This window comes from Streptomyces lasiicapitis (assembly GCF_014646335.1).
In the GTDB taxonomy this organism is placed as follows: domain Bacteria; phylum Actinomycetota; class Actinomycetes; order Streptomycetales; family Streptomycetaceae; genus Streptomyces; species Streptomyces lasiicapitis.
The window spans coordinates 1-52,967 of sequence record NZ_BMNG01000030.1; the positions used below are offsets into that span (position 1 = coordinate 1).

Below are 52,967 nucleotides of genomic sequence, written 5' to 3' on the forward strand. Positions count from 1 at the left end.
CAACTCCGTTGCCCGGCGGCCGAATTCGCTCCGCGATTCGGCCTGATAGGAATTCGCTCCGCGAATTCCTAGGGCTGGCTAAGGGGTCGGCACCGTCTGGGCTCTCGCTTCTCCTAAAGGTTCTGACGGCTTGTCAGAACCTTTAAATATTGTCGATACGAGAAAACTTTTGACGCAGAGAATTTCAACTCATGAGATCCGATATACCGTCAGAACGGCCTCTCGTTTCAAGAGATGCCAAACTCGATAACCTCCTTCCCGTTACCCGCTCACCCATTTCACAACCTTTAACGTTTCATGATCGATATCCGTATACAAGCCCCCTGCCTGACTAGGGTGTTGAACGAATCCAGTCACCTAAATCGATGCTGCTGTCACAACACGTGGCTAGGAAACCCGAAGGGTCTCCACCCCTGAAGCACACCCGAATGCGGAGCAAAGCAGGCCACGATGCCGGGGGAACGTCTCGTGCGGATCACTCAGTTGAGCTGCCCGTGGATGAGATAAGGCGGCGTCCAAGCTGTGGCGCGGTGAGCGTGATGGCCACTCCGCTCCGAAGAAGCGGCGGGCGTCAGCCGCAAGGCGGAGGCCAACTGCTGGCCGGCCTCCAGCCTGGTGGCCACCTGAGGCAGTCCCAGGCAGCCGGTGACTCTCGGCCAGGGGCACAGCGTCCATGTCAGCCCAACGTAGCCGCCCGACCGGAAGACGGCTGACATCGAGAGGTCCCTGTCGTTGGTCTCCCCGGTCCGTTCGCTGTCCCACCCCTTGGTGGTTCGAAGCCAGAGCTTCCAGGAACTAGGTGAGACCGTTTCCCCGGGTCCAGGCCATATCTCGTTGGTGTCGGCAATCAAGTCAGGGGCGCGTAGATCGACGGTGTAGTGCGTGGAGCCTTCCTCGATGCTAAGCCGTCGCGGAACTTCACGCTCACAACGGACGCTGCCGCGGTTCCGCAAAGATGTGACGAGCGGACCTTCCGGAAGAATGGCCATCGACGATTGCGATTCTTGTGGTGTACGGCGCCCATCTGTGATGGGCTGAGTTGTCAGGCCGAATCGCTGATTTCGTGGAAGGTGCACGCAACTCGGGCACCGCCCGCCATGATGGCGGCGCCGGCATCGGGATCCATGCTTCCCCGCACCAGGCACCCGTTGTAGCCGTCCTCTCCTGTGACCTCGGGGTCGGCAAGGAAGACACCCCAGTTGAGGAAGAGTTCCTGGAAACCAGTCCCCTCATCGGCAGGAAACACTTCGGGCAACGGTCGGATCCGCTGTTGGACCACATAGGGTCCGTCCATCGCGGCCGCGAGGCTCTCCCTCCACTCCTCTGGGGTCGCCGTCCAGCCGGGAACGATGCCACTGCCGCCGTGCAGGAGCGTCGGTTTGAGTATCAACTCCTGCTGTTGGGCTACGGCGTATGTCATGAGGTCGGTTTCCTGACCACTTGCGTCGGTCGCAGTACGTCTGACTTGCCGCGTCCAGGGCAGGAATCGGTCGATGCATTCCAACTCCGCCGCGGAGAATGCGGACCGATGCCGATTGTCGGAGAGTATGGCCAACGTGCCCTTATTGCCATACAGTTCAGCGTCGAGTCGGCTAAACATTCCGACCTGGCCACTTTCGACTGCGCGCAGGATCGGTTCGACGAGTTCGCCGTCAACGGCAGAGACGATCTCTTGGACGAGGAAAAAGCGGTACACCACATCGATAGCTCGGCCGTCCACTTCAAGACGTCCATCATCTTCTTCGCGCACCTGACCGACGTGGCATGGAATCGCGTCTATCCCCAAGTCGTCGAGCAGTGCTGCCATGACCTTCAGTCGGGGCTCGTGCGACTCAAAGCTCTCGGGCCAGTCGACCAGGGCGACCACAGGCCGATGGTCACCGTTAAGGTGCGCCGCACACTCGGCGAACATGGTGTCCACGATGCCGCGCAGCGTGTCGATGTATCCGAGACGATGCTCCGCAGTGAATTCGGCCAGTGCTGGGTGCTGAAGCATGGCCCAGTTGATGTCTGCGTTCTCGAAGCCGCCGAGGGCACTGGTGATGTTGAGTTCGAGGAGCTTGAAGCCGTCGGTGTCGCGGTACAGATCAGCATGTGCGAGCGGGAGTAGGGGCGGCCCCGCCTTCGCTGCCCGCCTCACCACAGCAGCCTGGGTCTCGGTCATGCCGACACTCCGTGCCAGAGCAGTGGTGTCACCGCCGAAGAGTCGCTCGGGAAGCTGAGTCAGAAGCCCGTGGACCAATCTCAGGTCGGTTGCAAGGGCACGGCGCTCGACAGCCGAGATGAATACCGGCGAAGGGAGGAATCGGCCTTGATGGTCCACCGTGACCAGGTCATCGGCGAAGACATGCCGGGTCAGCTCCAAGGGATCGGCGCCATGCCGGGCCAAATGCCTCAAGTATTCCGCACCAAGGACGGACCGGGGGACGCATGAGGCGTTCGAGGGCTGCGTCATGGAAGGGTTCTCTTTTCAAGTACAGGGAACTGAACAGCCCGAACTCCGGGTGCGTTGCACCTGTCGACGACGGTCTCTCCCCCCCTTTTTCTGTCCCTGCGCACATACCACTGCCATGAGCGGCTCCTCCGAAAAGATCTCCGCGAGAATGCCCAAGGATTGCCGTTTCTCCGGAAAAGGCGTCACGAACAGGGGATGCCCGTTAACCTTCCATGTTTCGTCGCGATGTGTCAACGAGATCAACTTGGCCTGCCCGAAGGGCCGTCTCACTGTTGCGGATTGTTCGCAGGTCACATATGCGGAGCGGAAATGCCTCTTCCGGCAACCTCTGTCGGGCGGTTTGTGAGAGGAAGTCCTGGTTTCCGGCCGGTCCTCACGGCATGTTCAACTGCGGCACAGCTCTGGTTGAACACCGCAGGGTGTCGTCTGCACGGGCTCGGCCCTTGCGCGCAGCGGTGTAGGACTGCGCCGCCCGATCGCGTGCTCCTGGCAGCGGTTATGTCGGCACAGGGTGGTGCTACCCATCGTGGAGGCCGAGCTGGAGGCTGTAGTCGAGACCAGTCAGTCCGGAATTTCCCGTTTCTTGAACTTTGGCTCGGTGTGGAGGGCTTCGTCGGCGGCTCGTTCGCCTGAGCGGATTGCGCCTTCGATGTAGCCGGCCCATTGGGTGGCGGTTTCGCTGCCGGCCCAGTGGATTCGTCCTATGGGGGTGCGCAGTGCCGGGCCGATGCTGGTGAGGACTCCTGGTGGGTAGTAGGCGCTGTATCCGCCGCGGCAGTACGGGTCTTCGGTCCAGTTTTTCTCTCGCCAGTCGGTGGGGTGGGCTGCGTGTGGTCCGTATCCGCGTATGAGGGATCGGATTGTTTTTGCTTTGCGTTCTTCTGTTGTCAGTTCTGTCATTTGCTGGGCGGCACGGCCCGTGATGAGGGTGCACAGCAGGCCCGGTCCTTTTGGGCGGGTGACGTCGAAGGTGGTGGGACCGTCGAGGTCGAGGGTGAGGCCTGAGAGTCCGTCTGTTCGCCAGAAGGGGGTGTCGTACACGGCGAAGGTCTTGAGGGCTGAGCCCATGGGCATGCGTTGGGTCAGTTGGTCGCGGGCGGCGGGCATGGGTGGGTCGTAGTGGATGCGGCCGGCCAGGGGCGGTGGGATGGTGACGATCACGCGCTTGGCCCGTAAGCCGTCGACGAGGACGTCGTCTTTGGTGTGGTGGATGGATGTGACGGGTGTGTTCAGCCGGATGGCGTCGCCGAGTTCGGCGGCGATGGACTGGGCGGGGCCGTCTGCGCCGTGGGTGAAGAGGTGGCCGGTGGTTTCTGCTTCTATGCCGCCTCTGATTCCGCCGGTGCTGCGGATGGCGGTGATGAGGGCGAGCATGGACACGCTTGCCACGTCGACGGACAGTTCTCCGCCCAGGACTGTTTCGGCGATGCGGCGGGCGTGCGGTGTGGGCAGTCGGCGGCGCAGCCAGGTGGCGACGGTGGTTGAGTCGAGGTGTTGTGCCTGGGTGGTGGTGAGTGTGCGGGTGGTGAGGCGGTCCAGTTTCCAGAGTGCGGCGGCCAGTAGTGCGGTGATGTGTGGGGGCAGGGGCGGGAGTTGTCCGGTGTAGCGGTGGCGTGAGGTGTTGGTCAGGAGGAGGTTGTCGCCTTGTTCGTGGCTGGTGAAGGTTGTTGCGCCGTATGTGTTTGCGAGTGCGGTGAAGTGGGTGTGGGTGGGGGCGATCCATTGGCCGCCGAGGTCGATGGCCCAGTTTCCGGCTACGTGTGAGGTGTGGGTTCGGCCGCCGACTCGGTTGCTTGCTTCGAGTACGAGGATGTCGAGTCCGGCTGTGCGGAGTCGGCGCGCGGCGCAGAGTCCTGCGTAGCCGGCGCCGACCACGATGACGTCGTGCATGGTGGCTCCCCGTTTTGCATCGGGTGTTTTACAACGAGCGTTGCATGACGTGTGCGGGGCGTGCAAGAGTGGTCGGGTGCCCCGTCAGGTCGACCATGCTGCCCGTCGTCGCGACATCGGTGCCGCGGTCTTGAGGATCGCTGCCGAGCGCGGTTTCCGTGAGGCGACGATCCGTGCTGTGGCCGCGGCGGTGGGTGCTTCCACCTCGCAGGTCACGCACTACGTCAGTGGCCGGGACGAGTTGATCCGGATTGCCGTGCGCCATGAGGTCGAGGCCCGGCAGGCCCAGGTCACCGAGTTGCTCGCCGGCAGTGAGCGGCCGTTGCGCGCGCTGGTGGAGTGGGCGGTGCTGGGTGCTGGTGACGAGGCGCAGCGGGTCTGGCTGGCGATTGTGCTGGGGGCGCGGACCGAGCCGGTGGTGCGCGGTGAGCTCGAGGTGTTCAACGGGTGGTGGGATGCGGTGGTGCGGCGTCTGGTCGGCAGTCCCGGTGATGCGGATGTCGTGGATGTGCTGGTCGACGGGCTGGTGCTGGCCGGTTTGGAGGCGCCTGAGGAGTGGCCGTCCGGGCGGCGGTTGCGGGTGGTGGATGCGGTGCTGGCGCCGCTGGGTCTCTAGGGCTCTGCCCGGTGGGCTGGTGCGGGACGAAGTGGGTGATCTCGTTCCGCTCTCTGGGGCTGTTTCGGCTTTTATGATCACTGCGGGTCTCCAGGGGGGAGGCCCTGTGTCTTTGGGGAGGGCCAACATGTCCGGAGTTTCCAGGCGGTCGGTGCTGGGTTACTCGGGTTCGGCGGCGGCGGGTGCGGTGCTTGCCTCTGCGGGGCCGGCGCAGGCGGAGGACGGCAAGGGCGTGCAGGGTGCTCAGGCGGGCGAGGGCGGCCGGGCGGCGGCGGTGGCGTTCGAGCCGGGGACTCAGTTCAGCGGGCGGGTCCAGCACGGTTCGGGCTATGCGGAGGTGTCGCTGACGTTCAGTGTCCGGCACGAGGAGACTTCCGGGCAGCAGGAGATCTCGCCTGCGGATATCGCGGAGGCGCTCAATGACCTTGCTGCCAAGCGGGGGTGGCCGCGGATCACGTTCTATGGGACGCCGCCGAAGGCGCCGTTGAACTGACGCGAGGCGAGGTCCAGGACCCGGACCGGCCGCCCTTGCCGCTGCCGGGGAGTCGTGGTTGGCCACGATGGGGCGGTCGGGCGTGGGCTGGGCCTGCTGATGGCGGGACGTCGGCGTCCTGCTGGTGGATGGCGTCCCGCCTTCGAGCGCTGGAGAGCCGGCAGCAGCGCGTAGACGGCGTGTTCATCCGGGCCGTCGGTGTCCCGGGCCCAGGAAGCCTTGTGCGGTGCGGTGGTTCACCAGCGGACGGGGAGTTCTCGTATGCCTCTGATGAGCATGCCGGGTACCGGGGTGAGGGTGGTCAGGTCGGTGTCGGCGGTGAGGTGGGGGCAGCGCTCCAGGAGGGTGCGCAGGGCGGTGCGGGCCTCGAGGCGGGCCAGGGGTGCGCCCAGGCAGTAGTGCGGGCCGTGGCCGAAGGCGATGTGGGCGCGGGCGTCGCGGCGGATGTCGAAGCGGTCGGGGGCATCGAAGCGTGCGGCGTCGCGGCCGGCGTCGGCCAGGACGATGCGTACCGTGGATCCGGCCGGGATCAGTACGCCGCCCATCTCGATGTCGGTGACGGCCCGGCGTTCCAGGGAGGACTCCACCGGGCCGTCGTAGCGCAGCATCTCCTCGATGGCGCCGTCGATCAGGTCCATGTCGGCCTGGAGGAGGGCGAGTTGGTCGGGGTGGTTGAGCAGTGCGCGGATGCCGTTGGCTATCAGGTTGACCGTGGTCTCGTGGCCGGCGATCAGCAGCAGGCCGCACATGCCGATGAGTTCGTCGCCGGAGAGGCGGTCGCCGTCCTCGCCGGCGGTGTGGATCAGTGCGCTGAGCAGGTCCGGGCCGGGTTCGGCGCGTTTGGCGTCGATGAGGCGGGGCAGGTAGGCGGCCTGTTCGGCGTACGCGTCGGCCTGGGACTGCGGGCTGGTGGGGGACATCATCTCGTTGGAGAAGCGGCGGAAGGTGTCCCGGTCCAGTTCGGGTACGCCCAGGAGTTCGCAGATGACGGTCATCGCCAGCGGGAAGGCGAGGGCGCTCACCAGGTCGGCGCTGCGGTTGCCGGCTGCCGTCATGTTCTCGATGAGGGTGTCGGTGATCTGCTGGACGCGCGGGGCCAGGGCCTGGATGCGGCGTGGGGTGAACTCGGCTGCCACCAGGCGTCGCAGGCGGGTGTGGTCCGGCGGGTCGGACATCGACATGTGGGCCAGGCCCGGGTCGTCGGGGGCGGTGTTGATGATCTGGCGCATGTCGCCCGCGTGGCGCCAGTCGCGGCTCAGGCGCGTGTCGGTGAACGCGGCGCGGCAGGCTTCGTGTCCGAGCACGAGGTAGACGTGATCGCCCTGCGGGGTGCGTACGTGGTGGACCGGGCCGAGTGCGCGCAGTCGCGCGTAGGCGGGGTGGGGGTCGCGGGCGAAGTCGGGGCTGAGCTGCAGCAGATCGGTGGGGCCTGGGGCGGGCAAGGAGTCTCCCCTTTTTCGGTTTGCGTAGTTGTCTTCTGTGGTTGTCTCGGGCGCCGGCCGGGCGGGTGGGCTGGCTCGCGGCCGGATGCCGGAGCCGGTCCGGCCGGGGTGCCGGAGCCCGGTTCATGGGGCTGCGGCCGCGGGCGAAGGCCCCCACCCGGGGTGCCGGGGGCGGGGGCCTGTGTGTTGCCGCTACCAGGTGACCGGGAGGCGCTCCAGGCCGTACACCAGGCTCTTCTGGCGGAAGGTCAGGTCGTCGATCTTGCCGACCAGGCGGATGTCGGGGAGGCGGGACAACAGGGAGGTGATGGCTATTTCGACCTCGCGGCGGGCCAGGGAGGCGCCGGCGCACAGGTGGGTGCCGAAGCCGAAGGCGACGTGGCGGTTGTCGCCGCGCTCCAGGTCGAAGCGCTCGGGGTCGGGGAAGGCCTTGGCGTCGTGGTTGGCGGCGGGGACGGCCAGGATCACCAGTTCGCCGGCGGTCATGGCCGTGCCGGAGAAGGTCATGTCCTGATCGACGACGCGCAGGACGTTGTCCTGGGAGACCGACCAGAAGCGCAGGGACTCCTCGACGAAGGCGGTGATGCGCTCGGGGTCCTCAATGAGCTGGGCGCGGACCTCGGGGTTGGTCATCAGGGTCAGGGCGCTGAGCGCGATCTGGCTGGTGGTGGTCTCGTAGCCGGAGACGAGGATGAAGCGGACCATGGGCAGGAGGTCTTCGCGGGACAGTTCGCCGCTCTGGACGCGGTCGGTGATCAGGCGGCTGATCAGGTCGTCCTGGGGCTCGCGTTCGCGGCTGGCGATGAGGCGGTTGAGGTAGGCGTTCATCTCGTAGTAGGCGGCCCAGGACTCCTCGGGCTTGTCCAGGCTCAGGATGGTGCGGCTCTGCTCGGCGAAGGTGCGGTAGTCCTGCTGGGGCACGCCCAGGAGCTGGGCGATGACCTGGGTGGGCAGGGCCAGGGCGAATTCGGAGTACAGGTCCAGGGGGCGCGGGAGGGTTTCGAGGCGGTCCAGGAGTTCGTCGACGAGTTTCTGGATGCGCGGGCGCCATTCCTTGATGCGTTTGGCGGTGAACTCCGTCATCATCATGTGCCGCTGGCGGCCGTGCTCGGGCTCGTCCATGCGCCAGAAGGAGTTCAGGTTCTCGTTGGGGGGCAGTTCGGTGCGCGCGCGGCCCATCTTTTCGTCGTCGGAGCTGAAGCGCGGGTCGTTCATGGCCTGGCGGACGTCGTCGTAGCTGGTGAGCAGCCAGGCCCAGCCGCCGTCGGGCAGGTCCACCTTCGCCGGTCCCTGTTCGCGCAGTTCGGCGTAGGTGGGGGGTGGGGACATCGGGCACTGGCGGGTCATGGGGTAGGCGGGATTCGCCATGGTCACACGTCCTTGGATGCGTTGCCGGTCGGGGGTAGCCGGTCGACAGCCGACCGTAGGGCGCCGCGTTGACGTGCTGCTGACTGCTTCCTGACGGACCGTGAGGCGCGGTGTTGGCCTCAGGCTGCGGGCTGGGCGGGGGCGGGGGTGTGGAAGCCGCGCTGGTACCACAGCAGGGGCGGGGTGGCGTGGTCGCGGATGCGGATCTGGTGGGGGGTGGCGAGCAGCAGGTCGTGGTCGCCGGCGCGGATCACGTCCCGGGTGGTGCAGCGCAGGAGGACCTTGGCGTCGGGGAGATGAGGCAGGGCCGTGGTGTCTTCCCAGGCGGCGAAGTCGCCGGGGGCGAAGCGGTCGACGCCGCGGGTGGCGAAGCGCTGGGCGATGGGGCGGTGGTGTGCGCCCAGGAGGTTGATGACGAACTCGCCGGCCCCGGTCATGGCCCGGTGGCAGCTGGAGGTCAGGGCGATGCCGACCATCAGCAGCGGCGGGTCCAGGGAGACGGAGGTCACCGAGCTGGCGGTGAATCCCCAGCGCCGGCCTCCCTCGTCGAGGGCGGTCACCACCGATACGGGGGCGGCCAGCAGGGCCATCGCGTCCTTGAACGTCTGGGCGTCGGCCACCGCGGGCTGGGTCTGCTCCTGAACAGGGGTCATGGGTGCTCCTTCATCGGGCGGGCAGCGGGGCGGGGGCGGGGTTGCTGGAGACGATGCCAAGAACCACTCAAGACCCGCTCAAGCCCTCAAGGGGCCGGGCTGTCGGGGGCGCGCCCGGTCAAGTGGGGGTTGAGTGACCGGGGGCAGGATGGGGTGGCAGGCAATGGGCGTAGGCAGTTGCCTGCGGACCACGTCAGGACACGTAAGGAGTTGCTCATGGCAGACAGGGAGCCGGTCATGTCCGAGAGCGAGATTCTCGGCTGGCTCACGGAGAGGCTGGGCGCTCAGGTGTCCCTGCCCGTTTCGCAGATCAATCCCGACGTCCCCTACGTCGAGTACGGCCTCGACTCGGTGGCGGCCCTTGGCCTGTTCGGCGACATCGAGGAGGAGTTCGGTCTCGTCCTCGACCCGGGCGTCGCCCTGGAGTACTCGACGCTCTCTCTGATGGCCGCCTTCCTGGCCGCGGAGCAGAAAGAGGTCGTCCACAGCTGAGCCGGGACGTCCGGCCGGGCCTGATGGATGGCCGGCCGTGAGGGGGCGGGGCCGGATCCCTATTCGGGGGGATCCGGCCCCGCCGGCTGTGTGCTGCGGGGGCGGGCTGCCGCTGCGTGCGGGGGCGCGCCTGCCCGTGCCGGGGGCGGTGTCAGTCGTGGTCGACGGCGACGCCGGTGGTGCGCGGGCCCAGGAGCAGGACCACCGCCACCAGGGTGCCCATCGCGGCGGCGATGACGCCGAACATGGGGCCAGGACCGTAGGTGTCCAGGACCGGCAGCAGGGCGAAGGGCAGGGCCGCGGCGCTGAGTTTGGACAGGGAGTAGGCAAGGCCGGTGGCCTGGGCGCGGATCAGGGTGGGGTACTGCTCGGCCAGGTAGACGTGGCTGGCGGTGGAGAAGATGTTGCTCACCAACGTGTAGGCGATGCCCAGCGCCATGATGAGCGTCGGCGACGTCGCGTAGGCGAAGCCCAGGCCCGACAGGGCCATCGCCGCGGCCGACAGGGCGACCAGGCGTTTGCGTTCCATGCGGTCCATGACCGGTACGGAGAGCAGGGCGCCGATGGGGTAGCCGACGAAGGAGACCGCGGTGAAGCCGATGCTGGTCACCACGTCGTACCCCTTGGCGGCCAGGATCTGCGGGGCCAGCGCGCCGAAGCCGTAGTAGCCCACCACCGAGAGGGTGCAGAAAAGCCAGAGCATGGTGGTGCGGCGGCGGTAGCGGGCGCGGAACACCTCGCGCAGACGCGCCGCCGGGGCGGGAGCCTTCACGGACGTGGGGGCGGGTGCCTCTACGTGGGTGGGGGCGGGCTGCCCAGCCTCGGCCTGAAGCCGGGGCTGGGGGTGCTCGGCGGTGGGGACCTCGGCCTCCATCCGGGCGACCAGTTCGTGTGCCTGCTGTTCGTGGCCGTTGGCGGCCAGCCAGCGCGGGGATTCGATGAGGTTGCGGCGCAGCACCCATACGACGGCCGAGCCGAGCGCGCCGAGGACGAACAGCCAGCGCCAGCCGTCGATGCCCAGCGGGCTGAGCGGCACCAGCCACAGTGCGGCGAAGCCGACCGCGGGCACCCCGCAGAAGGCCAGGGTGTAGGCCCAGGCGGTGTAGCGGCCGCGCTGTTTGGCGGGCAGTACGTCGGCCAGGTAGCAGTCGGAGAGGGACTGTTCGGCTCCGATGCCCACGCCCGCGAAGAAACGGGTCACGATCAGCCACGCGGCGTTCGGGGAGAACGCGCCCAGCAGGGAGAAGCCCGAGTACAGGGCGAGGTTGATGAGGAAGGCGCGGCGCCTGCCGTAGCGGTCGGCGACGCGCCCGAGGATGACGGAGCCGAAGAACTGGCCGATGAAGGCCGAGGCGAGGACGAGTTTGAGGGTGGTGCCGTTGAAGGCGAAGTCCTCTTGCAGGACTTTGGAGATGGTGCCGGCGAGGTTGTTCTCGAAGGTGTCGAAGAGCAGGCCCACGCCGACCACGGCGGTGAGTCTGCGGTGGGTCGGGGTGATCGGCATCTTGTCGATGCGCTCGCCGATGGTGGGTGTGGGCGCCGCCGCGGGTTTTTCCCGCAGCGCCGTCGGCTGGGACATGGGGTTCAGAGCTCCTGGCAGGGGTGGGGTGCGAGCGGGATGAGGTGCGCCTCCGCCCCGGCGGTGGGCCGGGGCGGAGGCGAAGAAGCAGAGGATGCAGAAGATGGGGATGGGTGTGGGGGTGTGGGCCGGGGACAGCGAGGGGGGTGGCCTGCCCAGGGGGGAAGCGGGGACGTGGGGCGGTGCGGGGGGGGGTCAGGCGGGGGCGTGTTCCTTCTGGCGGGTGGGCTCGCTGACCTCGTGCAGGAACGTGGCGACCTGCCGGTAGGACTCCCAGAAGCCGACCTCGAGGTAGGGGATGTTGCGCTCGGCGCAGTAGTCGCGGGTCAGTTCGCGGGCACGGGCCAGGTGGCGCTGGGGCATCGCCGGGAACAGGTGGTGTTCCACCTGGTAGTTGAGGCCCCCGTACAGGAAGTCGATCCACCAGTTGGGGCGGATGTTGCGGGAGGTCAGGACCTGGCGCTCCAGCCAGTCCAGGGTCTCCTTCTCGCCGTCGCGGACCTCCATGCCCTTGTGGTTGGGGGCGAACATCAGGCCGAAGTAGACGCCGAGCGCGGCGTGCTGCACCGCGATGAAGGCGATGGCCTGCAAGGGGGTCAGGACGGTGAAGACGGCCGTCAGGTAGATCGCGGTGCGCAGGACGACCAGGCCGATCTCCAGATAGCGGTGCTTGGCGCCGGACTTGGCGAGCTCCTTGATGGTGGTCTTCTCCATCTTGTAGCCCTCGAGGACGAGCAGGACGAAGAAGAGCACCCGCTGGTGGCGCACGATGAAGCGCTGGACGGGGGTGCGGGCGGCGTACTGCTTGATGTCGAAGATCGCGGTACGGCGGCCGATGTCGGGGTCCAGGCTGATGTGGTTGGGATGGCTGTGGTGGCGGTTGTGGTGGTTGACCCACCAGGCGTAGCTGACACCGCTGAAGAAGTTGGCGTGGAAGTAGGCGGTGAGGGTGCCGATGCGCTTGTCACGGAACATCGCCTTGTGGCCGACCTCGTGCCACATGTAGGCGCTCTGCACCCCGCACAGGCCCATCCACACCGCGACCGGCATCTGCCACCAGGACTCGCCGATCAGGAAGAACGCGGCCAGGCCGCCCAGGATGAGGGTCATGTTCAGGGCCAGGCGGCGGTAGTCGTAGCGGGTGTCGAGGTCGAGGAGGCCCTCGGCCTTCACGCGCTTGAGCAGCTCGGCGAAGCTGGCGGAGGCACCCTTGCTGCTCTGCTCCCCCGTCGCGACCGCGAGGCCGGGATCGAGCTGCCGTACCGTGCCTGGCTTTGTCTCGGTGATGTTCGGAGACTGCATAGAAGGATCTCCTTGGGCAGGACGTATCCCGGCGCCGGGCGCCGGATGAGAAGCACGCTTCAGCGTTGTGCAGCGTGCTGATGAGGCGCTGATGGCGCCCTGGAAAACCGGCGGGGGCGGGCGGGAGCGGCCCGGTGGGGGCACTCCGCCCGCCCGTTCACGCCGCCCGCTCCCCCACCGGCTGGGGGGTGAGGCGGGTTTGAAGGGTGTGCAGGACGCCGTCGGCGGCGCGTGCGACATCGTGGTCGTCGGGGGCGCCGATGACGGCCATGAGGGATTCGACCAGCTGCTGCTGCAGGGCATCGGTTGCGGTGTCCGTGATGTCGGCGGCACCGTGCTCGGCGGGTTCGGTGGGCATGGGGGTCTGCTCCTTCTCCCTCCGCCCGCGGGGGCGGAAGGCGGCGGTATAGAAATGACGGAGGGTCAGAAGGCGTTGCAGGCGCGGAAGATGTGCGCGAAGGCGGCGACGGAGGCCGGGCCCTCGAAGGCCACGTACTCGGTGATGGGCTCCTCGGGCGCCCACTTCTCCTTGTAGGCGAGCTGACTCTGGGCGGGGTAGAGGGCCGCTCCCTGGTCCCACAGGAAGTGCATCAGCCACTGGAACGACGCGCTGTGGCCGGGCAGTTCGCGGGCCGCGTCAAGGCCCGTGAAGGGGGTGAAGCCGAAGTGCAGCCACTCGCTGCCCTCTTCGCGCATGACCTCGATGGCGTGGGAGTTGATGGCTTCCATCAGGCCCGGTGTGCCGTCGGGGATGCGCCGGCTCAGGTCGTGCATCCAGCCCGCCCGGCTGCCGTACACCGGGGAGTAGGAGATGTAGCCGACGGGCTTGGAGTCGATGGTGCCCACGAACAGGCGGCGGTGTTCCTGGGCTTGGCCGCCGAGCTCGCCGACCAGGAAGGTCAGCGGGCGGGCCTCTTCGCCCTTGGAGCCCAGCCAGGCGGCGTCGATGACGTCGATGGCCGCGCTCATCTCGTGTGCGGGCACCTCGCTGACGTGAAGGCCGCTGCGCAGGGCGCGGGAGATCTTGTTGCGCATGCGCATGAAGCGGGAGCCGCGCAGGGTGAAGTCGGGCAGGCGCACGGCCCAGGAGGAGCCGAACTGGTTGACGGTGAAGCCGCGTTCGGCGTAGGCGAGCGCGTCGTGGTGCTGCAGCTGGGCGCCGACCACGGTCAGGCCCTGGCCGTGGGCGTGGGCCACGAACGCGTCCAGCAGGGGGCGGTAGGCGTCGGGGGCGGCGAAGGGGCCGCCGAGCTGGATCAGGTAGCGGCCGGCCCTGCGGTAGGCGATGACGCCGTCGAGGCCGGGGGCGGTGAAGGCGCTGGTGTGGCGGCTCATCGCCAGGAAGGCGCTGGGGTTGTCGGCCTGGGTGTGGGTGCGGATGGCGTGCAGGACGGTGTCGTACGCGGCTGTCTTGCCCGGTGCGCCGTCCTCCACCGTCGCCACCGCGGGCGAAGACGCGGACGCCGGTGTGTCCGGCGCGGATGTGGTCAAGGTGGTCGTCGAAGACATCGAGTGTTTTCCTTCCCGCTCTGGATCGGAACTGGACTGGGGGCAGTAGAGCACTGGATATTTGAGTCTCGGAAGAGCGGGAATTCGATGTGCGAGGCCGGTGTCAGTCCCTTGTCAGGCGAATATCAGAGAGGGGTGCGAACGTAATTGCTGTGACCGGGAGGGAAATTGCTTCCGGGAACTGGGAGAGGTGCCCGGAGTGGCTTATCGGGGACCGGAGTTCCGCTTCAGTCGGGTGCAAGCCCACGCAGGTTCGAATCCTGCCCTCTCCGCCCGAGGCCCGTGACACGGAAATATGTGTCACCAAAAATTCGTGCCCTGCCCGCCGGTTCATCGCCGCAGCGTCTGGAGAATCGCCTCATGCCGATCGCGGCATCCCCTGCCCCCCGGCGGGCCCTCGTCGTCGTCAACCCCACCGCGGGCACGCTGCGTTCCGGTGTCCTGGAGCAGGTGCTGCGGCTGTGCCGCCAGCATCTTCAGGACGTCGCGGTGCACCGTACGACGCACCGCGGCAGCGCCGCCGAGGCGGTGCGTGCCGCACTCGCCCCAGCGACGGCGGCGGGGGCGGGGGCGGTGCCGGATCTGGTGGTGGCGGTCGGCGGGGACGGCACGGTGCACGAGGTCGTGCGGGCACTGGCCGCCGCGGACGCCAAAGGCGCCCCGGGAGCGGGGCGGTCCCGGGCGGGTGCCGCGCTGGCCATCGTGCCCGCGGGCACCGGCAATTCCGGCTACCGCATGCTGTGGGCCGAGCAGCCCTGGCACCAGTCCCTTCGCGCGACCGTGACGGGTGATCCGGCTCGGGCGCGGCTGCGCCGCGTCGATCTGGGGCGCCTGGAGGAGACCGGCGGGCCGGTGCTGCTCGGGGCCTGTTCGGGGCTGATCGCGCAGGGGCTGATCGCGGCCCGCTCGGTGGCCGCGGCGGGGCGGGAGAAGTACGCGCGGGCGCTGCCGGACGCGGCCGCCTCCTTCACCCCCTACCCCGGGCGCGTCACGGTCGACGGCCAACTGCTGCACGAGGGCGCCACCGTCCTGGCCAATGTGGGCGGCGGGCGCCACCGGGGCGGGCAGTACCTGGTTCTGCCCCGCTCCGAGCTGGACGACGGACTTCTTGACGTGTGCGTCGTCGGCGATGAGGTCGCTCCCGCCGAGGTGGCGGACCTGGCCCGGGCGGGCCTGCTGCACACCCGTGCCGGGGTGGTGCACGGCCGCGGCCGGCGCATCCGCGTGGAGCGCACCGACGGCCTGCCGCTGCTCTTCGAGCACGACGGTGAACTGCAGCCCCTCGGCTTCACCAGCATGACCGTCGGGGTGCTGCCGGGCGCGCTGGCCATCTGGGGCGCTCCCAGGGAGGAAGAGACGCGTGTCGATACTCAAGGAGCTGTGCCGCTGGGCGGCGTGGCTGCGCCCTGAGGACATCCCCGAGCGGGTGCGGGCGCTGGCCTCCAGCCAGCTGCTCTCCCAGCTCGCCTCGATCCGGGCGGGCGCCGCGCACCCTTTGGGCAGGCGTCTGATCGAGGGCTTCGGGCCGCCGCTGCAGGCCGATCCGCGGACCTCGGCGTGCGTGCTCTCGGGGCTCGGGTCCTGGCTGAACCTGGACGACACCGCGTACGCGGGACATCTGTCGAACTCCACGGTGTCGGTGCCGCTGGCCTACGCCTACGCGCGGCGCCTGGACGGGCCGGCGCTGCTGGCGGCGGTGGTGGCCGCCAACGAGTGCGCGGCCCGCATCACCGCCGCCGCAACGCTGGGTCCGCTGCGCGGGCACTCAGCCGTGCACACCCACCTGGCGGGCGCGGTGTGCGGGCGACTGCACTGCGAGGGCGCCGACGACGCGGTGTGGTCCAACGCGCTCGGCCTGGCCTTCGCCATGCCCAACTGGCCGCTCATGCGCGCCTTTCTGGCCAGTGACGCGCGGCTGTTCAACACCTTCACCCCGGTGCGTACGGCGATGGACTCCTGTGACGCGGCCCGTGCCGGGCTGACGGGTGCGATCGACATCCTGGAGCATCCCGACGGGTTTTTGGACCGGTTCGCCTCGGTGCCGCTGCCGGACGCGGTCAGCGCGGGGCTCGGCACGCGCTGGCACACCGAGACGCTGTCGTTCAAGATGCATCCGGGCGGGCCCGGCGTGGATGCGGCCGTGGACTGCGCAGCCGCCCTGCACCGCCAGCTCGGACCCTTCGCGGCCGAGGACGTCGAGGAGATCGTCGTCGAGGCGTCGCTGTACACGCTGTTCGCGGGCAAGAAGGCGGCCGCCTACATCGTGGGCCCGGGCTCGCCGCTGGGGGCGCTGGTGCTGCACACCCCCTACCCGGTGGCCACCGCCCTGCTGACGGGCGGGCTGACGGTCAATGATTTCGCGGCGCCGCTGCTGAGCGACCGGGACCGGTGGGCGCTGGCGGAGCGGGTGCGCCTGGTGCACGACCCGGAGCTGACCAAAGCCCTGTTCGCCTCGGAGGCGCCCTTCGGCGAGGCGGTGCGCCAGGCCGGTGAGGCGGCCGGGCCCTGGCTGCGCGCGTTTGCCGGGGAGGAGGCCGCCGAGCTCGCCCAGAGCGCCGCCGGAACCGTCACCCGCGAGGCCTTCACCTCCTCGGCCAAGGCCACCGGGGCCCGGGTGACGGTGCGTCTGAGCGACGGGCGTACCGCATCGCGCCAGCGCATGATCCCCGTCGCGGCCGCGGGCGCGCACACCCGCGCCCACCACGGCGAACTGATGCGGGAGAAATTCCTGGAATTCGGCGGCTCTGCGGATGTCGCCGATGCCGCGGCCGGACTGGATTCCATGGACGCCGACGCCCTGCAGGACTGGATCAAAACGGCGCTTCGGTAATTCACGAGGCGCATGTCAGCACCGGGTCAGGCGCCGCTGGAAACATCGGATCCGAAGTGAGCCGACGAACCCGGCGGGCCCATGAACCGCTGGAAGGCCGATGCGTCGCCCGCAGCGGGCGAACAAAAACCCGGCGAGCCCTGCGAAATCGAGTGGATCAGCGGGCCGGCGGACAGAGCGTGTGCCGGACCACAGACGTGAAAGGTCCCTTTGATGCCTGACAAGGAACTCCGCAGCTACAAGCTCTACATCGCGGGCAAGGACGTCGAAGGTGACGGCTGGGTCTATACGGTCAGTGCCCGGTCCCTCCTCGAAGACGTCTTCACCAGCGTCAGCCTGAAGCGGGAACTCGAACAGCACCCCGACTCCGACGCCGCCGGCCACCCCTACGTGGTGGGCCGCTGCGCCATCGCGGGCGATGCCTCCATCGACCTGGCCACCGAGGCCGCCGCGGCCGCCGCACCGGCCTGGGCCGAGGTCCCCCTGGAGCGGCGGATGCGCCTGGGCGCGATGTTCCGCGAGGAACTCATCCGCCGCGAGGAGGAGTTCCTGGACATCCTCACCTCCGAGGCGCACCCGCTGCGCCTGGCCCGCTGGGAACTGAGCTGCATGAAGCAGATCTACAGCGACGAGAGCCTGTACTGGTACCGCCAGCGCATGCACACCGAGTTCGAGCACGAGGGACGGCGCCTGATCGTGCGCCGCCAGCCCGACGGTGTGGTCGCCTTCAACCCGCCGCAGAACGCGCCCGCGCCCAGCGCCGCCCTGGCCGTCCTGGCGCTGATGGCCGGCAACGCCGTGGTCATGCGCGCCCCGCGCAGCATCGCGCTGAGCACCATGTGGCTGATGCGCGACGTCGTCGGCCCCCTGCTGGAGGAGATCGACGCGCCGGCGGGGATCCTCAACGCCGTCTGCTCCAACCCCAAGCAGACCCTGGACCGCTGGGTCACCTCCCCCATGGTCAACGACATCTTCTACATCGGCGGCAGCGAGGAGGGCCTGCGCTTCCAGGAACAGTGCGTGGCCAACGGCAAGAAGCCCATCCTGGAGCTGGCCGGCAACGACACCATCGTCATCTGGAAGGGCGCCGACCTGAAGAAGGCGGCCGAGGCGATCTGCGAGTCCTTCTACGGCTCCGGCCAGATCTGCATGGTGCCCAACTGCGTGCTGGTGCACCCCGAGGTCGCCGAGGACCTCATCGCCGAGGTCAAGGAGCGTATCAAGCTCGTGCGTCCCGGCTACCCCGAGGACGAGGACGTCCTGCTCTCCCCGGTGCGGCGCAGCGAGAAGTTCTTCGCGCTGCTCGCGCAGTCCCTCGAGCGCGGGGGCGAGATCATCACCGGCGGGCAGCGCACCGAGGTCGACGGCACCGTCTCGGAGACCGGTGTGTTCCTGCAGCCCACCGTGGTGCGCGTGGACGGCCTGGACGGCGCCCGCCAGCACGACATCGTGCGCAGCGAGACGTTCTTCCCGCTGCTGCCCATCGTGGTGCCCCAGCCCAGTGATGCGGCCGGGGACGACGAACTCCTCAACGCCTTCATCGAGTTCGTCAACTCCAACGAGTACGGGCTGCGCAACTCGCTGTGGGTCAAGTCGGCGCGGGTGATGAACGCCTTCGTGCAGCGCGTCGTCAACGGCGGCCTGCTGAAGATCAACGACTCGCACATCGGGTTCCTGCCCTATCTGCCCAGCCACGGCGGCACCGGCCTGACCGGCGGCGTCTACGGCGAGGCCAACTACCCGATCCTGAAGACCTCCCACATCCAGGGCGTCAGCATCGCCCACGACGTGAGCCCGCACGAGGCCGTGTTCGGCCCCTGAAAGCCCCGCTCGGAACGCGTCGCGCCCGCTCACCTCTGCTCCGCGGGCCGCCGCCCCCTCACATTCTGAAATCCCCATGGAGGTGTTTGCAGGTGCGCTCCCTCGACTTCGCCCGCGCGGTCTGCGACCGGTACCACCCCGGGCTGCTCACGGCGCTTCAAGCCATCCCCTTCGCCGAGCGCGAGGCGACGGGGAGCCCGGCGATCGGCGTGTTCCGGGGGCACGGCGGGGTGGCGCTGATGGTGCCCGCCGCGTTCGGCGGGCACGGCGCCGACCCCGTCGACGTGGTGCGGGTGCAGCGCGCGGTCGGCGCCGCCTCGCCGTCGGTGGCCGCCGGGGTGACCATGCACCACTTCACCGTGTCGATGCTCTACGCGCTGGCCGAGCCCGCCGGCCGGCTCGCCGACAGCCAGGTGAAGCTGCTGCACCGGATCGTGCCCGACCAGGTGTTGATGGCCTCGGGCTGGGCCGAGGGCAAGACCCAGCAGAACATCTTCACCCCCTCCGTGACCGCGAAGCCCGTCGAGGGCGGCTACCGCCTGTCCGGCGCCAAGAAGCCCTGCAGCCTGGCCCACTCGATGCAACTGCTCACCGCCTCCATCGCCGTGCCCGGCCCCGACGGCACCCCCGAGCTGGCACTGGCCCTGGTCCCGGCCGGCGCGCCCGGTTTGAGCGTGCACCCGTTCTGGGGCAGCGACGTCCTTGCCGCCTCCGAGAGCGAAGAGGTCCGCCTCACCGACGTGTTCGTCCCCGACGACATGGTCATCCGCACCACCGCCGAGGACCCCACCCGCATCGACGACCTGCAGGCCGCGGGCGTCATCTGGTTCGAGATGCTCGTCTCGGCCGGATACGCGGGCGCCGCCGCGGCCCTGGCGGAGGTGGTCCTTGAGCGCGGGCGGGGCACCGCCGCGGAGCGCGCCGGGGTCGTCATCGACGCCGAGAGCGCCTTCGCCCTCCTGGAGGGCGTGGCCCGCGCGGTGCGCGACGGCCTGGGCGGCGAGGAGGCCGTCGCCCAGGTCCTCATCGCCCGCTACGCCGCCCAGGACCTCCTCGCGCGCTGTGCGGAGCAGAGCCTGGAACTGCTGGGCGGCATGGACTTCATCCACAGCCCCGACCACGCCCGCCTGGCCGCCTCGGTGCGGCCGCTGATCTTCCACCCGCCGGGCCGCTCGGCGACCTGCGCCCCGCTGGCCGACTACTTCAACGGCGCCCCGCTCGACCTGTCCTGAGCACCCCCGGCCCCCGTCGTGAGCGCCCCCGGCCCTGTCGTGGGCTCCCCCGGGCCCGGCCCCACGGGGGCCGCCTGCCGATGCCAACAGCCCGTCCTTTCCCAGGGAGTTATCCGTGACCGTGACCCAGGACATCCGGGTCGACACCGAGGAAGAGATCCTCGGCCTCTACCGGGCCCACCTCAGCAAGGGCCGGGCCACCCTCGCCGAGCTGTTCGGCAGCCACATGGAGGTGGCCTCCAGCGGGAACTGGCTGACCACCAGCGACGGCGAGCGCTTCTTGAACGCCGGCGGCTACGGCGTGTTCATCATGGGCGCCCGCCACCCCATCGTCATGGAGGCCGTCCAGCGCCAGCTCAACACCCACCCGGTGGCCACCCGCATCCTGCTGGAGCCGACCGTGGCCCGCGCCGCCGAGGCCCTGGTCTCCGTCATGCCGCCCGGCCTGGACCGGGTGCACTTCGCGCTCTCGGGCGCCGAAGCCGTCGAGACCGGCCTCAAACTCGCCCGCGCCGGCGGCCGCAAGCGCACCGTGTCCATGGGCGGCGGCTACCACGGCAAAACCCTGGGCGCCCTGTCGGCCACCGCCAAAGAGGTCTACCAAAAGCCCTTCCGCCCCCTGATCCCCGACGTCAGCCACCTGCCCTTCGGCGACGCCGACGCCCTCGAGGCCGAACTGCGCGCCCACCCCGGCGAGATCTGCGTCATCCTGGAGCCCGTCCAGGGCGAGGGCGGCGTCATCATCCCGCCGCGCGGCTACCTCAAGCGCGTCGAGGAACTCGTGCGCGAGTACGACGGCTTCCTCATCCTGGACGAAGTACAAAGCGGCATGGGCCGGCTCGGCGAATGGTGGGGCGCCGACACCGAAGGCGTCGTCCCCGACGTCCTGCTCGCCGGCAAGGCCCTCGGCGGAGGCGTGGTGCCGGTCTCCGCCGCCATCGCCACCCGCACCGCCTTCCGCCCCTTCGACAAGGACCCCTACGTCCACACCGCCACCTTCTCCGGACAGCCCCTGCTCATGGCCGCCGTCCAGGGCGCCATCCGCGCCATGAAGGAAGAACGCCTGGTCACCAAGGCCATGGACCTCGGCGCCCAACTCCTGCCCCGCATCGGCGAGATCGCCCGGCGCAACATCGGCCACCTGGTGAAGGACGTACGCGGCCGCGGCCTGCTCATCGGCGTCGAACTGGCCGAACCCGGCCTGGCCGGGGAACTGCTCATCGAACTGTTCAACCACGGCGTCGTCGCCAACCACTCCATGAACGGCAGCTCCGTGGTGCGCTTCACCCCGCCCGCCACCCTCACCGAACTGGACGTGGAGTTCCTCCTCAACTCCTTCGACAAAGCAACCCTCGACCTGGTCGCCCGTTCGGCCAGGATGCCGGAAGGCGGTAGCAACTGATGCGCCACGTTCAACTGGACGCGGTGGTCCTGGGCGAGAACAGCCAGGCCGTCTACGAGTCCCTCGCGAAGTTCGACCGGTTCCCCGAACTCGCCCCCCACGTCAGCACCACCACCGTGCACCACGCCCCCGGCGCGGACGAGGGCAGTTCCAGCTGGGAACTGCACTTCCGCAGCGGCCTGCTGCGCTGGACCGAGACCGACGTCTTCGCCCGCGAGGACGGCCGGATCCGCTTCACCCAGAGCGACGGCGACTTCGACACCTTCACCGGCACCTGGGCCTTCACCCAGGACGGCGCCGACGTGCACGTGCACTTCGAGGTCGACTTCGACTTCGGCATCCCCAGCCTCGAAGGCATCCTCGACCCGATCGCCGAACGCGTCATCAAGGAGACCGTGGCCTGGGCCGTCACCGGCCTGTTCGAGAACACCCGGCTGCGCGGCGACGTCGCACTGGGCACCCCCGCCGACGCCGCCGCCTGAATCAAGGAGGCCAGCACGCCATGGACCAGGCCAACCCCTTCGAAACCCCCCGCACCTTCGCCCTGCACCGCGCCGAGTACCTCGTCGCCTTCGCGGCCTCCACCGCGGCGATCATCGTCAACTTCGGCGACATCCGCTGGCCGGTGTGGATCGCTCTGTTCCTCTACATCGACGTGATCGGCTACCTGCCGGGCGCGATCGCCTTCAAGCGCGCCGGCGGCCGCCCCATCCCCAAGGCCTACTACGTGCTCTACAACGTGATGCACAGCCTGATCACGCAAGGCGCGGTCGTGGCCCTGTGGTGCTGGACCATCGGCCCGGAGTGGGCGCTGCTCGCCATCCCGTGGCACCTCAGCGGGGACCGGGGGCTGTTCGGCAACTTCATGAAGTCCTTCGCGCTGCCCTATGAGCCCGTCGCGCAGAAGGGGTACCTGCGTCTGCTGGACGACCTGCGCCTTCCCCACCCCAAGCCGGTCTCGCACACCTTCGACCCGGAGCCGGTCGGGCACATCCCGCCCGCGCCCGCACGCCCCGCCGAGACCGCCGCAACCGGCGCCCACAGCCCCGCACCCGCACCGGCAGCGGCGGCCGGGCACGCCCCGTCCGCCCGGCACGCCGAATCCGCCGAACCGGCCGGGCAGCCGGTGTCCTAGGCCGCCCGCCGACCCCGCCCCTCACGCCGCCACCCACGAAGGAGCACCACCCGCCATGACCGGTTTCCCGCCCAGCACCGTGGCCCGGGAGGCAGACTGGGACGCCGCTCCTGGTCTGCTCGACGGCGCCAAGGAACTCACCCTGGGCCCCAAGGAGTGCAACCTCGCCTACTGGATCACCCAGGTCGCCCAGGGCACCCTGCGCGAGCGCGGCATCACCGGCCACCACGAGAAGGCACAAGTGCCGGACTTCCTCAAGGCGCCCGGCCCGCTGCGCGAGGCCCTCGTCCTGGAATTCGGCTTCCGCGGCCTGTCCGAAGAGGTCGCCACCCGCATCCTGGCCCCCTACGTCGCCATCGCCCCGGGCATCGACGAGCTCGAGTTCTACGCCACCCAGCTCATCGACGAGGCCCGCCACGCCCGGGTGTTCCGCAACCACCTGGTGGAACTCGGCATGCCCGAGGACACCCTGCTGCGCGACATCGAGGCGATGGCCGCCGACTACCACCGCGAAGTACTGCAGCCCGTCATCGACTTCACCCTCGACATCGTCCAGACCCAGCGCGACTTCCCCGGCGGCGTCGCCGTCTTCGCCATCGTCATCGAAGGCGTCCTGGCCCCCGCCGCCGAACTCAGCGAACGCAAGTGGACCCCGCTGTCCCCGGCCACCGGCGAGATCTCCCGCGGCACCGCCATCGACGAGATCCGCCACCTCACCGTCGCCAGCACCATCCTGCGCGACTATCTCCGGGCCCACCCCGAATACCGGCCGCGCCTGATGGAGATCCTCGCCGCCGGCGTACGGCTGTGGGACGAGATCGACGACCGCAAGTTCGTCATCCACCGCGAGGAACTCTTCCAGCAGGGCATGGCCCAGCACGCCGACAAGATCGGCGACTACGAGATCTGGCCCGGCACCCGCCTGCTGGACACCACCCCCGACGAGCGCTACGACATGGCCGAGCAGTGGACCGACGAGATGGCCGAGTCCCGCATGGCCTACATGGGCCTGCCCCTCGAAGCCCTCACCAGCCCCACCACCACCGGTGCGTCCGGGGCGCGCGCATGAAATCCGCCGTCATCGCGGGCCTCGGCGCCTACCTGCCGCCCACCCTGGTCACCAACGACGACCTGAGCGCGCGCCTGGACACCAGCGACGAATGGATCCGCACCCGCACCGGCATGTCGGTACGCCACGTCGTCGAGCCCGGCGACGCCACCTCCGACCTCGCCGTCCAAGCAGGCCGCCGGGCCCTTGAGTCCGCCGGGGGCGGGGACGTGGACGCGCTGATCCTGGCCACCACCACACCCGACAAGCAAGTGCCGCCCACCGCACCCGACGTCGCCACCCGCCTGGGCCTTGGCACCCTGCCCGCCTTCGACCTCTCCGCCGCCTGCGCCGGATTCCTCTACGGCCTGGCCAACGCCGCCGGGCTCATCGCCGCAGGCGCCGCCCGGCGCATCCTGCTGATCGGCGCCGACGCCTTCACCACCATGGTCGACCCCGACGACCGCGCCACCGTCGTCCTGTTCGGGGACGCCGCAGGAGCCATGGTGCTGCGCGCCGGCCACGCCGGCGAGCCCGGAGCCGTCGGCATGCCCGTCCTGGGCAGCGACGGCTCCCTGACCGACCTCATCCAGGTCCCCGCCGGCGGCTCCCGCTCCCGCTCCACCCAGCCCCCCAGCAAACAACCCGACCCCGACGACGTCTACTTCAAGATGAACGGCCGCGAGACCTTCCGCCACGCCGTCAAGCGGATGAGCGAGGCCTCCCGCGAAGCCGTGGCACGCGCCGGCTGGAACCTGGCCGACGTGCACCGGCTCTGCGCCCACCAGGCCAACCTGCGCATCCTGGCCGCGGTCGCCGGCGAACTCGGCTTCGAGAGCGAGCGCCAGCTCTCCAACATCGCCGAGGTCGGCAACACCGCCGTCGCCTCGCTGCCCACCCTGCTCGCCCACAGCGCCGCCGACGGCTCCCTCAAGTCCGGCCACCGGGTGCTGCTCACCGCCTTCGGCGGCGGGCTGTCCTGGGGGGCTGCCACCCTCACCTGGCCCGACATCCCCGTCGCCGCACCCGCGTCCTAGAAAGCCCCGGAAAGGAAAGCCCGCCATGTTCGAGACCCTCAAAGAGATCCTCGTCGCCATGCTCAAGGTGGCCCCCGAGAAGATCACCGAACAAGCCACCCGCGAAGAGGCCGAACTGGACTCCCTGGCCGTCGTCGAGCTGTCGATGCTCCTGGAGAAGGACTACGGCATCAAGATCAGCGACGACGAGCTGATGGAGGCCGAGACCGTCGGCGAGATGGCCGCGATGATGACCCAGCGCCGCGCGGCCGCCGCCTGACACCCCCGCCGCACCCCGCCCCCTGCCAACCACCGCCCGGCGCCCGGCACTTGCCGCCCGGCGCCCGGACCCGGCGACGGGCCCGCGCGGGCACGGGTGCGGGTGCGGGATGCCCGCTGCCGGCACGCATCCAAGGAGAGGCCCATGCACGACGTACGTGAGCTGCTGGAGAGCGAGCCCGAGGCGGTGCGGCGCCTGGCCCGGCGCCGGTACACGCTGCGCACGGACGTGCTGAAGGAGGCCCACCGGCGCCGGACGCAAGCCCTTGAGGCCGTGTCCGGGCTGCGCGCCGAACTGAAGGCCGCCGCGCGCTCGCACGGCGGCGGGCGGCCCTCGCCGCAGGCCCGCGAGGCCTCCCGGCAGCTGCGCGAACGGGTGCAGCAGGCCGAAGCCGCCGCCCACAGCGCCGAACAGACGCTGACCGCACTGCTCCTGGCCATCCCCAACCTGCCCCTGGACGCGGTGCCCGAGGGACACAGCGACAGCGAGGCCCTCGAGGTCCGCCGCGGCGGACCGCCTCCCGCCGAGGCCGCCGGGGCCCGCCACCACGCCGACCTCGGCGAGGCACTGGGCATCCTGGACTCCGCACGCGCCGCCCGCCTCTCCGGTGCCCGCTTCACCCTGACCCGCGGCCCCGGCGCCCGCCTGGAGCGCGCCCTCGCCGACTTCCTCCTGGACCTTCACACCCGCGAACACGGCTACACCGAGCACTCCGTGCCCTACCTGGTCAACCGCGCCACCATGACCGGAACCGGCCAACTGCCCAAGTTCGCCGACGACCTGTTCGCCACCGCCGTCGGCGACCGCGAGCTGTTCCTGGTCCCCACCGCCGAAGTCCCCCTCACCAACCTCGTGGCGGGCGAGGTCCTTGACGCCGCCGAACTGCCGCTGGCCTTCACCGCCCGCACCCCCTGCTTTCGCGCCGAGGCCGGCAGCTACGGCCGCGACACCCGCGGCATCCTGCGCCTGCACCAGTTCGAGAAGGTGGAACTCGTACGCATCTGCGCCGCCGGCGACGCACACAAGCAGCTGGAAGTGATGCTCGGCCACGCCGAGGAATGCCTGCGCCGCCTGGAACTGTCCCACCGCACCGTGCTGCTGCCCGCCGGCGACCTGGGATTCGCCGCCCGCATGACCTACGACATCGAAGTGTGGCTGCCCGGCAGCAACGCCTTCCGCGAGATCTCCTCCGTCTCCGACTGCGGCACCTTCCAGGCCCGCCGCGCAGGCATTCGCGTCCGCACACCCGCCGGCAAGGAACCGGCCGCGACCCTCAACGGCTCCGCCCTGCCGCTGGGCCGCACCCTGGCCGCGCTCCTGGAACAGGGCCAGCGCCCCGACGGATCCGTCACCCTGCCCCCGGCGCTGCACTCCTACGCGGGCTTCTCGCAGATCCGCGCGGACGGCACCACCGACTGAACACCCCGCCCCGGCCAGAGGCAGGGGCGGGGCGGGGTGTTGCGGGGTGCCGGGGGGGGTGTTCAGGCCGGCTGGGGTGCGGGCCGTGCGCCCTTGCCCGTGCCGGCGCAGGCCGGTGACTGGTTGAGTATGTCCAGGAAGAGCTCCCTGAGCTGCGGTGAGGGCTCGGTGCCCAGCTCGGCGACCATCCGGGCGCGGGCCGCGTTGTAGGTCTCGATGGCCTCCGCCTGCCGGCCGCAGCGGTACAGCGCCAGCATCAGCATCTCGGTGACCCGCTCCCGCCAGGGATGCACCACACTCATGCGCTTCAACTCCCCTATCGCCAAGGGCACTTCGCGCTCGAAGTCGAGCCAGAGCTTGTCCTCGGTGGCGGCCAGGTGCTCCTCGGCCAGCTGCACCGCCACCGACTGGCACAGCGGCCCGCCGGCGACGTCCTGCAGCGCGGTCCCCCGCCACAGGCCAAGGACCTGCGCCAGCAGGCCGGCCGCGGCCTCCCGGTCCCGGTCCATCACCGCGCGGGCCCGGCCCACCCCGCGCCGGAAGACGTTCAGGTCCAGGTCGCCCGCGGGGAATTCGAGGCTGTAGCCGGTGGAGCGGGTGAGCAGCACCGGCGCGCCGGGGCCCAGACTCTGCAGGGTGCGGCGCAGCCGGGAGACGTGGGCCTGCAGGGCGTTCTCCACCGTCACCGGCGGGTGTTCGCCCCACAGTTCGCCGTAGAGCTCTTCGGCGGGGATGAGGCGGCCGCCGTTGACCAGGAGCACGGCGAGCAGCACGCGCTGGTGTCCGCCGCGGATGGGGTGGAAGTGTCCGTCCACCTCGACTCCCAGTGAGCCGAGAACCTTGAACTTCACTGACTGCTCCTTCCCTTCGGCGTCGCCCGCCGGGCGGGTGTCGGCTCCGCCCGGGGGGCTTGCGGAGGGTGTGTCCGCGTTGGTTGAACGTGGCAGCGGCGCCTTGAACGCCGCTGGAGATACGGCATCGGCCCGCCCGGACACCGGTGGCCGCGGGCCGCTGGGCGGGGGCGGGGCGCGGCGGGCGCGGGGGGTGTGGGGCGGGGCCTTGAGTTGCCTTCAAGTGCCCCTTGAGCGGGCTCTGTCACAGTGATGTGAGGGAGGGCCGGGAGCCACGCGCGACCGGCCGGCATCCCTTCTTTTCGGGCCCTGGGCATCGAGCCCGACCGAGCCCCTGCCGGGCCCTTCGCCACCGTTAGCGATCAAGGAGTACGCGTGAGTGACCTGACCGAACTGGCCGGCCGTTACATCGCCGTGTGGAACGAGCCGGACCAGGCCAAGCGCGCCGCCGCGATCTCCGAGCTGTTCACCGCGGAGGCCACCTACACCGACCCGCTGGCCGACGTACAGGGACACGAGGGCATCGGTGCCGTGATCGCGGGCGCCCGCGACCAGTTCAAGGGCTTCGACTTCCGCGTCCTGGGCGACGTCGACGCCAACCACCACATCGTCCGCTTCCAGTGGGAGCTGGTGCCCGCCTCCGGCGGCGAGAACATCGTCATCGGCTTCGACGTCGCGGTCACCGACGGCGCCGGGAAGATCAGGGCCGTCTACGGGTTCCTCGACAAGGTCCCCGCCGGCGCCTGAGAAACGGCCCCCGCACACCCAACGGCACGGCACACGGGCGGATCCCCGCAAGGCACAGGGGGGTCTGCCCGTTGCTGTCCGTGCCCGCACACCACCGCACCATCCGCGCCGCCCGCACCGCCCGTGCCGCCCGCGCCACTGCGCGCACCGCAGCCGGCCGCCGACCCGCAGCCCTTGCCGCCCTGGCGAACCGCAGCCCTTGCCGCCCTTGCCTTTCCTTTCCTTTCCCCCAAGGAGCACCACGATGACTACCGACGCCGGAGCCAAGACCAGGCCCCAGGACGAGGTGAGGCCACCGCACGCGGCGGGCCCTCCCGGCTGGGGTGCGCTGGCCATCGTGATGGTCGGCACGTTCATCACCGTCCTGGACTACTTCATCACCAACGTCGCCGTGCCCTCCATCCAGGCCGATCTCGGCGCGAGCCACGCCCAGTCGCAGCTGGTCATCGTCGGCTACGGGGTCGCCTTCACCGCCGGCATGATCACCGGCGGGCGGCTCGGCGACCTCTACGGCAGGCGCCGGATGTTCGCGCTCGGCATGGCGGGCTTCACCGTGGCCTCCGGCCTGTGCGGGCTCGCCCAGAGCGCGGACGCGCTGACCGCCTTCCGGGTGCTGCAGGGCGCCGCGGCCGCCCTGATGGTCCCCCAGGTCCTGGGCATCCTCGGCGTCGTCTACACCGGGGCCGCACGCGCCCGCGCGTTCGTCATCTACGGCCTGGTCGTGGGCCTTGCCGGAGTGTTCGGCCAGGTCATCGGCGGCGCCCTGATCTCCATCGACATGGCGGGCCTTGACTGGCGGACCATCTTCCTGATCAACCTGCCCATCGGCGTCGTCGCCCTGGTCCTCACCCCGCGCCTGATCCCCGAGTCCCGCAGCGAGCAGGGCGGACGCCTGGACCTGACCGGAGCCGTGCTCTCCACCGCGGCCCTGGTGGCCCTGGTGTTCTCCCTCATCCAGGGCCAGGAACAGGACTGGCCGCTGTGGAGCTGGCTGCTGCTTGCCGCCTCCGTACCGCTGGGGGCCGCGTTCATCGCCCACCAGCGCCGGCGCACCCGCCAGGGACTCAGCCCGCTCATCGACCTGGCGCTGTTCAACTCGCGCACCTTCTCCGTCGGCCTGGCCGCGATGCTGACGTACTTCCTGGCCATGGGCTCCTTCTTCTTCCTGCTCGCGCTCTACCTCCAGCAGGGCCGGGGCCTGTCACCGGCCGAGGCCGGACTGGTCTTCCTCACCCTGGGCGGCGGCTACTTCGGCTCCTCCCTGCTCTCCACCCGCCTGGCCGCGACCCTGGGCAGCCGCCTGTACGCGGCGGGCCCGCTCACCCTGGCCGCCGGCTACGTGCTCACCGCGCTGACCGCCAACTGGCTGGGCACCGACGGCCACATCCTGTGGATCATCGCGCCGCTGGTCGTCGCCGGCGTCGGGATGGGCATGACCACCGGCCCGCTGACCGGCGCCGTCCTGGCCGGAGCCGACCCCCAGCACGCGGCCGCCGCCTCCGGCGCGGCCAACACCGTGCAGGAGGGCGGCGTGGCCATCGGCGTGGCCGTCGTCGGCGCCGTGTTCTTCCCCGCCCTCGGCGAGACGGCGGCCCCCGGGGACTACCCGCACGCCTTCGGCCTCGGCCTGATCCCCCTGGTGGCGTTCTGCCTGGCCGCCAGCCTCATCGTGCTGTACATGCGGCCGCGCGCCAAGCGGTGAACACCCGCCCCCGCCAAGGGAGTTGAGGGTCCCTCTTCAGGCCGGACCGGCAGCCGTCGCGCCGGTCCGGCCTGAAGGCATGCCCGGACACGGACACGGGGGGCGAGAGGGGGGCCTGGAGCAGGGGCGGGCCCCGGGCGGGGGCGGGGCTTGAGCTGGGGCAGGTCCGGGGGCCAGTGGCGGGTCAGCGGCGTGTCAGGTGCCGGTGTTTGGCTTGTTTCCCCTTCGCCGGCGCAGCACGCAAGCCGCCGGCGGTCCTGCTTTAGCGGATCGGTCACCTTCATGCCTGAGACGAACACGCTCGTGGGCCGGCTGCGTGAGCTGCCCGCCCACGAGGTCACCGAAGAGATCGAAGTCGTCGTCGAGGAGCTGTTCAAGGACGCCCTGCTGATGGACGCCGACGAGGAACTGCCCCTGACGTCCAGCTACTTCGACCTGGGCCTGACCTCGCTGCGGCTGACCCGGATCAAGCAGCAGCTCGAGGAGCTCCTGGATCTGTCCATCAACACCAACGTGCTGTTCAACGAGCCCACCGTCGAGCAGCTCGTCGGCTATCTGACCGGCCTGCTCACCGGCGGGTCCCGCGCGCAGACGCCCGCGAAGTAGAGCAGACGCCCGCGAAGTAGATCCGATCCACCGGACACGATCCACCGGAGAAGAAGGAGCCGCGGCCATGTCGCGCAGTAGCAGCCACGTCACCACCCCCCTCGCGTCCGGACAGGAGCAGGAGCAGGAGCCGGTCGCGATCGTCGGGGCCGGCCTGCGCTTTCCCGGCAACAGCAGCTGCCTGGACGAATTCGAGGAGTTCCTGGCCGCCGGCGCCTCCGGCATCGCCCCGCTGCCCACCGACCGCTGGGACGCCGCCGCCTTCACCCCGCAGGGCCCCGACGACAAGGGCAAGATACGGGCCGCGGCCGGCGGCTACCTGGACCGCATCGACCTGTTCGACGCGGGCTTCTTCAACATCTCCCCCAAGGAAGCCCAGTACATCGACCCCCAGCAGCGCATGCTCCTGGAGACCGCCTGGCAGGCCCTGGAAGACGCCAACATCGACCCCACCGGGCTCAGGCGCGGCAACGGCGGGGTGTTCATCGGCGCCAGCTCCGTCGACTACGCCCTGGAACTGGACGCCCTGCCCTACGCCGACCTCGACGGCCACCTCGCCTCCGGCATCACCCTCTTCCCGCTGGCCGGACGCCTGTCCTACTTCCTGGGCTGGCGCGGCCCCAGCCTCAGCGTCGACACCGCCTGCTCCTCCTCGCTTGCCGCCCTGCACCTGGCGGTGACCGCGCTGCGCCGCGGCGAGTGCGACATCGCCCTGGGCGGCGGCGTCAACGCCCTGCACAACCCGCGCATCCCGGTGATGTTCTCCAACGCCCAGATGCTCGCGGGCGACGGCCAGTGCAAGACCTTCGACGAGAGCGCGGACGGCTACGCGCGCGCCGAGGGCTGCGGCGTCCTGGTCCTCAAACGCCTCACCGACGCCCTGGCCGACGGCGACCGCGTGCACGCCGTCATCCGCGGCACCGCCGTCGGCCAGGACGGCGACAGCGCCGGCCTGACCGTGCCCAACGGCCCCGCCCAGGAACGCGTCCTGAACCTGGCCCTGGCCGACGCCGGCCTCGCTCCGGGCGACATCAGTTACGTGGAGGCGCACGGCACCGGCACCCCGCTGGGCGACCCCATCGAGATCGGCGCCATCAGCAACGTCTTCGCCGACAGCCACACCAAGGACGACCCCCTGATCGTGGGCTCGGTCAAGACCAACCTGGGCCACATGGAACCCGCCTCCGGACTCGTCGGCGTCATCAAGACGATGCTCCAGCTGCGCTCCGCGACGATCTTCCCCCACCTCAACTTCACCACCCCCTCCTCCCGCATCCCCTGGGAGGTGTATCCGGTACGGATCCCCACCCGCGGCGAGCCGTGGAAGGCGCCGGTGCGCCGGGCCGCGGTCAACAGCTTCGGCTTCGCCGGCACCATCAGCGCCGTCGTCCTCGAACAAGCCCCCACCCCCACCGACAGTGAGGGTGACGGGGACGGCGGGGCGGAGGCGGCGCCGGTGCTCACCCTGTCCGCCAAGAGCGCCGCCGCCCTGCGCGAACAGGCCGCCCGCTACCGCGAGTTCGCCGCCCAGGACCCCCACCTGGACGTGGCCGGCCTGTGCTACACCGCCAACACCTCCCGCGCCCACTTCCCCTACCGCACCGCCGCACCCGTCACCGGCCACGCCGACCTCCTGGCCGCCCTGGACGCCGCCCGCCTGCCCGAAACGGCCGCCGAGCCCTCCGGGATCCGCAAGGTCGCCTTCATGTTCACCGGACAGGGCGCCCAGTACGCGGGCATGGGCGCTGCCCCCTACGCCCGCTTCACCGTCTTCCGCGAGAGCGTCGACGAGTGCGACCGCCTCTTCGCCCCCCATCTGGGGCGCTCCGTACGGGACTTGCTGCTGAACACCGCCGCCGACCCCGAGGCCATCGACCAGACCCTGTTCACCCAGTCGGCGCTGTTCACCCTGGAGTACGCGCTCGCCCGCCAGTGGATGTCCTGGGGGGTCAGGCCCAACGTGCTCATCGGGCACAGCATCGGCGAGGTCGTCGCCGCCGCCGTGGCCGGCCTGTTCTCCCTGCCCGACGCCGTCACCCTGGTCGCCGCCCGCGCCACGCTGATGCAGTCGGTGCGCACACACGGCGGCATGGCCTCGGTCAGCGCCGCCGCCGAACGCGTCGAAGCATTCCTCGACGGCCACCCGGACCTGGCCGTGGCCGCCGTCAACGGCCCCGAGAGCTGTGTCATCTCCGGCGCCACCGAGGCTCTGACAACCGTGAGCGCGCAGCTGGCCGGTGAGGGCATCCGGGTGCAGCCGCTGCCGGTCTCGCACGCCTTCCACTCCCCCCTGATGGCCGAGGTCTCCGAACAGTTCCGCACCGCCCTTGGCGCCATCACCTTCCGCGAGCCGACCATCTCCCTGATCTCCAACCTCACCGGCAAGGTGGCCCGGATGCGCGAGATCGCCTCCGTGGACTACTGGGTCCGCCACATCGGCGAACCCGTACGGTTCTTGGCCGGCATGCGCGCGGTCGCCAAACGCGGCCGGCACGCCTTCGTGGAGATGGGCCCCTCGGCCATGCTGTGCGCGCTGGGCCGCAGTTGCGTGCCCGCCGACGAGCACCTGTGGCTGGCCAGCCTGCGCCGCAAGGACGACACCGGCGCCGCGACCCTGCGCGCGCTGGCCGACTTCTACGCCGCCGGCCTGGACGTCGACTGGAACGCCTACCACGCAGGCGCCCGCCGCCCGGCCAAGCAGCAGCTGCCCACCTACGCCTTCCAGCGCAAGCCCTACTGGCTGCCCATCCCCAAGTCCCGCACCCCGCACGGCCCCTCCGGCCCCGCCCACCACCCGCTGCTCGGCCGCCGCACCCCGGCCGACGAACTCCCCGCAGACGTATGGGAGTTCACCAGCGAGTTCACCCTCGCCGAGCTGGACGGACTCTCCGAGCACCAGATCGGCGGGCGGCCCTGCCTGCCCCCGGCCGCCTGGACGGATCTGCTCCTTGCCCTGCAGGACGCGGCCTTCGGCCACACCCGCGGCGCCCTCACCGAACTCCGCCTGCCCCAGCCGCTGGCCCCCGCCGACGGACAGACCGTACGCCTGCGGACACGCCTGCACCGCACCGCCGCCGGCCACGCCGACATCGACATCACCGGCACCCTCACCCACGACGACAGCAACGACGGCAGCGGCGGCGGGGACGGCCAGGGCGCGAGCAGCGCCGAGGACGCGAGTACGGGCGCGGGCGGTGAGGACGGCGGTGTGCTCACCTTCGTACGCGCCAGGATCACACCGGACACCGCCGCGGGCCCCGACCAGAGGCTGCGCCTTCTGGCCGGGCGGCCCGGGGCGGTGACGGCGCGGGCCGATGCCCAGGACATCGCCACCGACCTGTCCGCCGTCGGCCGCGGCTTCGGCGAGGGCCCGCCGCGCCTGCTGAGCGCCGCCCGGCACACCGGCGACACCGTCACCGCCACCCTGGCCGCGGGCACGGCGAGCCCGGTGGAGCAACTGCCCGCCGCCCTCCTGGAGAGCGCGCTGACAGGCGCCGTCGCCCTGGACGAGCAGGGGCCGGTGTTCACACTGCAGAGCGCGGAGCGCGTACGGATGTTCAAGAAGCCGCGCGGCGAGCAGCTGCGCCTGACCGCCCGGGTCCGCGCCGAGGGGCCGGAACGGCGGGTGGACCTGCTGCTCATGGAAGACAGCCCGGGAGGCATGGACGGCGCGGACGGTGAGGGGGGTGAGCCGGTCGCCGAGGTGCTCGGCGCCGTGCTGGCCAGGCCCGAAGGGCCCGCCGGGACACCGCACTTCGTCCACCGCGTGGAGTGGCTGCGCCGCTCCCTGCCCCAGCCCCAGGGCGGCCAGGGCGCGGCCCGGGGGCAGGAGCGTCATGTGCTGCTCGCGGGCACGGCCGCGGACACCGGCGCCGCCCCGCCCGCCGTCCTGACCGCGCTGGCCGGGCTGTGCGCCGCCACCGGGGAACAGGACGGGCAGAAGGGCGGGCAGGAGGTGCGCCTGAGTCTGGCGGCGGACACGGCGGCGCTGGGCGAGGCGCTCACCGATGCCTCGGTCACCGACGTCGCCTGGTTCTGGCAGCCGGGCGCCGGTGAGATGTCGTACGAGCGGCTGCGCGCCGAGCTGGAGCACAACTTCCGTACGCTGCTTGCCGCGCTGGCCGCGCCGGGCCTGGCCGATCCGCGGCGCACCCCGCGGGTGTGGCTGGTCACCGAGCGCGCCCAGTGGCTGCCCGGCGACAGTGCCGATGGCGGTGAGCAGATCGCGGCCGGTGCCCTGTGGGGTTTCGGGCACGTGCTGCTCAACGAGCACCCGAAGCTGAAGGCGACCCTCGTCGACGTCGACCGCGACGGCCAGGGCGGGGCGCGGGCGCTGCTCGCGGAGTGGCGCTCGCCGGAGGCGGACGAGTACCAGATCGCCTACCGTGCGGGCCGGCGTCATGTGCGCAGGCTGCTGGCCGGGGACGGGACACCGCCGTGGCCGGGCGCCTTCGAGGTGCACGCCCCGCCCGCCGGGCCGCCGCGCGCGGTCGCGGTCAAGGAGCGGGCGCCGCGGGGCGACGAGGTGCGGGTGGCGGTGTCCGCCTGGGCCCTGACCGGGCAGGACATCCCCGCGCACGGCGCGCTTGCCGACGCCCTTCAGGGCCCTGAGGCGGTGGAGGGCGAGCCGGTCGCGGTGACCGCGTCCGCCTGCGCGGGCAGCGTCGTCGCGGCGGGCCCCGACGCGCGGTTCGCCGTCGGTACGCGGGTGAGTGTCCGTCAGCACGGGCCTCTGGGCTCCTCGGTGACCGTGGCCTCGCAGGCGGTCACCGAGCTGGCGGCCGGTACGGCGCCGGCGGTGGCTGCGGCGCGCGCGGCGGGCGCCGCCAGCGCGGCCGGGCTTGAGGTGTTCGGGGCCGATGAGGTGGACGAGGCGCTGCGGGTGCTGGCCGCGCGGCCCGTCCCGGTCGTGGTCACCACCACCCCCCACACAGCCGCCAACACCGGCACCGGTCCGGGGGTTCGGGAGGCGGGCGCGGACGCCCCGGCGGGCTTCACCGTCCGGGCCGACCGCACCTATGTGATCACCGGTGGTCTCGGCGGTCTGGGTCTGGTCACCGCCCGCCGGCTGGTGGAGCTGGGCGCCCGGCACCTGGCCCTGGTCAGCCGCAGCGGACGCCCCGCCGAGGAGGCCGCAGACATCCTCGCCGAGCTCTCCGGGCGGGCCGAAGTGTCGCTGCTGCGGGCCGACATGGGCAGCCCGGCGGAGGTCGCGCAGCTCGTGGAGCAGTTGCGCGCGCGGGCGCATCCGGTGGGCGGCATCGTGCACGCGGCCGGTGCGATCGGCAGCGCGCTGATCTCCGCCCTTGACTGGCCGGCCATCGAGGAGCAGCTGGCGCCGAAGGTCTATGGCGGGTGGCTGCTGCACGAGGCCGCCGCGTCGCTGCCGGAGCTGGATTTCTTCACCGTGTACTCCTCCATCGCCTCGGTCGCCGGTGCCCGTGGCGGTGCGGGGCAGGCGCACTATGCGGCGGCCTTCTCCTTCCTGGACGGCCTGGCCAACTGGCGGGCCCGCCAGGAGCTGCCCGCGCTGAGCGTCAACTGGGGTTCCTGGGGGCGGGTGGGGGCCTCGGCCCGCCTGGACGCCTCCTACATCCAGGAGATCGAACGCAGCGGTGTGCGCCTGTTCTCGCCCTCCTGGGGGCTGCGTGCCCTGCAGGGGCTGTGGGGGCGGCCGGGTGCGCAGCGGGTGGTGAACGTCTTCGACTGGCCGCAGTTCACCGCCAGGCTGCCGCTGGCCAACGCACTGTTCGAGCACGTCGCCGGGCCCGGCCAGGAGGCCGGGGCGGATGCGGCGGGCGATCTGGCGGCGCTGCTTGAGCGGCCCCGCGCCGAGCGGCTGAAGCTGATCGGGCGCAGTGTCGGTGAACGGGTCGCCGCGGTGCTGCACTTCGCCTCGGCCGACGAGGTGGAGCCGGGGGCCGATTTCGTCACCCTGGGCCTGGATTCGGTGATGGGCATGGACGTGAAGTCGCATCTGGAGGCGGAGTTCGGCCTGAACCTGCCGGCGTCGCTGACCTTCGATCATCCCTCGGTGCGGGCCGTGACCGAGTTCGTCGAGGGCCAGCTGTGCGGGGAGGACCGATGACTGCCCCCACTCCCCCGGCCCCCTGGGCACCCGGCAGCGGCCGCGGTGCGCAAGGCGGCGTACCGCAGATGAGCCAGGAGAAGGAGGAGAAGACGGGCCCCGCCGGGGCCGGGTGGACGCTGATGGAGGTGTGTGCCCGTCATGCCGCCGAGCGGGGCGGGCACACGGCCGTCATCTGCGAGGACCGCCGCACCAGTTACGCGTCCCTGCACCGCGACAGCAGCCGGGCCGCGCACGCCCTGCTCGCGTCCGGCCTCGGGCGCGGCAGCCGGGTGGCCTACCTGGGCCGGGAGAGCGAGCACTACTACACCGCCGTCCTTGCGTGCGCGAAGGCGGGCGCGGTGATCGTGCCGGTGAACTGGCGACTGACCGCGGGCGAGGTGGCGCACATCCTGGCCGACTCCGGCGCCGAACTGCTTTTCGTGGACGAGGAGTTCGCCGCCACCGCCGAGCAGGTGCTCTCCGGCGAGGCGGCCGGCGCGCTGCACACCGTGGTGCGCCTGGACGGCAGGGCCGCGGACGGCGCCCGTGACCGGGGGGCGGGGCTGCGCGCCTGGTACGCCGGTTTTCCCGAGCAGGCTCCGGAGCCGGGCACCGGGGCGGACGACGCGGTGCTGCAGATCTACACCAGCGGCACCACCGGCCTGCCCAAGGGTGTGGTCATCGCCCACCGGACGTTCTTCACGCTGCCCGAGGCGATCCGCGCCGCCGGGGCCGGCGGCGGTGACTGGATCGACTGGCGGGCGACGGACGTCAGCCTGATCTCGCTGCCGGGTTTCGGGATCGCGGGCCTGGGCTGGTTCCTGCACGGGCTGTGCGCGGGGGCCACCCATGTGGTGATGCCGATGTATGCGGCGGGCGAGGCGGTGCGCCTGATCGGCCAATACGGGGTGACCATCACGTTTGTGGCGCCGGCGATGCTGCAGATGATGCTGGACGAACGCGGCGTCACCCCGGAGAGTTTCGCGTCCCTGCGCAAGATCGCCTACGGTGCGGCGCCGATCTCACCGTCCCTGCTTCAGCGCAGCCTTGCGGTGTTCGGCTGCCAGCTGGCCCAGATCTACGCCAGTACCGAGGCGGGCAGCGTCGCGGTGTGCCTGCCGCCGTCCGATCACCGGGTGGGCAGCGCGCTGCTCAAGGCGGCCGGGAAGGTCTGCCCCGGCAACGACATCAAAATCGTCGACAAGGACGGCAACACACTGGGGCCGGGTGAGATCGGGCAGGTCTGCATCCGCACCCCGGCCCGCATGCTCGGCTACTGGCGGCGGCCCGAGGCCACCGCGGCCGCGCTCGCGGGAGGCTGGCTGCACATGGGTGATGCCGGCTATCTCGATGCGGACGGCTATCTGTTCCTGTGCGACCGCATCAACGACACGATCATCGTGGCCGGGCAGAACATCTACCCCGCCGAGGTGGAGAAGCAGCTCGGCGAGCACCCGGCGGTCGCGGACGCGGCCGTGGTCGGCGTCCCCGACGAACGCTGGGGCGAGGCGGTGCACGCCGCCGTCGTCCTGCGCCCCGGCATGGCGGCGCGCCCGCGCGAGCTGCTGCTGTTCCTGCACGGCCGGCTGGCCGACTACAAGATCCCCATCCGCTACCACGTCCTGGACTCGCTGCCCCGCAACCCCTCGGGCAAGATCCTGCGCCGCGCGGTGCGCGAACAGCTGGGCCGGAGCCAGACGGCCACACCGGCCTGAACCCGGCCCCTCAAGGGCCCCCGTACCGGACCGCCCCGGCCCTGAACGCCGTACGAACCGTCCCGGCCCTGAACGCCCCGTACCGAACCGCCCCGGCCCCTCGAGGGCCCTCCTACCGACCTGACCCGCCCCATCAGTTGACTTCCGAACGGAGTCCGTCCCATGGACACCTCACCGGGCCCTGCACGGGTCGGCGTACTGCTGCCGACCCGGGAGCAGGCCATCAACGGCACCTTTGCCGCCGCCCCGCTGCTGGACTTCGCCCGGCAGGCCGAGCAGCTGGGCTTCGACTCGCTGTGGGCGGGCGACTCCCTGACCGCGCGGCCCCGCCTGGACCCCCTGGTGGTGCTGTCGGCCGCGGCCGCGGTCACCAGCCGCGTCACCCTGGGCACGGCCGCCCTGACCCCCGCCCTTCGCCATCCGCTGACCGGCGCGCACCAGGTGGCCAGCCTGGACCACGTGGCCGGCGCCCGTCTCGCGCTCGGCCTGGGCTCGGGTTTCCCGATGCCCGAGACGGAGGAGGAATTCGCCGCCGTGGGCGCCTCGTTCGCGGGACGTGCGGCACGCCTGGACGAGATCGTCACGCTGTGGCGCCAGGCCTGGAACGCCGGACAGGCGGGCGCGCAGAGCGATTTCGAGGGCCGGTTCTGGCAGGCCCGCGGTCTTGAGCGGCTGCCCGCGCCGCAGCGGACGGGCGGGCCGCCGCTGTGGCTGGCCGGCAGCGACACCCCCCGCGTCCTGGAGCGGGTGGCCCGCCACTACGACGGCTGGATGCCCTTTTTGCCCAGCGCCGTCGACTACGCCGCCGCCTGGCGGCGCATCACCGAACTGGCCGCGGCCGCCGGACGGCCCGCGGGCGCGATCACCCCGGCGCTGTATGCCACCCTCACCGTCAACGAAGACCCGGCAGCCGCCCGGGCCGAGCTCGAGCACTACATCGGGCACTACTACGGGCGCACCCTGGAGCAGATGGCCGCCGTGCAGGCCTATGCCTGGGGCAGCGCCGAGAGCTGCGCCGAGGCGCTGGCCGCCTATGTGCGCTCCGGCGCCCGGCACCTGATCATCCGCATCGGCTCGCTGGACTGCGCCCCGCAGCTGAAGCTGATCGCCGACGTGGTGCTGCCCCACCTGAAGGAGGCCTCCCGGTGAGCGGCTACGGCCAGGACATGTCGACGGCAGGCTCCTGGTTCCACCCCGTCCAGGCCGACCCCGCGGCGAGCGTCCGGCTGTTTCTGCTGCCGCACGCGGGCAGCGGCGCCATCATCTACCGGGACTGGCCCACCCTGCTGCCCGACGACATCACCGCGCAGGCCGTCACCCTGCCCGGCCGCCACAACCGGCGCGAGGAAGAGACCTTCGAGGACTTCGAGCCGCTGCTCGACGGTCTGTACGAGGCGGTCCTGGACGAGCTCGACGACGACCGCCCCTTCGCGATCTTCGGTCACTGCCTGGGCGCCCAGCTCGGCTTCCGGGTGGCGGTGCGGCTCAAGGAGGAGGGCGAGCGCCAGCCGCTGCTGCTCGGCATGTCCGGCTGGTCGCCGATCGGCTTCTTCAAGCCCACCGAGGAACAGAGCCGGATGCCCGACGACGAGATGCTGCAGTGGATAAAGAAGCTGGGCTCGTTTCCCGCCGAGGTCTACGACAACCCCGACATGCTCGCCCTCATCGTGCCCGCGCTCCGCGCCGACCTGCGCGTCTCGGCGCAGTACGAGGACGACGGCGCGGGCGTGTCCTGCCCGCTGGCCTCCTACGGCGGCGACAGCGACCCGCTGCAGGAGGCCCCCGACGCGATGACCCACTGGGCCGCCCGCAGCCCCCACTACCTGGGCCACCGCGGCTTTCCCGGCGGCCACTTCTACATCGACAACCACTCCCTGGCCCTGACCACGGACTTCTGCCGCCACCTGCGCCGCCTGGCCGCGCAACCGGCCAACTGAGCACCCGGCCAGGGCACTTGACCCCGCCACTCCCCTGCCCCCCCGCCCCGTCTGTCATCTGGTAGGTCACCATGCCCCTGTTCACCGTCAAGGACGGCACCCAGCTGCACTACGAGGACTGGGGGACGGGCCGGCCCGTCATCCTGCTGACCTCGGCCACCATGAACTCCCGCATGTGGGAGTTCCAGGCCCCCTACCTCGCCGGGCAGGGGCTGCGCTGCATCCTGCCCGACCGGCGCGGCTTCGGCCGCTCCGAACGGCCCTGGGACGGCTACGACTACGACACCCTGGCCGACGACCTCGCCGCCCTCATCGACCACCTCGCGCTGTCCGACGTCACCCTGGTCGGCTACGCCATGGGCGGCGGCGAGGCCGTGCGCTACCTGGCCCGCCACGGCTCGCAGCAGGTGGCCCGCCTGGCCCTGGTGTGCTCCACCACCCCCTACCTGCTGCGCGCGCCGGACAACCCCGACGGCATCGAGGCGGCCGTCCTGGAAGAGGCCGTTGCCGCGATCACCGCCGACCGGGCCGCCTACATGGCCCAGTGCGCCGTCCTGTTCTTCGGCGGCTCCCAGGCCACACCGGACTCGCTGCCCCTGTCGCCGCAGCTGGTGGACTTCATGACCCGTCAGGCCCTGGACGGCTCCCTGCGCGCCACCGTGGAGATCACCCGCACCCTGTTCACCGAGGACCTGCGCGCGGACCTGTGCGCCGTCGACGTACCCACCCTGATCGTCCACGGCGAAGCCGACCCCACCGCGCCCCTGGAACTGTGCGCGCACCGCAGCGCCTGCCTGATCCCCGGCAGCCGCACCGTGGTCTACGAGGGCGCCGCACACGGCCTGTTCGCCACCCACGCCGACCGCCTGAACACCGAACTCCTGCAATTCGCCACCCAATAGCCCCCACTGCCCCGGGCCGCCCCGGGCACACCAAGGACGCCGCGCCCGCACCACCCGGTCCCCGGGGTGGTGCGGGCGCGGCGCTGTCGCCCGCCCGATGATCCGGGCTCTAGCCGTGGGCCTTGCGCAGCGCGCCGAGCTGGAGAGCGGCGAAGGCGGCCACCACGAGCGCCTGCAGCGGAATCCACACCAGGCCCGCCGTGGAGGGCTCCAGCCAGCCCAGGACGAGGGCGGCGACGCCGGCCACCGCCCACAGCACGTTGACCTCGATGACCGCCTTGGTCGCCGCGGCCGAGGGCACCGGCCGGGCCGCCAGGACGGCCACCAGGACGCCGTAGACGGCCAGGAAGGCGCCGGTGGCGCGCAGGAAGGCGCTGTCGACGTCGAGCAGCCGGCCCACGGGGCCGGCGGCGAGCAGGTAGATCAGGCCGTTGGCCCCGGTCACCGCGGCGTCCAGCGCGAGGAACAGACGCAGCGGCCCGGCCGCGGCCGCCGTGCCCGCGGCCGGGCCGGTGGTGGTCCCCGTGGCCTGGTTCGTCGTCATGATTTCTCTCCCGGTCCTCTTTGGGGGTGGGTGTCGCTGTGGCGACGCTGCCACGGGTCTCTGACCAGCGCCTGACACTGCCCTCGCACGCACGGCACGCACCGCTCCACCGGCCCGCCAGGCGGGCGTCAGCCGCGTATCAGCAGGTGCTGGCATGCTCGTTGTTGTCGGAAGGGAAGAGGGAACGGAACACCGGGAAACCGGAACCGCCCCCCTACTGGACGGCAGGGAGAGGTGCCCGGAGTGGCTTATCGGGGACCGGAGTTTTGCTTCAGTCGGGTGCAAGCCCACGCAGGTTCGAATCCTGCCCTCTCCGCCCGAGGTGACCCTCGCAGGAAGACCGGCCCCGCAGCAGGGGGCCGGTCTTCGTGCTGTGCACGTGCTTGATGCGTAGGGCGGCGGTACGCGCGGGTGGCACACCTGCGAAACGGGCGGCCCCCGTAACGTGCCCTGGGGAGCCGCCCGTTGCCGCGCCGCGGCGCCGCTCACGCCAGCGGGCCCTCGGTGTCCCGGCGCGCCGTCCACCGGGTGTCCTGGGGGCGGCGCAGCAGCGCCTCGGCCATGCCCTCGTCCAGCATGGTGCGGGCGGCGACGTCGACCGCGTCGTCGAAGCCGAGGTCGACCAGCGCGACGCTGACCGTGTACTGGCCGGCCACCGACCAGGTGCAGAAACTCCACTCGTCGCCCGAGCCCGGCGTGCCGTCGGGGCGCAGCACCTGCACGCGCCGGGCGCCGGGGGCGAAGCCGAACTCGGTGAAACGGAAGCGCAAGCCCTGGCCGATCGCCTTGCTGTAGGCCTCTTTGAGGGTCCACAGCCGTACCAGGGCGGTGTTGCGTGCCTGTTCCCCGGCCTGGGCAAGCAGTTCGGTCTCGTGCGGGGTGCAGATCTGGCGCTCCACCGCCGAGCCGCGCAGGCGGCGGCTGGAGAGTTCGGCGTCCACGCCGATCCAGCCGCGCCGGGTGATGCCGACGACCAGCAGGTCGGCGGTGTGGCTGAGGCTGATGTCGACCTGGTCGCAGCCGCGCAGGTAGGGGCGCCCGCCGGGCTTGTAGGCCAGGTCGATGTCGGCGGGGCGGGCCTCCAGGACGGCTGCGGCGGCGTACTTCAGCAGCAGCCGCGAGGCCAGGAAGCGGCCGCGTACGTCTTCGTTGGTCATCTGCGCGAAGCGTTCCCAGTCCCGGCCCAGCAGCGCCGGCAGCGCGGAACCCGCGCCGGAGCCCGTGTCAGCACCTGTGCCGTCGGTGTCGGTGTCGGGCTGGAAGTCGCTGAGCCAGTCGTCCAGGCGGGCGAAGACCACCACGCTGCCCCGCTCGGCCAGTTCACGGCGCACCGTGTGCCAGGGGCCCTGGGGTGTCACCTGCAGCGGCTCGGCGATGGCGGTCGAGGCGGGCAGCACCGCGGACGCCCCACCCGTCGTCACGCCGCGTTCCCCTCAGCCCCCACAGCCTGCGCGGGCTGTACGGCCTCCGCGGGCTGTACGGCAGCCTGCGCGGGCTCCGTGGCGGTGCGCAGCAGGTCGGTCAGGGAGCCGATGTCGGCCATGCCGCCCACCATGTCGGGCAGCGGCAGCTCGCCCAGGGCCGGGCGGCGCTCCTGGAGGCGGTCCACCAGCTCGATGAGCATCAGGGAGTCGAAGCCCAGGTCCTCATAGAGGCGGCTGTGTTCACCGGCCGGCGCCATGCCCGTCTCCAGCGCCGTGACGACGTCGTCGGCGACCCGGTCCAGCAGCAGTTCACTCATGGTGTCCTCCAGGACGTGCGGTTCATGCGGTACGTGGTGGTGCTCACGCGGGGGTCAGGCGGCCAGCGGGGTGTCGTACAGGTCGAAGCTGGAGGCCTGGGTGAAGCGGCGGGTCAGTTCGGTGAAGACCTCGGCCTCGGGGCCGGGCGCGTGGGCGGGGGTGCCCAGGCCCAGGCGGGTGCAGATGCGCAGCAGGGCGGTGATCAGCCAGTGCGGGGCGGCCAGGAAGGTGTCGGCGCTGCCTTGCTGGTGGCGCCAGACGCCCAGGCAGGCGGCGGCGGCCAGCAGGAGGGTGTAGCGGTCGGCCAGTGCGTAGGTGTGCGGGTTGGCCAGGGAGTGCCGGCTCAAGGGGGCAAGGGCGGCGCAGGCTTCGCGCAGCCGGCGCAGTTCGCCGGTCAGCCGGCCGGCCAGGGTGTGCAGCAGGGCGGCGTGTTCGCCCGCGGCGGCGGTGTCCAGGCTCTGGGCGGCGGCGAGTTCGGCGCACAGCACGTCGGCGGCTGCCGGGTTGCCCAGGCGGGTGAAGTCCAGGGCGGGCAGGTCCTCGCGCAGGGTGAACAGGGCGGCATCGCCGGGGGCGCTGGTGAGCCAGGAGCGGCGGGCCAGGGCGGACAGTTCGGGGCTGATGGTGGACAGCGCGGCCGCCGCCCCGGCGTGGCCGAGGCTGGTGACGGGCAGGTCGCGTACGTGTTTTTGGAAGATGCCGAACTCGCCGTCGCGTACGTAGATGCGCGAGCCGAGCAGGACGGAGAGTTCGTGTACGGCGTCGTGGAGCAGGATGGGCAGCAGGTATTTGGTGGCGGCGGCGTAGACGCCGGTGATGCCCAGGGCCAGGCCGGCCGCGCGGGTGCTCGCCAGGGCGAGGCTGTCGCAGATCAGCAGGTCGGTGAAGGCGCCGGCCAGGGTGCGCCGGGCCTGCGGGTTGCGCCCCACGGGGCGGCCGCCGACGCCGTGCAGGTCGGCGAAGCGCAGGGCGGTGCGCAGGGCGGTGTCGGCGCCGCCCAGCACCATCGAGGGCAGTACGGAGCGGGTGAAGGCGAAGGAGCGCAGGGCCAGTTCGACGCCCTCGCCCTCCTCGCCCAGCAGGCTGTCCTCGGGGACGGGGCAGTCGGTGAACTCCAGGCCTGTCATGGGGCAGCCGCGCATGCCGACCATGGGGTAGCGCTCGAGGTCGCGGACATGGCGGGCGGGCAGGTGTTCGCGGTCGAGCAGGAGGGTGGAGTGGGCGCGGCCGGCGCCGTCTGCGTCGGCGGAGGTGCGGCAGACGATGACCAGGCCGCGGGCGCGGTCGGCGTTGATGATGACCCGCTTGGAGCCGCGCAGCACCCGCCCGCCCCCGCTGGTGCGGGGCGGGGTGAGGGTGAATTCGTCGCGCAGGAAGGCGTTGCCGTGCGCCAGTTCGCGAAAGGACACCGCCAGGCGGCCGCCGTCAAGGAGGAGGCGGGCGGCCCAGCGCTGCTGGGCGCGGCTGCCGGCGGCCCATACCGAGGCGCCGGCCAGGACGGAGAAGGCGCCGTATCCGGTGCCCAGGGCCTGGTCGCGGCGGAAGACCGTGCGCAGGACGCGGGCCAGGGTGTCGGCGCGTACCAGGCGTCCGCCCAGGGCGGCGGGCACGAACTCGGCGTTGAGGTCGAGGCCGTCCAGGAGCTGTTCGGCCTCGGCCTGGGGCACGGCGCGGGCGTCGGCGTCCAAGATCCCTGCGTGTCCCAGGGGGTTGGCCGGGTCCCAGGGGTCGCCGAAGCGGCGTTCCAGGTCGGCGACGCGGGCGGCGGCGGCCGCCTCGGAGGTCAGGGGGTCTGCCACCCGCGGCCGGCCGGCCGGCTGCTGATCGTGGGATACGGCGAGCGTCGTTACTGCCATGGGTGCGCCACCTTCCGCCGGGCAGGGCCCGCCGCGTGCGCGGCAGTCCTCACCAACCTTGTACGGCCGAGCCTCACCAACGCCTCTGGAGGATCACTTGAGATGCGCACGCGGACGGCCACACCCCCGGCCCTCCGCTTTCCCGGTATGCGGGATGCGGTGCACCGGAAATTGTTCACCGGGCGCCGGGGGCGGGGCTTTTCCGGAGAATGCGGGGCGGCTCATTCACCGGCGGTACGGGGAGCGTATGCGCGGGGAAAAGAGGGGGCTGCTGTGCTGTGCGTGGCGCGGGTGCAGGCGTGGCGGGACGGGCGGCCTGAAAGGCGCTCGAGAACGCTCACACGGCGAGCGGAATCCCTCTGGCGCCCGCGCCCGGTTCTCCGTACACCCACTATGGTCCGAAAGTACACCGGGAAACGAAATCCGCACCGCGCGCCCCGCAACACCGAAGTCCCCGGCCGCCACAGGCAATTGTGCGGCCCCGTCTCACATATTTTTCAGGGAGAGCGATGGACGCCACCCAGACGGCGCTGCGCCTGTTCGTCTTCCACCACGCGGGCGGCTCGCACGTGTCCTACCGCCAGTGGCCGGCCCTGCTGCCCGCACAGTGGGACGTGCGTCTGCTGGACGCCCCCGGACACGGCCGGCTCGGTGATCTGCCGCAGCTGGACAACGCCGGCCGCCTCGCCGACTTCTTCCTGCGCCGCCTGGAGCCCGAACTCCAGGTTCCTTACGCCTTCTTCGGGCACAGCATGGGCGCCCTGGTCGCCTACGAGATGAGTGTGCGCCTGGCCGCCCGGGGCAAACGGCTGCCGGTGTGGCTGGGGCTGTCCGCGCGCGCGGCCCCGCACCACCAGGGCCAGGACCGCGACCACCACCAGCTGCCCGACGCCGAACTGCAGACCCACCTGGAAGTCCTCGGCGGCACCCCCGAGGAGGTCTTCGACAACCCCGCCCTGTGGGCGCTGTACGACCCGCTGATCCGCGCCGACATGCGCCTGGTGGAGACCTGGCGGCCCCAGCCCGACGCCCCGGCGCTGCCGGTGGCGGTGTCGGTGTTCGGCGGCAGCCAGGACGTGTCCGTGCCCCCGCGCCGCCTGGCCGGCTGGGAGCGGCACACCGAACGCTTCCTGGGCCTGCGGGTCCTGGCCGGCGGCCACTTCTACTTCCAGGACGATCCCGCCCCGCTGCTGGGGCGGATCCGCCAGGACGTGGCCGCCGCCCTGGCCCCGGCCGCAGCGGCACGCGCCTGAACCCTCCCGGCCGCCCCGGCGGGGGCCGGCCCTGTGCCGGAAGGGTCCGGCTCTGCGTGCCGGACGGGGCCCTTCCCCCCTCTTTTTGACGGGGTGTCATCCACTGCCTGCTTGCGACATGAGGGGGAGAGATGCAGTTCCGCATCCTCGGTCCCGTGGAGATCCAGGACGAGGCGACCGGCCTGTGGATCCATCCCACGGGCGCCAAGCAGCGCGCCCTGCTCGGCGCGCTCGTGGTCAAGGCCGGACACGAGGTGTCGGTGCACCGGCTCATCGACGAACTGTGGGGCGAGCACCCGCCGGCGAACGCGGCCAACGCACTGCAGGCCCACGTCGCGCGGCTGCGCCGGCGCCTGCCCGAGCCCCCCGGCCACAGCGGCCCGCCGCACGAGTGGATCACCACCCGCTCCCTGGGCTACGTCCTGCACCTGGGCGAGGCCGGCACCGACGCCCGGCGCTTCGACGAACTGACCGCCCAGGCCCGCCACAGCGCACCGAAGGACCCCGCCCGGGCCGCCGGACTCTGGCGCCGGGCCCTGTCGCTGTGGCGCGGCCCGGCCCTGGAGGGCAGCACCCACGGCGGCATCTGCGCCGCGGAGGCCGCCCAGCTGGAGGAACACCGGGTGAGCGCCCTGGAGATGATGTACGAGGCGTCGCTGCGGGCGGGCCGGCACGGCGAGGTCACCGGCGAGCTGGAGGAGCTGACCTGCGACCACCCCATGCGCGAGCGGTTCTACGACCTGCTGATGGTCGCCCTCTACCGCTGCGGCCGCCAGGCCGAGGCGCTCGGCGTCTACGACCGCGCCCGCAAACGCCTCGTCCACGAACTCGGCGTCGAGCCGGGCCCGGCCCTGCGCGGGCGCATGGAGGCCATCCTCCGACAGGACCCGGTCCTGGCCCACGCCCCCCGCCCGCGGCAGGAAACCACCGGCGGAAGCGGGAGTGCGGGCGGGGGCCCGGGCGGGAGTGCGGGTGCGGGTGGGTTCCGGGGTGCGGCCGGGGACGACACCAGGACCGGGGCCGGGGCTCCGGGCGGGGCGGGGGGTGAGGCCTCCGTGCTGTCGCTGGGCAGCCAGATCGACCGCCTGCACCACCGCATCGAGGGCCTGCGCCTGCAGCAGGAACAACTGCTGCGCCAATTCGAGCAGTTGACCGCCGCGGGCGGCGGGGCCGCGCCCGGCCGCTGACCCCGCACCCCCTGCAACCCTCTTCGCAGCCCGCTTGTCGTGCACGAGTGCTGCTCCAGGGCGGCTCCGGCCCCGCGCGGCACGGTGGCCGGGGCCAGACACACCCCCCTCTTGGTCCGCGGCGGCCCGTCCGGGGCCCTCCCCCGGCTCCCGGGCCGGCCGCCGCCCTGTTGTGCTGTCATCCGCCGCGGCGGGCCGCGGCGGCCAGCGCACGCGCCAGGTCGCGCATCAGGGCCTCGCCCGCTGCGTACGGTGCGCCCAGGACCACCAGCGGGGCACGGCCGTGGGCGGCCGCGATGTGCCGGGCCACTTCCAGGGCCAGCGCGCCGGATCCGGAGAAGCCGCCCAGGACCAGGCGCTCCCCGGCGGCGAGCAGGGGCGCCAGCGCGGTGAGGCACTGCGGCATCCGGGCGGCGTCCGCGCGCAGCACGGTCACGGCCTGGGGGCCCTGGTAGCGGCGGGCGAGTTCGCTGTGGCAGTGCTCGGGGGCGCCGGGCGGGGCGATCAGGCAGATCGTCCCGGCGCCGGGGCGGGCCGGTGCGCGCAGGCGGCGCAGGCGCCGGTGCGCCGGGCGGGCGGGCGCCTCGTGCAGGCGGGGGGTGTCGGTGGGGGCCAGCTGCGACAGGGCCTGGGCGACGGTGGTCGACTCGTCCGCGCCGGCGGGCAGTTCGCGCAGCAGCCGGGCGCTGTGGGCGAGCATCTGGGCCGCCTGGTCGTCGTGCAGGCGGCCGCGGTCGTGCACCGCGCTCAGTACCAGGTCGCCGGTGCTGTCGTGGTGGGCGACCACGCCGATGGCAAAAGCGCTCTGCCCGGTGGCGGGGCCGGTGTCCTCCACGTGGATGCCCTGCGCGGCCAGTTCGGCCGCCAGGCCCCTGGGCGGGCGCGGGTGGTGCTCGAAGCAGAGCAGCGTCGCCGGACCGCCCCCGCCCCCGCCGGTGTGGGAGGCGGTGGGGGTGAGCCAGTGGCGGATCTGTCCGGCGGAGACCCATTCGTAGGCGGCCATGTCCAGGATCCGGTCGCGTACGGCGCGCAGCAGGGCGCCCACCGTGGCCTGCGGGTCCACGTCCAGGTGCACCGGCAGCGGGTTGTCGAAGGGGCCGGGGACGCGTTCGATGCCCTCCATCGCGATGCCGCGCCCGGACACCGTGACGCTGAAGGTGACCGGGGCCGGACCGCGACCGGAGCCCGGGCCCGGGCCGGGCGTGGGGGCGGGGGTGGGGGCGGAGGCGGGGGTGTCGGGGTGGGCGGCGGCGTACAGGATCATCGCCCAGACCGTCTGGAGCGCGCTGGAGGGCGTGGCGCCCCAGAGCGCGGCCCACTGGGCCAGGCGCACGGCCTCGGCGCGGGTCAGGCGGGCCAGGGTGCGGCCGGTGCCGCGGCGGCCGGTGACGGCGCCCGGGCGCGCCCGCGGCAGCCCCTGGCCCGCACCCGCGTGCGCGGCGGGGGTGGTGCCCGTCCAGAAGTCCCGGGCCGGGGCGGTGTCCTGGGCGGCCAGCCAGGTGCGGTAGTCGCGCAGGTCGGGGCGGCGCTCGCCGCCGTTGCCGAAGCCCGCGGCGAGGTAGGCGCGGTAGAACTCCTGCAGCAGCAGGCGCACGCTGCGCCCGTCCAGCAGGGCGCGGTGGTAGGTGAGGATGACGTCGGTGGGCGCGGCGCAGCCGCCGTGCGGCTCGGGCGGCGGGCCCTCCAGCAGGGCGGCGCGCAGCAGTCCCGGCCGGCCGGGCTCGAAGCCGCGCCGGCGCTCCTGTTCCATCAGGTCCTGGCGGGTGAGGCTGCCGTGGGTGTGGCGGCGGACCTCGGGGCGGGCGCGGGCGTGCAGCGCGATCCGGGGCCGGGGGTCGAAGACCAGGGCCGCGCGCAGCACGCTCTCGTGGTCGAAGACCTGCTGCCAGGCGGCGGTGAAGCGGCCGGTGTCCAGCGGCCCGTGCCAGCGCCGCAGCAGCTGGGCGATCTGGCGGCGGGGGAAGTCGGCGGTGTCGGCGAGCAGTTCGCGCTGCAGCGGGGTGAGCGCGAGCGGCTCGGGCAGGCGCACCGGGCCCCGGCGCCGGGCCAGGGCACGGTGGGGCACCCCAACGCCACCCCTGTCCGTGTCCGTGCCCAGGCCCCTGTCCGTGTCCGAGTTCGTGTCCCGGGCGCGGTCGTTGCCGCCGTGACCGTGACCGTGGCTGTCCCTGCCGTCGCCGTCGCCCCTGCCGCTGCCGGCGGCGGTGCCGGTGTCGGTGGTGCCGCCGTCGGCCTCGTGATCGGCCTCGTGGCCGGTGTGGGGGTGGGCGGGTGCTGCGGCGGTGAGCAGGTCGGCGAGGGCGCCCAGCGGGTAGGCGGCGTCGCAGGCCAGGATGTGGCGGCCCGGTCCGTGGCGCACGGCGGGGGGCCCGATGTCGCGCAGTGCGGGCCGGGCGGCGGCGAGGTGGGCGAGCGCGGCCTCCAGGAGCGGGGCATCCAGCGGGCCGCGCAGTTCGAGGGTGCAAGGGGCGTCGTGCGCCGGGCCGTTGAGGGCGAGCACGGCGGTCAGCGACACCTGCAGGTTGCGTTCGACGGTCATCGGCTCTGCGGGGCCCCCGCGCCCGCCTGCGGCGACGGTACGGGCCCCTGCCTCCTCTCCTTCGAGCGCGGGCACCGAGTATGGCCCGCGGCCCCACGGCGGACTGACGCGCCGCTGACGGCCCCCGGCTCCGGCGCGCCACCGTCTCCCGCCGCGCCCGGCACCATGCCCCCTGCCATGCACGGAGCCGTGCCCGGTGCCGTGCCCGGTGCCGTGCCCGGTGCTGTGCCTGGTGCCGTGTCCGCTGCCATGCCTGCCCCCGACCTGCCGGTGTGCCCTTGTGCCCGGGCGCGGCCGCGCCCGGGGCGGCTGTCCCCTTGCGATGGCCATGCAAGGGGCAGCCGCCGGAGCCATGCTTGAGCCCCGCGGGCCGCGGCCACGGGCGGGCGAGGCGAGGGGCGGAGGCTCGAGCGGTGCGCGGGACCGCCTGGCCGATTCGTCGAGCGGACCCCCGGTCCACGCCCCCGGTCCACACCCCCCAGTCGCAGCCCAGCCACAGCCCATCTGCAGCCCAACTGCAGCCCAACTGCCGCTGCGGCGGCGGCCCGGCAGCGGCAGCGGCTACAGCACGCGTACGGCCGACTCGGCGTGCTGGCGGGCCAGGCGCAGGGTCTGCTGGCTCTCGTAGCTGAGTTCGGCGTGTACGCGGCGGCGGGCGTCGGCCAGGGTGGCGCCCGCGCCCAGGACGGGTTCGATGTCCTTTTCGCGCAGGACGACGTGGTGCTGGGCCAGGACGGTCACGCCCCGTTCGTCGGGGACCAGGGACCATTCGCCGCAGTGCGCGGCGATGAGGCGGCGCGGGGCGATCTCCTTGTGGACGATGCGTCCGGCGTGGGGGAAGCACACCCGCATGCAGGTGACGGTGTGGGTGCCGCCGCCGGCGGAGGCGAGGTCGAGGGTGGCTTTCTGCACGCCGACCTGGGGTTCGGCGACCTCGGCGCGGCTCACGTGGGGGACGTGGCGGGGCCAGTCGGCGATGTCGTAGAGGAAGTGGTAGACGAGTTCGGCCGGTCCTTTGACGCGTACCGATTCCTCGAAGGACAGCACGAGTTCGTCCAGCTGCTGCCAGTGCCGGGCCAGGAAGCTGAGGCTCTTGAGGTCGGAGCGGGCGTTGGCGACGGTGGCCGCTTCCAGCCAGGCGGTGTCCTCGGGCCGGCCTCCGGCGGCGGTGAACTCGTGGTCCACGTGGAGCCGGCAGCGCCCGGGGCCCAGCTCGGTGACCGTCCAGGTGCCGCCCATGGATTCGGCCTGTTCCATGACCTGGTCCTGGCGGAAGGTGACCTGGCGGCGGGCGGAGTCCTGCAGGCGGGTGGAGGTCCAGGACCTGACCTGGCCATCGGCCAGCACCCACATCCGCAGCCGTTCGCGGACCCCGTCGAAGTCCAGGCGTTCGACATGGACGTTGGGCGGGAAGTACAGCGGCCACCGCTCCGCGTCGGCGATCAGTTGGTAGACGACTCCCGCGGGCGCGGCCACCTCGACCGCATGCGACAGACGGCGTACTCGCTCTCCCGGCACCCAGATCACCTTCTCTCCTCGAAAAGGGCCGCCGGCTGCCGTGGGCGGGGCGGGCGCGGCCGGCCACGCCTTGCGGACGGCGGCAGTCCGACAGAGTCTGTCCGCGCCCGCTCGAGGACCGCCGGAGCACCCCTGGAGCACCCTTGCCGTGCCGGGGCGCGGCCCCCCGGGCACGCCGGGGGTGGTGTCAGGCGGCGTAGAGGTCGAAGGTGGAGCTGCGCCGGGGGCCGGCGGTGACGTCGAGCTGGGGGTCGACGGCGAGCATGGCCTGGTGCAGGCGCTGCACCTGCGGGGAGGGCTCCACGCCCAGTTCCTCGATCAGTCGCACCCGCAGCTTGCGGTAGATGTCCAGGGCGGAGGCCTGCCGGCCCGAGCGGTAGAGGGCCACCATGGCCTGGGAGTGCAGTCCCTCGTGCTGGGGGTAGCGGGCGGTCAGCTCGGTGAGTTCGGCGATGAGTTCGGAGTGCCGGCCCAGGCGCAGGTCGGCGTCGATGCGCCGTTCGATGGTGCCCAGGCGGCTCTCCTCCAGGCGCATGACCTCGATCTCCAGGATCGGCCCCAGGCGTACGTCGACCAGGGCGGGTCCGCGCCACAGGTCAAGGGCATGGCGGAAGCAGCCGGCGGAGCTGTCGTCGTCGCCGGCCTCGAAGGCGGCGCGGCCCTCGGTGACCATGCGCTCGTACTCGTGCACGTCCACGCTCTGGGCCGGTATCTGCATCAGATAGCCGCCGTGGCGGGTGGCCAGGACCTCCTTGGCCGCTCCTGGCGCATCGGGGCCCATCGCGGTGCCAAGGCGCCGGCGCAGCTGCAGGATGTAGGTCTGCAGGGTGGTCAGCGCGCTCTGCGGCGGCTGGGTCCCCCAGATCTCCTCCATGAGCATGGGCACCGGCATCACCCGGCCCGGATACAGGGCGAGCAGGGACAGAATCTGCCGCGGCTTACCGGCCGTCGGGACGATGGATCCCCCGTTGACCTCGGCACTCAACGGACCCAGAACCTGAATCTTCACTGGTTTCCTCCGTACCTCGTCGAGTTCCTCTCAGTGACTGATTTCCGTCGCCGCGAGCACACTAGCCGTAATTGCCCGGCCCCCTCCTTTTGGTCGACCAGAACTCAAGGCAGCCCCAACTGGCCGTCACCGGAAGCGAATTCTCCGCTACCCCGGGCTGCTCGAGGAAACGTGAAAGTCCGCTGGAGCACAGCTCGCGCCCCGTATCGGCGGACACCGTTTCCCCGATACCGTTTTCAGGGAAATATCTCTTCCGCCCGCTTCACCGCTTCACTTTGATTTGCTGCTTCACTTCACTTCACTTCACTTCACTTCGCTTTGCTTTGCTTTGCCGCGCGTCACCCCTGCGCTTCGCCCCTGCGCTTCGTCCCTGCCGTTCACCTCACCGACTCCCCCGGCCGCCCGGGCCCGCCTTCCGGGCCGCCGGGGGCACCAGAGCCCGCCGGGGGCACCAGAGCCCGGGGCGCACGCGCGCCCGCCGCGTCGGACGCGGCGGGCGCAGGGCAGTTGAGACCGAGGAGCCGGGGGGTCAGCCGGCGGGGACGAGGCGTTCTTTGGCCTTCTCGGGCGCCTGCGCCGGGGCTGCGGGTTCGGGGCCGGTGGTGAGGATGGAGTGCTGCAGGCGCCGCAGCCCCGCCGACGGCTCCAGGCCCAGGTCCTTGACCAGCGTTGACCGCAGGCGCTGGTAGACCTCCAGTGCCTCACCGCGGCGTCCGGAGCGGTGCAGGGCCAGCATGAACTGCCCATGCAGACTCTCATGCGTACGGTAACGGCTCACCAACACCGTGAGCTCCGCCAGCAGTTCAC

43 protein-coding genes and 2 tRNA genes are annotated in these 52,967 nt (G+C 71.6%); 26 read left to right on the forward strand and 19 right to left on the reverse strand.

Annotated features, from left to right (window positions below):
- Window positions 1-479: 479 nt before the first annotated feature.
- The 3 genes from IEY91_RS42750 to IEY91_RS40495 form a co-directional block, all read right to left on the reverse strand.
- Complete coding sequence (locus tag IEY91_RS42750; protein ID WP_373288131.1) at window positions 480-989, reverse strand: DUF6228 family protein; 510 nt, start codon at window positions 987-989, stop codon at window positions 480-482.
- Between the two features lie 53 nt (window positions 990-1,042).
- Complete coding sequence (locus IEY91_RS40490) at window positions 1,043-2,455, reverse strand: hypothetical protein (protein WP_189177779.1); 1,413 nt, start codon at window positions 2,453-2,455, stop codon at window positions 1,043-1,045.
- 561 nt (window positions 2,456-3,016) lie between these two features.
- Entirely contained in the window at window positions 3,017-4,345 is a 1,329-nt protein-coding gene (locus tag IEY91_RS40495; protein WP_189177780.1) for a flavin monoamine oxidase family protein, read from the reverse strand.
- 76 nt (window positions 4,346-4,421) lie between these two features.
- Here IEY91_RS40495 and IEY91_RS40500 point away from each other — a divergent pair, with 76 nt between their 5' ends.
- Together IEY91_RS40500 and IEY91_RS40505 are read left to right on the forward strand one after the other, a co-directional pair.
- Entirely contained in the window at window positions 4,422-4,961 is a 540-nt protein-coding gene (locus IEY91_RS40500; RefSeq protein WP_189177781.1) for a TetR/AcrR family transcriptional regulator, read from the forward strand.
- Between the two features lie 127 nt (window positions 4,962-5,088).
- A complete protein-coding gene (locus tag IEY91_RS40505; RefSeq protein WP_189177782.1) occupies window positions 5,089-5,454 on the forward strand; it encodes a twin-arginine translocation signal domain-containing protein in 366 nt (121 codons plus the stop codon).
- A gap of 236 nt (window positions 5,455-5,690) precedes the next feature.
- On the opposite strand, the gene IEY91_RS40510 is transcribed toward IEY91_RS40505, so the two are convergent.
- From IEY91_RS40510 to IEY91_RS40520, 3 genes are all read right to left on the reverse strand, one after another.
- On the reverse strand, window positions 5,691-6,896 hold the full coding sequence (locus IEY91_RS40510) for a cytochrome P450 family protein (RefSeq protein ID WP_189177783.1): 1,206 nt from the start codon (window positions 6,894-6,896) through the stop codon (window positions 5,691-5,693).
- Between the two features lie 192 nt (window positions 6,897-7,088).
- On the reverse strand, window positions 7,089-8,264 hold the full coding sequence (locus tag IEY91_RS40515; RefSeq protein ID WP_164316753.1) for a cytochrome P450: 1,176 nt from the start codon (window positions 8,262-8,264) through the stop codon (window positions 7,089-7,091).
- Window positions 8,265-8,383: 119 nt separating this feature from the next.
- Window positions 8,384-8,917: a flavin reductase family protein gene (locus IEY91_RS40520; RefSeq protein WP_189177784.1), complete on the reverse strand. Its 534-nt coding sequence runs from the start codon at window positions 8,915-8,917 to the stop codon at window positions 8,384-8,386.
- Between the two features lie 216 nt (window positions 8,918-9,133).
- Between IEY91_RS40520 and IEY91_RS40525 the strand changes: the two genes are divergently transcribed.
- Window positions 9,134-9,409 (forward strand): acyl carrier protein, encoded by a 276-nt coding sequence (locus IEY91_RS40525; protein ID WP_164316757.1) that lies wholly within the window; start codon window positions 9,134-9,136, stop codon window positions 9,407-9,409.
- 151 nt (window positions 9,410-9,560) lie between these two features.
- On the opposite strand, the gene IEY91_RS40530 is transcribed toward IEY91_RS40525, so the two are convergent.
- The 4 genes from IEY91_RS40530 to IEY91_RS40545 form a co-directional block, all read right to left on the reverse strand.
- Window positions 9,561-10,988 carry an MFS transporter gene (locus IEY91_RS40530; RefSeq protein WP_189177785.1) on the reverse strand — a complete coding sequence of 476 codons (1,428 nt, stop codon included), beginning with the start codon at window positions 10,986-10,988 and terminating at the stop codon, window positions 9,561-9,563.
- Between the two features lie 195 nt (window positions 10,989-11,183).
- Window positions 11,184-12,290: a fatty acid desaturase family protein gene (locus IEY91_RS40535; RefSeq protein WP_164316761.1), complete on the reverse strand. Its 1,107-nt coding sequence runs from the start codon at window positions 12,288-12,290 to the stop codon at window positions 11,184-11,186.
- A gap of 157 nt (window positions 12,291-12,447) precedes the next feature.
- Window positions 12,448-12,648 carry a hypothetical protein gene (locus tag IEY91_RS40540; RefSeq protein WP_189177786.1) on the reverse strand — a complete coding sequence of 67 codons (201 nt, stop codon included), beginning with the start codon at window positions 12,646-12,648 and terminating at the stop codon, window positions 12,448-12,450.
- A gap of 65 nt (window positions 12,649-12,713) precedes the next feature.
- On the reverse strand, window positions 12,714-13,799 hold the full coding sequence (locus IEY91_RS40545; RefSeq protein ID WP_189177787.1) for a bifunctional lysylphosphatidylglycerol flippase/synthetase MprF: 1,086 nt from the start codon (window positions 13,797-13,799) through the stop codon (window positions 12,714-12,716).
- A gap of 184 nt (window positions 13,800-13,983) precedes the next feature.
- On the opposite strand from IEY91_RS40545, the gene IEY91_RS40550 reads away from it, so the two are divergent.
- The 12 genes from IEY91_RS40550 to serS all read left to right on the forward strand — a co-directional run bounded on the left by IEY91_RS40550 (window position 13,984) and on the right by serS (window position 25,982).
- Window positions 13,984-14,071, forward strand: a tRNA-Gly gene (locus IEY91_RS40550).
- Between the two features lie 88 nt (window positions 14,072-14,159).
- On the forward strand, window positions 14,160-15,209 hold the full coding sequence (locus IEY91_RS40555) for a diacylglycerol/lipid kinase family protein (RefSeq protein ID WP_189177788.1): 1,050 nt from the start codon (window positions 14,160-14,162) through the stop codon (window positions 15,207-15,209).
- Window positions 15,160-16,629 (forward strand): MmgE/PrpD family protein, encoded by a 1,470-nt coding sequence (locus IEY91_RS40560; protein WP_189177789.1) that lies wholly within the window; start codon window positions 15,160-15,162, stop codon window positions 16,627-16,629. The genes IEY91_RS40555 and IEY91_RS40560 overlap by 50 nt, the downstream gene beginning before the upstream one ends.
- 213 nt (window positions 16,630-16,842) lie before the next feature.
- The gene (locus IEY91_RS40565) at window positions 16,843-18,450 is read left to right on the forward strand and encodes an aldehyde dehydrogenase family protein (protein ID WP_164316771.1); all 1,608 of its coding nucleotides are present in this window, start codon (window positions 16,843-16,845) and stop codon (window positions 18,448-18,450) included.
- 92 nt (window positions 18,451-18,542) lie between these two features.
- Window positions 18,543-19,682 carry an acyl-CoA dehydrogenase family protein gene (locus IEY91_RS40570; RefSeq protein WP_189177790.1) on the forward strand — a complete coding sequence of 380 codons (1,140 nt, stop codon included), beginning with the start codon at window positions 18,543-18,545 and terminating at the stop codon, window positions 19,680-19,682.
- Between the two features lie 115 nt (window positions 19,683-19,797).
- A complete protein-coding gene (locus IEY91_RS40575) occupies window positions 19,798-21,084 on the forward strand; it encodes an aspartate aminotransferase family protein (RefSeq protein WP_164316775.1) in 1,287 nt (428 codons plus the stop codon).
- Window positions 21,084-21,566, forward strand: a complete 483-nt coding sequence (locus IEY91_RS40580) for an SRPBCC family protein (RefSeq protein WP_164316777.1) — start codon at window positions 21,084-21,086, stop codon at window positions 21,564-21,566. Before IEY91_RS40575 ends, IEY91_RS40580 begins: the two co-directional genes overlap by 1 nt.
- Before the next feature lie 20 nt (window positions 21,567-21,586).
- Window positions 21,587-22,219, forward strand: coding sequence for a hypothetical protein (locus tag IEY91_RS40585; RefSeq protein WP_189177791.1), 633 nt, complete (start codon window positions 21,587-21,589; stop codon window positions 22,217-22,219).
- Window positions 22,220-22,274: 55 nt separating this feature from the next.
- The gene (locus IEY91_RS40590) at window positions 22,275-23,288 is read left to right on the forward strand and encodes a ferritin family protein (protein WP_189177792.1); all 1,014 of its coding nucleotides are present in this window, start codon (window positions 22,275-22,277) and stop codon (window positions 23,286-23,288) included.
- Window positions 23,285-24,304, forward strand: coding sequence for a beta-ketoacyl-ACP synthase III (locus tag IEY91_RS40595; protein ID WP_189177793.1), 1,020 nt, complete (start codon window positions 23,285-23,287; stop codon window positions 24,302-24,304). Before IEY91_RS40590 ends, IEY91_RS40595 begins: the two co-directional genes overlap by 4 nt.
- A gap of 25 nt (window positions 24,305-24,329) precedes the next feature.
- A complete protein-coding gene (locus tag IEY91_RS40600) occupies window positions 24,330-24,563 on the forward strand; it encodes an acyl carrier protein (RefSeq protein WP_164316786.1) in 234 nt (77 codons plus the stop codon).
- 144 nt (window positions 24,564-24,707) lie between these two features.
- Complete coding sequence (serS, locus tag IEY91_RS40605) at window positions 24,708-25,982, forward strand: serine--tRNA ligase (RefSeq protein WP_189177794.1); 1,275 nt, start codon at window positions 24,708-24,710, stop codon at window positions 25,980-25,982.
- Window positions 25,983-26,044: 62 nt separating this feature from the next.
- On the opposite strand, the gene IEY91_RS40610 is transcribed toward serS, so the two are convergent.
- On the reverse strand, window positions 26,045-26,833 hold the full coding sequence (locus IEY91_RS40610; RefSeq protein ID WP_164316790.1) for an AfsR/SARP family transcriptional regulator: 789 nt from the start codon (window positions 26,831-26,833) through the stop codon (window positions 26,045-26,047).
- 375 nt (window positions 26,834-27,208) lie between these two features.
- On the opposite strand from IEY91_RS40610, the gene IEY91_RS40615 reads away from it, so the two are divergent.
- From IEY91_RS40615 to IEY91_RS40650, 8 genes are all read left to right on the forward strand, one after another.
- Window positions 27,209-27,580 (forward strand): nuclear transport factor 2 family protein, encoded by a 372-nt coding sequence (locus IEY91_RS40615; protein ID WP_189177795.1) that lies wholly within the window; start codon window positions 27,209-27,211, stop codon window positions 27,578-27,580.
- A 244-nt stretch (window positions 27,581-27,824) separates the two neighbouring features.
- Window positions 27,825-29,282, forward strand: coding sequence for an MFS transporter (locus tag IEY91_RS40620; RefSeq protein WP_189177796.1), 1,458 nt, complete (start codon window positions 27,825-27,827; stop codon window positions 29,280-29,282).
- Between the two features lie 282 nt (window positions 29,283-29,564).
- Entirely contained in the window at window positions 29,565-29,888 is a 324-nt protein-coding gene (locus tag IEY91_RS40625; RefSeq protein WP_164316796.1) for an acyl carrier protein, read from the forward strand.
- Between the two features lie 67 nt (window positions 29,889-29,955).
- Window positions 29,956-35,976, forward strand: a complete 6,021-nt coding sequence (locus IEY91_RS40630; protein ID WP_189177797.1) for a type I polyketide synthase — start codon at window positions 29,956-29,958, stop codon at window positions 35,974-35,976.
- Between the two features lie 68 nt (window positions 35,977-36,044).
- Window positions 36,045-37,673: a long-chain-fatty-acid--CoA ligase gene (locus IEY91_RS40635; protein WP_189177806.1), complete on the forward strand. Its 1,629-nt coding sequence runs from the start codon at window positions 36,045-36,047 to the stop codon at window positions 37,671-37,673.
- Between the two features lie 162 nt (window positions 37,674-37,835).
- Window positions 37,836-38,822: an LLM class flavin-dependent oxidoreductase gene (locus IEY91_RS40640; protein ID WP_164316800.1), complete on the forward strand. Its 987-nt coding sequence runs from the start codon at window positions 37,836-37,838 to the stop codon at window positions 38,820-38,822.
- A complete protein-coding gene (locus IEY91_RS40645) occupies window positions 38,819-39,610 on the forward strand; it encodes a thioesterase II family protein (protein WP_164316802.1) in 792 nt (263 codons plus the stop codon). Before IEY91_RS40640 ends, IEY91_RS40645 begins: the two co-directional genes overlap by 4 nt.
- Before the next feature lie 71 nt (window positions 39,611-39,681).
- Complete coding sequence (locus IEY91_RS40650; protein WP_189177798.1) at window positions 39,682-40,512, forward strand: alpha/beta fold hydrolase; 831 nt, start codon at window positions 39,682-39,684, stop codon at window positions 40,510-40,512.
- A 109-nt stretch (window positions 40,513-40,621) separates the two neighbouring features.
- Here the strand turns inward: IEY91_RS40650 and IEY91_RS40655 are convergent, their stop codons facing one another.
- Entirely contained in the window at window positions 40,622-41,056 is a 435-nt protein-coding gene (locus IEY91_RS40655) for a hypothetical protein (protein ID WP_189177799.1), read from the reverse strand.
- A 228-nt stretch (window positions 41,057-41,284) separates the two neighbouring features.
- Here IEY91_RS40655 and IEY91_RS40660 point away from each other — a divergent pair.
- Window positions 41,285-41,372: transfer RNA gene (locus IEY91_RS40660), tRNA-Lys, on the forward strand.
- Window positions 41,373-41,541: 169 nt separating this feature from the next.
- Here IEY91_RS40660 and IEY91_RS40665 read toward each other — a convergent pair.
- From IEY91_RS40665 to IEY91_RS40675, 3 genes are read right to left on the reverse strand one after another with little or no spacing between them, the layout of a single operon-like run.
- Window positions 41,542-42,477 carry a 4'-phosphopantetheinyl transferase family protein gene (locus IEY91_RS40665; protein WP_189177800.1) on the reverse strand — a complete coding sequence of 312 codons (936 nt, stop codon included), beginning with the start codon at window positions 42,475-42,477 and terminating at the stop codon, window positions 41,542-41,544.
- A complete protein-coding gene (locus IEY91_RS40670) occupies window positions 42,474-42,797 on the reverse strand; it encodes an acyl carrier protein (RefSeq protein WP_189177801.1) in 324 nt (107 codons plus the stop codon). The genes IEY91_RS40665 and IEY91_RS40670 overlap by 4 nt, the downstream gene beginning before the upstream one ends.
- Window positions 42,798-42,851: 54 nt before the next feature.
- Complete coding sequence (locus IEY91_RS40675) at window positions 42,852-44,654, reverse strand: acyl-CoA dehydrogenase family protein (protein WP_189177802.1); 1,803 nt, start codon at window positions 44,652-44,654, stop codon at window positions 42,852-42,854.
- Window positions 44,655-45,163: 509 nt separating this feature from the next.
- On the opposite strand from IEY91_RS40675, the gene IEY91_RS40680 reads away from it, so the two are divergent.
- Window positions 45,164-45,907, forward strand: a complete 744-nt coding sequence (locus tag IEY91_RS40680; RefSeq protein WP_164316814.1) for a thioesterase II family protein — start codon at window positions 45,164-45,166, stop codon at window positions 45,905-45,907.
- A 131-nt stretch (window positions 45,908-46,038) separates the two neighbouring features.
- Window positions 46,039-47,094 carry an AfsR/SARP family transcriptional regulator gene (locus tag IEY91_RS40685; protein ID WP_189177803.1) on the forward strand — a complete coding sequence of 352 codons (1,056 nt, stop codon included), beginning with the start codon at window positions 46,039-46,041 and terminating at the stop codon, window positions 47,092-47,094.
- Window positions 47,095-47,272: 178 nt separating this feature from the next.
- Here the strand turns inward: IEY91_RS40685 and IEY91_RS40690 are convergent, their stop codons facing one another.
- The 4 genes from IEY91_RS40690 to IEY91_RS40705 all read right to left on the reverse strand — a co-directional run.
- The gene (locus IEY91_RS40690; RefSeq protein ID WP_189177804.1) at window positions 47,273-49,633 is read right to left on the reverse strand and encodes a condensation domain-containing protein; all 2,361 of its coding nucleotides are present in this window, start codon (window positions 49,631-49,633) and stop codon (window positions 47,273-47,275) included.
- 561 nt (window positions 49,634-50,194) lie between these two features.
- Window positions 50,195-51,151, reverse strand: coding sequence for an aromatase/cyclase (locus tag IEY91_RS40695; RefSeq protein WP_164316821.1), 957 nt, complete (start codon window positions 51,149-51,151; stop codon window positions 50,195-50,197).
- 187 nt (window positions 51,152-51,338) lie between these two features.
- Window positions 51,339-52,160, reverse strand: a complete 822-nt coding sequence (locus IEY91_RS40700; protein ID WP_164316823.1) for an AfsR/SARP family transcriptional regulator — start codon at window positions 52,158-52,160, stop codon at window positions 51,339-51,341.
- 529 nt (window positions 52,161-52,689) lie between these two features.
- Window positions 52,690-52,967: AfsR/SARP family transcriptional regulator (locus tag IEY91_RS40705; protein ID WP_189177805.1), on the reverse strand; the 278-nt coding region annotated here is incomplete at its 5' end.

Excerpts from the sequence above, each read along its gene's own strand:
- IEY91_RS40670 (WP_189177801.1), bottom strand. The coding sequence starts at position 42,797 with ATGAGTGAACTGCTGCTGGACCGGGTCGCCGACGACGTCGTCACGGCG.
- IEY91_RS40635 (WP_189177806.1), top strand. The coding sequence starts at position 36,045 with ATGAGCCAGGAGAAGGAGGAGAAGACGGGCCCCGCCGGGGCCGGGTGG.
- IEY91_RS40515 (WP_164316753.1), bottom strand. The coding sequence starts at position 8,264 with ATGGCGAATCCCGCCTACCCCATGACCCGCCAGTGCCCGATGTCCCCA.
- IEY91_RS40545 (WP_189177787.1), bottom strand. The coding sequence starts at position 13,799 with ATGTCTTCGACGACCACCTTGACCACATCCGCGCCGGACACACCGGCG.
- IEY91_RS40505 (WP_189177782.1), top strand. The coding sequence starts at position 5,089 with ATGTCCGGAGTTTCCAGGCGGTCGGTGCTGGGTTACTCGGGTTCGGCG.
- IEY91_RS40620 (WP_189177796.1), top strand. The coding sequence starts at position 27,825 with ATGACTACCGACGCCGGAGCCAAGACCAGGCCCCAGGACGAGGTGAGG.
- IEY91_RS40555 (WP_189177788.1), top strand. The coding sequence starts at position 14,160 with ATGCCGATCGCGGCATCCCCTGCCCCCCGGCGGGCCCTCGTCGTCGTC.
- IEY91_RS40540 (WP_189177786.1), bottom strand. The coding sequence starts at position 12,648 with ATGCCCACCGAACCCGCCGAGCACGGTGCCGCCGACATCACGGACACC.
- IEY91_RS40595 (WP_189177793.1), top strand. The coding sequence starts at position 23,285 with ATGAAATCCGCCGTCATCGCGGGCCTCGGCGCCTACCTGCCGCCCACC.
- IEY91_RS40630 (WP_189177797.1), top strand. The coding sequence starts at position 29,956 with ATGTCGCGCAGTAGCAGCCACGTCACCACCCCCCTCGCGTCCGGACAG.
- IEY91_RS40625 (WP_164316796.1), top strand. The coding sequence starts at position 29,565 with ATGCCTGAGACGAACACGCTCGTGGGCCGGCTGCGTGAGCTGCCCGCC.
- IEY91_RS40680 (WP_164316814.1), top strand. The coding sequence starts at position 45,164 with ATGGACGCCACCCAGACGGCGCTGCGCCTGTTCGTCTTCCACCACGCG.
- IEY91_RS40535 (WP_164316761.1), bottom strand. The coding sequence starts at position 12,290 with ATGCAGTCTCCGAACATCACCGAGACAAAGCCAGGCACGGTACGGCAG.
- IEY91_RS40590 (WP_189177792.1), top strand. The coding sequence starts at position 22,275 with ATGACCGGTTTCCCGCCCAGCACCGTGGCCCGGGAGGCAGACTGGGAC.
- IEY91_RS40675 (WP_189177802.1), bottom strand. The coding sequence starts at position 44,654 with ATGGCAGTAACGACGCTCGCCGTATCCCACGATCAGCAGCCGGCCGGC.
- IEY91_RS42750 (WP_373288131.1), bottom strand. The coding sequence starts at position 989 with ATGGCCATTCTTCCGGAAGGTCCGCTCGTCACATCTTTGCGGAACCGC.
- IEY91_RS40690 (WP_189177804.1), bottom strand. The coding sequence starts at position 49,633 with ATGACCGTCGAACGCAACCTGCAGGTGTCGCTGACCGCCGTGCTCGCC.
- IEY91_RS40585 (WP_189177791.1), top strand. The coding sequence starts at position 21,587 with ATGGACCAGGCCAACCCCTTCGAAACCCCCCGCACCTTCGCCCTGCAC.
- IEY91_RS40640 (WP_164316800.1), top strand. The coding sequence starts at position 37,836 with ATGGACACCTCACCGGGCCCTGCACGGGTCGGCGTACTGCTGCCGACC.
- IEY91_RS40495 (WP_189177780.1), bottom strand. The coding sequence starts at position 4,345 with ATGCACGACGTCATCGTGGTCGGCGCCGGCTACGCAGGACTCTGCGCC.
- IEY91_RS40490 (WP_189177779.1), bottom strand. The coding sequence starts at position 2,455 with ATGACGCAGCCCTCGAACGCCTCATGCGTCCCCCGGTCCGTCCTTGGT.
- IEY91_RS40580 (WP_164316777.1), top strand. The coding sequence starts at position 21,084 with ATGCGCCACGTTCAACTGGACGCGGTGGTCCTGGGCGAGAACAGCCAG.
- IEY91_RS40685 (WP_189177803.1), top strand. The coding sequence starts at position 46,039 with ATGCAGTTCCGCATCCTCGGTCCCGTGGAGATCCAGGACGAGGCGACC.
- IEY91_RS40520 (WP_189177784.1), bottom strand. The coding sequence starts at position 8,917 with ATGACCCCTGTTCAGGAGCAGACCCAGCCCGCGGTGGCCGACGCCCAG.
- IEY91_RS40655 (WP_189177799.1), bottom strand. The coding sequence starts at position 41,056 with ATGACGACGAACCAGGCCACGGGGACCACCACCGGCCCGGCCGCGGGC.
- IEY91_RS40525 (WP_164316757.1), top strand. The coding sequence starts at position 9,134 with ATGGCAGACAGGGAGCCGGTCATGTCCGAGAGCGAGATTCTCGGCTGG.
- IEY91_RS40650 (WP_189177798.1), top strand. The coding sequence starts at position 39,682 with ATGCCCCTGTTCACCGTCAAGGACGGCACCCAGCTGCACTACGAGGAC.
- IEY91_RS40530 (WP_189177785.1), bottom strand. The coding sequence starts at position 10,988 with ATGTCCCAGCCGACGGCGCTGCGGGAAAAACCCGCGGCGGCGCCCACA.
- serS (WP_189177794.1), top strand. The coding sequence starts at position 24,708 with ATGCACGACGTACGTGAGCTGCTGGAGAGCGAGCCCGAGGCGGTGCGG.
- IEY91_RS40600 (WP_164316786.1), top strand. The coding sequence starts at position 24,330 with ATGTTCGAGACCCTCAAAGAGATCCTCGTCGCCATGCTCAAGGTGGCC.
- IEY91_RS40565 (WP_164316771.1), top strand. The coding sequence starts at position 16,843 with ATGCCTGACAAGGAACTCCGCAGCTACAAGCTCTACATCGCGGGCAAG.